This window comes from Endozoicomonas sp. ALB115 (assembly GCF_049310245.1).
In the GTDB taxonomy this organism is placed as follows: Bacteria; Pseudomonadota; Gammaproteobacteria; order Pseudomonadales; family Endozoicomonadaceae; genus Endozoicomonas.
In genome coordinates, this window is record NZ_JBLYZG010000038.1 from 1 (window position 1) to 49,679 (window position 49,679).

Below are 49,679 nucleotides of genomic sequence, written 5' to 3' on the forward strand. Positions count from 1 at the left end.
GGGGCAACAGCGTGGCCACGGCCTCTTTTAGCTTCGGTATCTTCTTCAGCTCCAGACCATTGTCCACCAGTTTTGCCATGGCCCACAGCAGCTTGGCGATATGCTGAGGAATAAAGTGATCTTTCTTTGATTCTGCTTTGGTTTTCACCAGGAGCAACAGCGCGGCCACAGCCTCTTTGAGCTTCGCTGTCTTCTCCAGCGCCAGCCCATTGTCCACCAGTTTTGCCATGGCCCACAACAGGTTGGCGATATGCAGAGGAATAAAGTGGTCTTTCTTTGATTCTGCTTTGGTTTTCATCTGGAGCAACAGCGCGGCCACAGCCTCTTTGAGCTTCGTTGTCTTCTCCAGCTCGAGCCCGTTTTCCACCAGTTTCGCTATTGCCCACAGCAGGTTGGTGACTGCCTGAGGCGTGAAGTGGTCCTTCTCTTCTTTTGATTCGGCTTTGGTTTTCACATAGGGCAACAGCACACACACAGCCTCTTTGAGCTTCGCTGTCTTCTCCAGCTCCAGTCCGCTGTCCACCAGTTTCGCCAGGGCCCAAAGCAGGTTGGTAACTGCCTGTGGCTGGAATTGGTCTTTCTCTTCTTTGGATTCGGCTTTGGCTTTCACATGGGACAACAGCACGTCCAAGGCTTCTTTGAGCTTCGGTGTCGTCTCCAGCTCCAGCCCGTTGTCCACCAGTTTTGCCAGAGACCAGAGCAGGTTGGTGGTCGTTTGAGTGTTAAAGTGGCCCTTCTCTTCTTTTGATTCGGCTTTGGTTTTCACATGGGGCAACAGCGCGGCCACGGCCTCTTTGAGCTTCGTTGTCTTCTCCAGCTCCAACCCGTTGTCCACCAGTTTCGCCAGGGCCCACAGCAGGTTGTTGATAGCTTGAGTGTTCAGGTGGTCCTTCTCCTCTTTTGATGCGGCTTTGGTTTTCACACAGGGCAACAGCGCACACACGGCCTCTTTGAGCTTCGTTGTCTTCTCCAGCTCCAGTCCGTTGTCCACCAGTTTTGCCATGGCCCACAGGAGATTGGCGACTTCCTGTGGCTTGAAGTGGTCTTTCTCTTGTTTTGATTCGACTTTGGTTTTCACATGGCGTAACAGCGCGGCCACGGCTTCTTTGAGCTTCGCCATCTCCAGCTGCAGCCCATTGTCCACCAGTTTCGCCAAGCCCCACAGCAGGTTAGAGGTACCTTGAGTGTTGAAGCGGTCTTTCTCTTCTTTTGATTCAGTTTTGGTTTTCACCTGGGGTAACAGCGCAGCCACGGCTTCTTTCAGCTTCGGTGTCTTCTCCAGCGCCAACCCATTGTCCACCAGTTTCGCCATGGCCCACACCAGGTTAGAAATACCTTGAGTGTTGAAGCGGTCTTTCTCTTCTTTTGATTCGGCTTTGGTTTTCACATGGGGCAACAGCGCAACCACGGCCTCTTTCAGCTTCGCTGTCTTCTCCAGCGCCAGCCCATTGTTCACCAGTTTCGCTACGGCCCACAGCAGGTTGACGGTACCCTGTGCATAAATGCCCCTGGCTTCAGGTTTTTGGTTGCACTTATGTATTACAGGATCAAGTAAAGCTGACAGTAGAGCAGCCTGGATTTCCTTAACCCACTCATCCATGTATTTATGAGGGGTAAAAACACCCGCTGAAGTAAATGAATGAAACGTTGTCGCCAGGTTTCGCCAGGTCCACCCGGGTGTCGCTTTAAAATCGTGCAACAATGGTATCAGTTGGCGTTGTTCACTATGATTCAAAGATCGTTTTGACACTGAAGTGTATTGTTTGATGGAAAGAGCAAATTGACAGTGTTTTTTACCATCATATTGATCACCATAATCAGTAGATATCTTCATCATGTAATCGATTTTTTCTGGTGTGATGAGAGCTTTGAAACCATGAACAGGTTTTATTGAATGTCTTGGTGGATGGTCAGCAGAGCAGGCGTCAGAAGCAGCATAAAATTCATTACTCTCCCGGATATAGGCGAGTGGCGCATCCAACTGTCTGACTGTACCATGCCGGAATCGCCCACTTTTTGAACAATCGGTACGATCATCCGGCTGTTTATAATCATTACCTGATGTTGTGCATTGCCAACTGACACCAGCACCGCCTCTGTCCATAATTATATTTCATTAATTCATGGAAAATATAAAAAGTAGACTACTCGATGGCATCATCAGTCAGCCGTTTTCACTGACTTTTTTCTCCTCCTGTTTCTTTTTTTTGTTTTTTCTGTTGGCTCTTCTAAATATTCTTCGGCGGTAAAATAACAGTCATCGGAAAATTCCCCTCCTTCATCGACAGTAACGTATGCCTCATCTTCTGCCCCCTCGCCGCTGTTATTTAACAAAGAACCATAAGCCTTTGGCGGGACGGCTAACTTTGTCTTTATTTGCTCAATAACTATTTTTATTGAATCCTGGTTCACAAGACTGGTCACCGGGATTTCAATGACCTCAAATCCTGATTTTTGCAGCAGGGCGATTTTCAGCAAAGTCGACCCATTCCTGGTTTTGAAATCACCACCCACGTAATGGGAAGGTCCCTGAACGTCGATCACCATGTTGTACTCTGGCAGTAGCAGGTCAACCGGAGGTAATGAGTTCAGACTCTTTTCTTCTTCAATCTTCAACGAAGGAAGACTGGATTGGAGTTGATCGCAGAGGGTGGACTGAGGTTGTGAAATGAATGTCTGGTAATCGGGAACCACCGGACACGATCTCCCAAGCCAACTTGCTGCCATGGCAATGATGGATTGATCCTCATTGCCCGGGGAGGTAATTTCCAGGCGAGAAAATAGTTCGCCTATGTGCTTTTCAAGGGAGTGTTTATCATTACTGCCTGATTCCAGATAAAACCTGGCACAGAATACCATGACTCCCCAGAGAGACATCAATATACTTTGCTGAGAGAGCTGAGGTGTTTTACTGATTCTGTCAACAAGAACATCGAACGTAGATTTAATCAGGTTCAGCTCAATGGCCTCACCCAGTTTCGCCAGGGCCCAGAGCAGGATGGCGGTACCTTGAGGGTTGAAGTGGTCTTTCTCTTCTTTTGATTCGGCTTTGGTTTTCACATGGTACAACAGCGCGGCCAGGGCCTCTTTGAGCTTCGGTGTTTTCTCCAGCTCCAGCCCGTTGTCCACCAGTATCACCACGGACCACAGCAGATTGACGGTACCTTGAGACTTGAAGCGGTCTTTCTCTTCTTTTGATTCGGCTTTGGTTTTCACCTGGGGCAACAGCGCGGCGATGGCCTCTTTGAGCTTCGGTGTCTTCTCCAGCTCGAGCCCGTTGTCCACCAGTTTCGCCATTGCCCACAGCAGGTTGGCCACTGCCTGCGGGTTGAAGTGGTCTTTCTCTTCTTTTGATTCGGCTTTGATTTTCACATGGGGCAACAGTACGGCCACGGTCTCTTTGAGCATTACTGTCTTCCCCAGCGCCAGGCCGTTATCCACCAGTTTCGCCACGGCCCACAGCAAGTTGGCAATACCTTGAGTTTTGAAGTGGTCTTTCTCTTCTTTTGATTCGGCCCTGGTTGCCACCTGGGGCAACAACGCGTTCACGGCCTCTTTGAGCTTCGCTGTCTTCTCCAGCCCATTGTCTACCAGTTTTGCCACGGCCCACAGCAGGATGGCGATATGCTGAGGAATAAAGTGGTCTTTCTTTGCTTCTGCATTGATTTTCACCTGGAGCAACAGCGCGACCACAACCTCTTTGAGCTTCGTTGTCTTCTCCAGCTCCAGACCGTTGTCCACCAGTTTCGCCACGGCCCACAGCAGGTTGGCGACTGCCTGTGGCCTGAAGTGGTCTTTCTCTTCTTTTGATTCGGTTTTGGTTTTCACAAGGTGTACTAGCGCAGCCACGGCCTCTTTGAGCTTCGCTGTATTCTCCAGCTCCAGTCCGTTGTCCACCAGTTTTGCCAAGGCCCACAGTAGATTGGAGACTTCCTGTAGATTGAAGTGGTCTTTCTCTTTTTTGGATTCGGCTTTGGTTTTCACAAGGTGTACTAGCGCAGCCACGGCCTCTTTGAGATTCGTTGTCTTCTCCAGTGCCAGACCGTTGTCCACCAGTTTCGCCAGGGCCCACAGCAGGTTGGCGATCTGCTGAGGAATAGAGTGGTCTTTCTCTTGTTTTGATTCAGCTTTGGTTTTCACATGGGGCAACAGCGCAGCCACGGCCTCTTTGAGCTTCGGCGTCTTCTCCAGCTTCAGCCCGTTGTCCACCAGTTTCGCCAGGGCCCACAGCAGATTAGCAGTATCTTGATTGTTAACGCGGTCTTTCTCTGCTTTTGATTCGGCTTTGGCTTTCACCTGGGGTAACAGCGCAGCCACGGCCTCTTTCAGCTTCGGTGTCTTCTCCAGCGCCAGCCCATTGTCCACCAGTTTCGCCAAGGCCCACAGCAGGTTAGTGGTACCTTGAGTGTTGAAGCAGTCTTTCTCTTCTTTTACTTCGGCTTTGGTTTTCACATGGGGCAACAGCGCAACCACGGCCTCTTTCAGCTTCGCTGTCTTCTCTAGCGCCAGCCCGTTGTCCACCAGTTTTGCTACGGCCCACAGCAGGTTGACGGTACCCTGTGCATTAATACCTCTGGCGTCAGGTTTTTGGTTGCACTTAAGTATTACTGGATCAAGTAAAGTTGTCAGTAAATCAGCTTGAGCTTCCTTAACCCACTCATCCATGTATTGATGAGGGGTAAAAACACCCGCTGAAGTAAATGAATGAAACGTTGTCGCCAGGCTTCGCCAAGTCCACCCGGGTGTCGTTTTAAAATCGTGCAACAAGGGTATCAGTCGGCGTTGTTCACTGTGATTTAAAGATCGTTGTGACGCTGATGCGTATTGTTTAATTAAAGTGGCAAATTGACTGTGTTTTTTACCATCATAGCGATCACTATAACGAGCAGATACCCCCACCAGCCAATCCATTTTTTCTTGGGTGATGAGAGCATTAAAACCATGATCAGGTTTTATTGAGTGTCCTGGTGAATGGTTAGCAGAGCAGGCATCAGAAGCAGGATGAAGTTCATTACGCTTCTGGATATAGGGCAGTGGTGCATTCACCTGCCTGACTGTGCCATGCCTGTATCGCCCATTTTTTGCAAAATCGGTACGATCATCCGGTTTTTTATATTCATTACCTGATGTTGTGCATTGCCAACTGACACCAGCACCGCCTCTGTCCATAATTATATTTCATCAATTCATGGAAAATATAAAAAGTAGACTAGTCTATGGCATCATCAGTCAGTAGTTTTTACTGACTTTGTTCTCCTCCTGCTTCTCTTTTTTGTGATTTCATTTGGTTAACTGCTTAAATCTTCTTCAGTGGAAAAATAACAGTCATCGGAAAATTGCCCTTCTTCATCGGCAGTAACATATACGTCTTCTGCCGTCTTCTCGCTGTTCAGTAACACAGGGCCATCGTCCTCTCGCAGGATGGCTAACTTTGTCTTTATTTGCTCAATAACGCTTTGCATTGAATCCTGGTCATCCAGCTTTGTCACCGGGATTTCAATAACCTCAAACCCTAATTTTTGCAGCAGGGCGATTTTCAACAAAGTCGGGCCATTCCTGGTTTTGAAATCACCACCCACGTAATGGGAAGGCCCCTGAATGTCGATAACTATGTTGTAATCTGGCAGTAGCAGGTCAACAGGAGGTAATGAGTTCAGACTCGTCTCTTCTTCAATCTTCAAAGACGGAAGGCTTAATCGGAGTTGATCGCGAAAAATGGATTGTGATTGTGAAATGGTTGACCGGTAATAGGGAACCACCACCGGGCAGGCTCTCCCAAGCCAGCTTGCGGCCATGGCCATGATGAATGGAGCCTCTGTATTGCACGGGGGTGGAATTTCCAGGCGAGACAACAGTTCATCTATACGCTTTTCAAGAGCATTTTTACTATCGCTACCGAAGTGCAGATAAAATCTGGCACAGAATACCAGGACTCCCCAGAGAGACATCGGTATATCTCGCTGAGAGAGCTGAGGGTTTTCAGTGATTCTATCGACAAGAGAATTGATCACAGATTGGACCAGATTCAGCTCAATGGCCTCACCCATTTTCGCAAGGGCCCACAGTAGATTGGCAACTTCCTTTGGCTTTAAGTGGTCTTTGTCTTCTTTTGCTTCGGCTTTGGTTTGCACATGGGGCAACAGCGCGATCACGGGCTCTTTAAGCTTCGATATTTTCCCCAGTGTCAACCCCTTCTCCACCAGTTTCACCAGGGCCCACAGCAGGTTGGCGATATTCTGAGGAGAAAATTGGTTTTTCTCTTCTATTGATCCGGCTTTGGTTGTCACATGAAGCAACAGCGCGGCCACGACCTCTTTGAGCTTCGGTGTCCTCTCCAGCTCCAATCCGTTGTGCACCAGTTTCGCCACGGCCCAAAGCAGGTTAACGATATCCTGAGTACTGAAGCAGTCTTTCTTTTCTTTTGATTCGGCTTTGGTTTTCACTTGGGGCAACAACCTGGCCACAACCTCTTTAAGTGTGGGTGTGCGCTCCAGCTCCAGTCCGTTGTCCACCAGTTTCGCCAGGGCCCAAAGCAGGTTGGAGACTTCCAGCGGCTGGAATTGGCTTTTCTCTTCTTTTAATTCGGCTTTGGTTTTCAGGTGGTACAACAGCGCGGCCAGGGCTTCTTTGATCTTCGGTGTCTTCTCCAGTTCCAGCCCGTTGTCCACCAGTTTCGCCATGGCCCACAGCAGGTTGGTGATCTGCTGAGGAATAAAGTGGTCTTTTTCTTCTTTTGATTTGGCTTTGGTTTTCACATGGTACAACAGCGCGGCCAGGGCTGCTTTGACCTTCGGTGTCTTCTCCAGCTCCAGCCCGTTGTCCACCAGTTTCGCCAGGGCCCACAGCAGATTGGCGATATGCTGAGGAATAAAGCGGTCTTTCTCTTCTTTGGATTCGGCTTTGGTTGCCACATGGGGCAACAGCACAGCCACCACCTCTTTGAGCTCCGGTGTTTTCTCCAGCCCATTGTCCACCAGTTTCGCCAAGGCCCACATCATGTTGGAGATATGCTGGGAAATAAAGTATTCCTTCTCTTCGTTTGATTTTGCTTTGGCCTTAATATGCAGCAAAAGTGCGGCAACAGCCTCTTTGAGCTTCGGTGTCTTCTCCAGCGCCAGCCCATGGTCCACCAGTTTCGCCACGGCCCAATATAGATTGGCAACTTCCTGTGGCGTGAAGTGGTCTTTCTCTTCTTTTGATTCGGCTTTGGCTTTCACATGGGACAACAGCACGGCCACAACCTCTTTCAGCTTCGGTGTGTTCTCCAGCTTCAGTCCGTGGTCCACCAGTTTCGCCAAGGCCCACAGCAGGTTGGTGGCAGTTTGAGTGTTAAAGTGGTCTTTCTCCTCTTTTGATTCGGCTGTGGTTTTTACATGGGGCAACAGCGCGACCACGGCCTCTTTGAGCTTCAGTGTCTTTTGCAGTCCGTTGTCCACCAGTTTTGCCACGGCCCACAGCAGGTTGGTGATATGCTGAGGAATAAAGTGGTCTCTCTCTTCTTTTAATCTGGCGTTGGTTGTCACATTGTACAAAATTACCGCCACGGCCTCTTTGAGCAACGGTGTCTTCTCCAGCTCCAGCCCGTTGTCCACCAGTTTCGCCACGGCCCACATCAGGTTGGCGTTACCTTGAGTGTTGAAGTGGTCTTTCTTCTCTTTTGATTCCGCTCTGGTTTTCACCTGGTGCAACAACGTGGCCACAGCCTCCTGGAGCTTCGGTGTCTTCTTCAGTTCCAGCCCGTTGTCCACCAGTTTTGCCACAGACCACAGCAGGCTGACGATGCGCTTGGGAATAAAGTGGTCGTTCTCTTCTTTTGATTCGGCTTTGATTTTCGCATAGGGCAACAGCGCGGCCACGGCCTCTTTCAGCTTCGGTGTTTTCTTCAGTACCAGCCCATTGTCCACCAGTTTCGCCAGGGCCCACATCAGGTTGACGGCACCCAGTGCATCAATATCCCTGGTTTCCTGGTTGCACTTAAGTATTACCAGATCAAGCAAATTTGACAGTAGAGCAGCTTGAGTTTCCTTAACCCACGCATCCATGTATTTATGAGGGGTAAAAACACCCGCCGAAGTAAATGAATGAAACGTTGTCGTCAGGCTTCGCCAGCTCCACCGGGGTGTCGCTTTAAAATCGTGTAACAGTGGTATCAGTTGACGTTGTTCACTGTGATTTAAAGGTCGTTGTGACGCTAATGTGTATTGTTTAATTAAAGTGGTAAATTGACTGTGTTTTTTCCCATCGTAGCGATTACCGTAATGGGCAGATACCTTTGCCAGCCAATCCATTTTTTCTTGAGTAACGAGAGTATTAAAATCATCAACAGGTTTTACTGAATATCTTGGCGGATAGTCAGCAGAGCAGGCACCAGAAGCACGATAAAATTCATTACGCCCCGGGATATAGGGGGGTGGCGTATTCGCCTGCCTGGCTGTGCGATGTCGATATCGCCTGTTCCTTGAAGAATCGCCATGACCCTCCGATTGTTTATAATCATTACCTGATGTCGTGTATTTCCAACTTATACCAGCACCGCCTCTATCCATATTTATATTTCATTAATTCATGGAAAATATAAAAGTAGACTACTGGCTTGTTTTTAGCCCATCTTGCTTAAATGTCCATCAACTCCTGTGTAATTGCCGCTTGAGTAAATGGGTTTTCACCGGCTTTTTTCTCTTCCTTTTTCGTTTTGGTTTACCTGTTTTCTCTTCTAAATACTCTTCGGCAGTAAAATAACAGTCATCTGAAAACTGCCCTCCATCATCGGCAGTAAAATATGCCTCGTCTGCCGCCCACTCGCCGCTGTTAAGTGACACAGAGCCATGAGCCTCTGGCAGGACGGCTAGCTTTGCCTTGATTTGCTCAATAACTGTTTTCATTGAATCCTGGTTATCAAGCTTGTTCACCGGGATTTCAATGACCTCATATCCTGCTTTTTGCAGCAGGGCGATTTTCAGCAACGTCGAGCCATTCCTGGTTTTGAAATCACCACTCACGTAATGAGAAGGCCCCTGAACGTCAATAACCGTGTTGTAATCTGGCAACAGCAGGTCAACCGGAGGTAATGAGTTCAGACTCTTTTCTTCTTCTATCGTCAAAGACGGAAGGCTTGATTGGAGTTGCTCGAAGAAAGCGGATTGTGATTCGGAAATGACTGTCCGGTAATGGGGGTCCACCGGACATGCTCTGCCAAGCCAACTTGCGGCCATGGCAATAACGGTTTGAACCTCTGTATTGTCCGGGGATGTATTTCCCAGGCGAGAAAATAGTTCACCTATGTGCTTTTCCAGCGGATTTTTATCACTGCTACCTGAGTCCAGATAAACCCTGGCACAAAATACCATAACTCCCCAGAGAAACATCGATATATCTTGCTGAGAGAGTTGAGGGTGTTTACTGATTCTGTCGACAAGAGAATCGAACGTCGATTTCATCAGGTTCGGCTCAATGGCCTCACCCAGTTTCGCCAGGGCCCACAGCAGATTGACGGTACCTTGAGTATTGAAGAGGCCTCTCTCTTCTTTTGATTCAGCTTTGGTTGTCACATAGGGCAGCAGCGCGACGACGGCTTCTTTGAGCTTTGCTGTTTCCTCAAGTTCTAGCCCGTTGTCCACCAATTTCGCCATGGCCCACAGCAGATTGGCAATATGCTGAGGAATAAAGTGGTCTTTCTCTTCTCCTGATTCAGCTTTGGTTTTAACATGGGGCAACAGTGCGGCCACGGCCTCTTTGAGCTTCGGTGTCTTCTCCAGCTCCAGCCCGTTGTCCAACAGTTTCGCCACGGCCCACAGTAGATTAGTGACGTCCTGTGGTTTGAATGGGTCTTTCTCTTTTTTTGATTCGGCTTTGGTTTGCACGTGGGGCAACAGCGCAGCCACGGCCTCTTTCAACTCCGGCATCTTCTCCAGCTTCAGCCCATTGTCTACCAGCTTCGCTACCGCCCACAGCAAATTGGTGACTTCCTGCAGCTTGAAGTGGTCTACTTTTGATCCGACTTTGGTTTTCACATGGGGCAACAGTGCCGCCACAACCTCTTTGATCTTCGGTGTCTTCGCAAGCTTCAGCCCGTTGTCCACCAGCTTCGCTACCGCCCACAGCAGGTTGGTAATACCTTGAGTGTTGAAGTGGTCTTTCTCTTCTTTTGATTCGGCGTTGGTTTTCACATAGGGTAACAGCGCTGACACGGCCTCTTTCAGCTTCGGTGTTTTCGCCAGCTCCAGACCGTTGTCCACCAGTTTCGCCACAGCCCACAGCAGGTTGACCATATGCTGAGGGATAAAATGGTCTTTCTCTTCTTTTGATTCGGCCCTGGTTTTCACATGGGGCAATAGCGCGGTCAAGGCCTCTTTGAGTTTTGCTGTCGTCTCCAGCTCCAGCCCGTTATCCACAAGTTTCGCCAGGGCCCACAACAGGTTAGCGATACCTTGAATATTGAAGTGGTCTTTCTCTTCTTTTGATTCGGCGTTGGTTTTCACATGGGGCAACAGCGCAGCCACGGCCTTTTTGAGCTTCGGCGTCTTCTCCAGCTTCAGACCATTGTCCACCAGTTTCGCCATGGCCCACAGTAGATTGGCGACTTCCTGTGGCTTGAAGTGGTCTTTCTCTTTTTTTGATTCGGCTTTGGTTTTCACATGGGGCAACAGCGCGGCCACGGCCTCTCTGGGCTCCGCTGTCTTCTTCAGTTCCAGCCCGTTGTCCACCAGTTTTGCCAGGGCCCACAGCAGATTGGCGATATGCTGAGGCATAAAGTGGTCTTTCTCTTCTGTTGATTCAGCTTTGTTTTTCACCAGGGGCAACAGCGCGGCCACGGCCTCTTTCAGCTTCGGCACCTTCTCCAGCACCAGCCCATTGTCCACCAGTTTTGCCGAGGCCCACAGCAGGTTGGCGATACCTTGTACATCAATATCACTGGCTTCAGTTTTTTGGTTGCACTTAAGGATTAATGCATCAAGTAACGTTGACAGTAAAGCGGCTTGAGTTTCCCCATACCCGTATTTATGAGGGGTAAAAACACCCGCGGACGTAAATGAATGCAGCGTTGTTGTCAGACTTCGCCAGGACCACCCGGGTGTCACTTTAAAATCTTGCAACAATGGTATCAGTTGGCGTTGTTCATTATGATTTAATGGTCGTTTTGCCCCTGATGTGTACCGTTTGATTGAACAGGCAAATTGACCATGATTTCTACCATCATAGAGGTCACCATAACGAGCAGATATCCCCGCCAGCCAATCCATTTTTTCTGGTGTGATGAGAGTATTAAAACCATGAACAGGTTTTACTGAGTGTCCTGGTAGATGATTAGCAGAGCAGGCGTCAGAAGCAGGATGACCTTCACTGCGTTTCTGGATATAGGACAGTGGCACATTCACCTTTCTGACTGTGCCATGCCTGTATTGCCCACTCCCTGAAGCAGTGGCCTGAACGTCTTTTTTTTTGTAATCATTACCTGATGTTGTGTTTTTCCAACTTATACCAGAACCACTTCTGTCCATAATTATATTTCATTAATTCATGGAAAATATAAAAAATAGACTACTCTACGACATTAGCAGGCAGCAGTTTTTACTGACCTTTTTCTCTTCCTTTTTCTCTTTTTGGGCTTTTTGGTTTGCTCTTCTAAATATTCTTCAGCGGTAAAATAACAGTCATCTGACAATTGCCCTCCATCATCGGCAGTAAAATATTCCTCGTCTGCCGTCCATTCGCCGCTGTTAAGTGGCACAGAGCCATGAGCTTCTGGCAGGATGGCTAACTTTGCCTTTACTTGCTCAATAACTATGTTCATTGACTCTTGGTTATCAATCTTGTTCACCGGGATTTCAATAACCTCAAATCCTAATTTTTGCAGCAGGGCGATTTTCAACAAAGTCGAACCATTCCTGGTTTTGAAATCACCACTCACGTAATGAGAAGGTCCCTGAACGGCAATAACCGTGTTGTAATCTGGCAGCAGCAGGTCAACCGGAGGTAATGAGTTCAGACTCTTTTCTTCTTCTATCGTCAAAGACGGAAGACTTGATTGGAGTTGATCGCAGAAAGCGGATTGTGCTTCGGAAATGACTGTCCGGTAATGGGGGACCACCGGGCATGCTCTGCCAAGCCAACTTGCGGCCATGGCAATAACGGTTTGAACCTCTGTATTGTTCGGGGATGTATTTCCCAGGCGAGAAAATAGTTCACCTATGTGCTTTTCAAGCGGGTTTTTATTATTCCTGCCTGAGTCCAGATAAACTCTGGCGCAGAATACCATGACTCCCCAGAGAGACATCGATATATTTTGCTCAGAGAGTTGAGGGTTTTTACTGATTCGGCCAACAAGAAAATCGAACGTAGATTTAATCAGGTCCGGCTCAATGGCCTCACCCAGTTTCGCCAGGGTCCACAGCAGATTGATGGTACCTTGAGTATTGAATTGACTTCTCTCTTCTTTTGCTTCGGCTTTGGTTTTCACATGGTACAACAGCGTGGCCAGGGCCTCTTTGAGCTTTGCTGTCTTCTCCAGCTCGAGCCCGTTGCCCACCAGTTTCGTCACGGCCCACAGCAGGTTGGCGACTTCCTGTGGCTTGAAGTGGTCTTTCTCTTCTTTTGATTCGGCTTTGGTTGTCACATAGGGCAGCAGCGCGACGACGGTTTCTTTGAGCTTTGGTGTTTTCTCAAGTTCCAGCCCGTTGTCCACCAGTTTCGCCACGGCCCACAGCAGGTTGGCGATATGCTGAGGAATAAAGTGGCCTTTCTCTTCTTTTGATTCGGCTTTGCTTTTCACATGAGGCAGCAGAGTGGTCACAGTCTCTTTGAGCTTCGGTGTCTTCTCCAGCTCCAGCCCGTTGTCCACCAATTTCGCCACGGCCCACAGCAGGTTCACGATAGCTTGAGCGTTCAAGCGGCCTTTCTCTTCTTTTGATTCGGCTTTGCTTTTCACATGGGGCAACAGTGCGGCCACGGCCTCTTTCAGCTTCGGTGTCTTCTCCAGCTCCAGCCCGTTATCAACGAGTTTCGCTACCGCCCACAGCACGTTGGCGACTCCCTGTGGCTTGAAGCCGTCTTTCTCTTCTTTTGCTTCGGCTTTGCTTTTCACATAGGGCAACAGCGCGGCCACGGCCTCTTTCAGCGTCGGTGTCTCCTCCAGCTCCAGCCCGTTGTCAACGAGTTTCGCTACCGCCCACAGCAGGTTGGCGACTCCCTGTGGCTTGAAGTGGTCTTTCTCTTCTTTTGATTCGGCTTTGGTTTTCACATAGGGCAACAGCGCGGCCAGAGCCTCTTTGAGCTGCGCTGTCTTATTCAACTCCAACCCGTAATCCACCAGTTTCGCCAAGGCCCACAGCAGGTTGGCGATACCCTGAGTGTTGAATTGGCCTTTCTCTTCTTTTGATTCGGCTTTGGTTTTAACATGGGGTAACACCGCAACCACGGCTTCTTTCAGCTTCGGTGTTTTCTCAAGCTCCAGACCATTGTCCACCAGTTTCGTCACCGCCCACAGTAGATTGGTGAATTCCTGTGGATTGAAGAGGTCTTTCTCTTGTTTTGATTTGGCTTTGGTTATCACTTGGTACAACAGCGCGGCCACAGCCTCTTTGAGCTTCGGTGTTTTCTCCAGTTTCAACCCGTTGTCCACCAGTTTCGCCAAGGCCCACAGCAGGTTGGCGGTACCCTGAGTGTTGAAGTGCTCCTTCTTTGAATCGGCTTTGGTTGTCACATGAGGCAACAGCGCGACCACGGTCTCTTTGAGCTTCGGTGTTTGCTCCAGATTCAGCCCGTTGCCCACCAGCTTCGCCAAAGCCCACAACAGGATGGCGATATGCTGAGGAATAAAGTGATCTTTTTCTTCTTTTGATTCGGCTTTGGTTTGCACATGTGGCAACAGCGCGACCACGGCTTTTTCGAGCTTCGCTGTCTTGTGCAGATCCAGCCCATTGTCCACCAGTTTTACCAAGGCCCACAGCAGGTTGGCGGCACCTTGTGCATCAATATCCCTGGTTTCAGGTTTTTGGTTGCACTTATGTATTACTGCATCAAGTAAACTTGACAGTAAAGCGGCTTGAGTTTCCCTATCCCTCTTATTCATGCATTTATGAGGGGTCAAAACACCTGCGGAAGTAAATGAATGAAACGTTGTTGTCAGGCTTCGCCAGGTCCACCCGGGTATCACTTTAAAATCGTGCAACAATGGTATCAGTTGGCGTTGTTCACTATGATTTAATGGTCGTTTTCCCCCTGATGTGTACTGTTTGATTGAACAGGCAAATTGACCATGATTTCTACCATCATAGCGGTCGCCATAACGAGCAGATATCTCCGCCAGCCAATCCATTTTTTCTGGTGTGATGAGGGCATTAAAACCGTGAACAGGTTTTATTGAATGCCCTGGTGGATGGTTAGCAGAACAGGCGTCAGAAGCAGGATGACATTCATTATGCTTCTGGGTATAGCGAAGTGACGCATTCACCTGCCTGACTGTGCCATATCTGTATTGCCCGCTCCCTGAAGCACCGGCATTATCATCTGGTCGTTTATAATCATTACCTGATGTTGTGTATTTCCAACTTATACCAGAACTACCTCTGTCCATAATTATATTTCATTAATTCATGGAAAATATAAAAATAGACTATTCTACGGCATCAGCAGGCAGCAGTTTTTACTGGCCTGTTTCTCTTCCTTTTTCTTTTTTTGGGCTTTTTGGTTTGCTCTTCTAAATATTCCTCGGCGGTAAAATAACAGTCATCTGAAAATTGCCCTCCATCATCGGCAGTAAAATATGCCTCATCTGCCACCCACTCGCCGCTGTTAAGTGACACAGAGCCATGAGCTTCTGGCAGGACGGCTAACTTTGCCTTTACTTGCTCAATAACTATTTTCATTGAGTCCTGGTTATCAATCTTGTTCACCGGGATTTCAATGACCTCAAATCTCGCTTTTTGCAGCAGGGCGATTTTCAGCAACGTTGAACCGTTCCTGGTTTTGTAATCACCACTCACGTAATGAGAAGGTCCCTGAATGTCGATAACCGTGTTGTAATCTGGCAGTTGCAGATCAACCGGAGGTAATGAGTTCAGACTCTTTTCTTCTTCAATCTTCAAAGACGGAAGGCTTGATTGGAGTTGATCACAGAAAGCGGATTGTGGTTCGGAAATGACTGTCCGGTAATGGGGGACCACCGGACATGCTCTGCCAAGCCAACTTGCGGCCATTGCAATCACGGTTTGAACCTCTATATTGTCCGGGGATGTATTTCCCAGGCGAGAAAATAGTTCACCTATGTGCTTTTCCAGCGGGTTTTTATTATTCCTGCCTGAGTCCAGATAAACTCTGGCGCAGAATGCCATGACTCCCCAGAGAGACATCGATATATATTGCTGAGAGAGTTGAGGGTTTTTACTGATTCGGTCAACAAGAAAACCGAACGTAGAGTTAATCAGGTTCGGCTCAATGGCCTCACCCAGTTTCCCCAGGGTCCAAAGCAGACTGACGGTACCTTGAGTATTGAAGAGACTTCCTTCTTCTTTTGCTTCGGCTTTGGTTTTCACATGGTACAACAGCGTGGCCAGGGCCTCTTTGAGCTTTTCTGTCTTCTCCAGCTCAAGCCCGTTGTCCACCAGTTTCGCCAGGGCCCACAGCAGGTTGGCGACACCTTGTACATCAATATCCCAGGCTTCAGGTTTTTGGTTGCACGTATTTATTACTGCATCAAGTAAATTTGTCAGTAAAGCGGCTTGAGTTTCCCTATCCCCCTTATTCATATATTTATGAGGGGTCAAAACACCCGCTGAAGTAAATGAATGAAGTGTTGTTGTCAGGCTTCGCCAGGTCCACCCGGGTGTCACTTTAAAATCGTGCAACAATGGTATCAGTTGGCGCTGTTCACTATGATTTAATGGTCGTTTTCCCCCGGATGTGTACCGTTTGATTGAACAGGCAAATTGACTGTGTGTTTTACCATCATAGTGATCACCATAACGAGCAGATATCCCCGCCAGCCAATCCATTTTTTCTGGTGTGATGAGAGTATTAAAACCATGAACAGGTTTTACTGAATATCCTGGTGGATGGTTAGCAGAGCAGGCGTCAGAAGCAGGATGACCTTCATTACGTTTCTGGATATAGGACAGTGGCACATTCACCTTTCTGACTGTGCCATGCCTGTATTGCCCACTCCCTGAAGCAGTGGCCTGAACGTCTGTTTTTTTGTAATCATTACCTGATGTTGTGTTTTTCCAACTTATACCAGAACCACCTCTGTCCATAATTATATTTCATTAATTCATGGAAAATATAAAAAGTAGACTATTCCAGGGCATCAGCAGGCAGCAGTTTTTACTGGCCTTTTTCTCTTCCTTTTTCTTTTTTTGGGCTTTTTGGTTTGCTCTTCTAAATATTCTTCGGCGGTAAAATAACAGTCATCTGAAAATTGCCCTCCATCATCGGCAGTAAAATATGCCTCATCTGCCACCCACTCGCCGCTATTACGTGACACAGAGCCATGGGCCTCTGGCGGGACGGCTAACTTTGCCTTGATTTGCTCAATAACTGTTTTCATTGAATCCTGGTTATCAATCTTGTTCACCGGGATTTCAATGACCTCAAATCCTAATTTTTGCAGCAGGGCGATTTTCAGCAACGTCGAGCCATTCCTGGTTTTGAAATCACCACTCACGTAATGAAAAGGTCCCTGAACGTCGATAACCACTTTGTAATCTGGCAGCAGCAGGTCAACCGGAGGTAATGAGTTCAGACTCTTTTCTTCTTCAATCTTCAACAACGGAAGGCTTGATTGGAGTTGATCGCGGAAAGTGGATTGCAATTCTGAAATGACTGTCTGGTAATGGGGTACCACCGGACACTCTCTGTCAAGCCAGCTTGCGGCCATGGCCATGACGGATTGAACCTGTATATTGCCCGGGGGTGTATTGACCAGGCAGGAAAATAGTTCACCTATGTGCTTTTCAAGCGAGTGTTTATCATTGCTGCCTGAGTCCAGATAAAACCTGGCACAAAATACCATGACTCCCCAGAGCGACATCGATATATTTTGCTGAGAGAGTTGACGGATTTTACTGATTCTGTCGACAAGAAAATCGAACATAGATTGAACCAGGTTCAGCTCAATGGCCTCACCCAGTTTCGCCATGGCCCACAGCAGGTTGATGGTACCTTGAGTGTTGAAGTCGTTTCTCTCTTCTTTTGATTCCGCTTTGGTTTTCACATGATACAACAGCACAGACACCACCTCTTTAAGATTCGCTGTCTTCTCCAGCACCAGCCCGTCGTCCAACAGTGTTGCCAAGGCCCACAGCAGGTTGATGCTGCCTTGATTGTTGAAGTGGTCTTTCTCTTTTTTTGATTCAGCTTTGGTTTTCACATGGGGCAACAGTGCGGCCAAGACCTCATTGAGCTTCGGTGTGTTCCTCAGCCCGTTGTCCACCAGTTTCGCCAGCGCCCACAGCAGGTTGGCGACTGCCTGTGACTTGAAGTGGTCTTTCTCTTCTTTTGATTCGGCTTTGATTTTCACCTGAGGCAGCAGTGCAACCAGGGCCTCTTTGAGCTTCGCTGTCTTCTTCAGCTCCAGTCCGTTGTCCACCAATTTCGCCATGGCCCACAGCAGGTTGGAGATATGTTGAGACATAAAGCGGTCTTTCTCTTTTTTTGATTCGGCTTTGATTTTCACATGGGCTAATAGCGCGGCCACGGCCTCTCTGAGTTTCGCTGTCTTCTTCAGCTCCAGCCCGTTGTCCACCAGTTTCGCCACGGCCCACAGCAGATTGACGATATGCTGAGGAATAAAGTGGTCTTTCTCTTCTTTTGATTCAGCTTTTTTTTTCACCTTGGGCAGCAGCGCGGCCACGGCCTCTTTGAGCTTTGGTGTCTTCTCCAGTTCCAGCCCGTTGTCTATCAGTTTCGCCAGGGCCCACAGCAGGTTGGAGATATGCTGAGCAATAAAGTGTTCCTTCTCTTCTTTTGCCTGGGCTTTGGCTTTCAAATGGGGCAACAATGCGGCCACAGCCTCTTTGACCTTCGGTGTCTTCTCCAGCTCCAGCCCATTGTCCACCAGTTTCGCCACGGCCCAATATAGATTGGCGACTTCCTGTATCTTGAAGTGGTCGTTCTCTTCTTTTGCTTCGGCGTTGGTTTTCACTTGGGGCAGCAGCGCAGCCAAGGCCTCTTTGAGCTTCGGTGTCTTCTCCAACTCCAGCCCGTTGTCCACCAATTTCGCCACGGCCCACAGCAGGTTGGCGATATGCTGGGCATTAAAGTGGTCTTTCTCTGCTTTTGATTCGGCTTTGGTTTTTACCTGGAGTAACAGCGCGGCCACGGCCTCTTTGAGCTGCGTTGTCTTCTTTAGCTCCAGTCCGTTGTCCACCAATTTCGCCATGGCCCACAGCAGGTTCGCGACTTCCTGTGGCTTGAAATGGTCTTTCTCTGCTTTTGATTCGGCTTTGGTTTTTACCTGGGGCAACAGCGCGGCCACCGCCTCTTTGAGCTTCGGTGTCTTCTCCAGCTCCAGCCCATTGCTCACCAGTTTCGCCAGGGCCCACAGCAGGTTGGCGGCACCTTGTGCATCAATATCCCTGGTTTCAGGTTTTTGGTTGCACTTAAGTATTACTGCATCAAGTAAATTTGACAGTAAAGCTGCTTGAGTTTCTCTATCCCCCTTATTCATGTATTTATGAGGGGTCAAAACACCCGCTGAAGAAAATGAATGAAGCGTTGTTGTCAGGCTTCGCCAGGTCCACCCGGGTGTCACTTTAAAATCGTGCAACAATGGTATCAGTTGGTGTTGTTCACTTTGATTTAATAATCGTTTTGCTCCTGATGTGTATTGTTTGATTGAACAGGCAAATTGACTGTGTGTTTTACCATCATAGTGATCACCATAACGAGCAGATATCCTCACCAGCCAATCCATTTTTTCTGGTGTGATGAGAGCATTAAAACCATGAACAGGTTTTATTGAATGTCCTGATGGATGGTTAGCAGAGCAGGCGTCAGAAGCAGGATGACATTCATTATGCTTCCGGAGATAGGGGCGTGGTACATTCACCTGCCTGACTTTGGCATACCTGTATTGCCCACTTCCTGAAGCACCGGCATGATCATCCGGTCGTTTATAATCATTACCTGATGTTGTGTATTTCCAACTTATACCAGCACCACCTCTGTCCATAATTATATTTCATTAATTCATTGAAAATATAAAAAATAGACTATTCCAGGGCATCAGCAGGCAGCAGTTTTTACTCGCTTTTTTCTCTTCCTTTTTCTTTTTTTGGGCTTTTTGGTTTGCTCTTCTAAATATTCTTCGGCGGTAAAATAACAGTCATCTGAAAATTGCCCTCCATCATCGGCAGTAAAATATGCCTCGTCTGCCACCCACTCGCCGCTGTTAAGAGACACAGAGCCGTGAGCCTTTGGCAGGACGGCTAACTTTGCCTTTATTTGCTCAATAACTGTTTTGATTGAATCCTGGTTATCAATCTTGTTCACCGGGATTTCAATGACCTCAAATCCCAATTTCTGCAGCAGGGCGATTTTCAGCAACGTCGAGCCATTCCTGGTTGTGAAATCACCACTCACGTAATGAACTGGTCCCTGAACGTCGATAACCACTTTGTAATCTGGCAGCAGCAGGTCAACCGGAGGTAATGTGTTCAGACTCTTTTCTTCTTCTATCGTCAGAGACGGAAGGCTTGATTGGAGTTGATCGCAGAAAGCGGATTGTGATTCGGAAATGACTGTCCGGTAATGGGGGACCACCGGACATGGTCTGCCAAGCCAACTTGCGGCCATGGCAATAACGGTTTGAACCTCTATATTGTCCGGGGATGTATTTCCCAGGCGAGAAAATAGTTCACCAATGTGCTTTTCAAGCGGGTTTTTATTATTCCTGCCTGAGTCCAGATAAACTCTGGCACAGAATACCATGACTCCCCAGAGAGACATCGATAGATATTGCTGAGAAAGTTGCGTGTTTTTACTGATTCGGTCAACAAGAAAATCAAACGTAGATTTAATCAGGCTCGGCTCAATGGCCTCACCCAGTTTCGCCAGGGCCCACAGCAGATTGATGGTACCTTGAGTATTGAAGTGACTTCTCTCTTCTTTTGATTCAGCTTTGGTTTTCACATTGTACAACAGCGTGACCAGAGCCTCTTTGAGCTTTGCTGTCTTCTCCAGCTCGAGCCCGCTGCCCACCAGTTTCGCCAAGGCCCACAGCAGGTTGGCGACTTCCTGTGGCTTGAAGTGGTCTTTCTCTTTTTTTGATTCGGCTTTGGTTTTCACATGGGGCAACAGCGCGGTCACGGCCTCTTTGAGCTTCGGCATCTTGTCCAGCTTCAACCCATTGTCCACCAGTTTCGCCAAGGCCCACAGCAGGTTGGTGACTTCCTGCGGCTTGAAGTGGTCTTTCTCTTCTTTTGAGTCGGCTTTGGTTTTCACATGGGGCAACAGCGCGGCCACGGCCTCTTTCAGCTTCGCTGTCTTTTTCAGCTCCAACCCGTTTTCCACCAGTTTCGCCAAGGCCCACAGCACGTTCGCGGCTTCCTGTGGCATAAAGTGGTCTTTCTCTTCTTTTGAGTCGGCTTTGGTTTTCACATGGGGCAACAGCGCGGCCACGGCCTCTTTCAGCTTCGCTGTCTTCTCCAGCCCGTTGTCCACCAGTTTCGCCACAGCCCACAGCAGGTTCGCGACTTCCTGTGGCTTTAAGTGGTCTTTCTCTTTTTTTGATTCGGCTTTGGTTTTCACATGGGGCAATAGCGCGTGCACAGCCTCTTTGAGCTTCAGTGTCTTCTCCAGCTCCAGTCCGTTGTCCACCAGTTTTGCCACGGCCCACAGCAGGTTGGTGACTTCCTGTGGATTGAAGTGGCCTTGCTCTTCTTTTGATTCGGCTTTGGTTTTCACATGGTGCAACAGCGCGGCCACGACCTCTTTGAGCTTCGATGTCTTCTCCAGCCCGTTGTCCACCAGTTTCGCCAGGGCCCACAGCAGGTTGGCGATATGCTGAGGAATAAAGTGGTCTTTCTCATCTTTTGATTCGGCTTTGGTTTTCACATGGCACAAAAGTGCGGCCACGGCCTCTTTGAGCATCGGTGTCTTATCCAGCTCCAACCCGTTGTCCACCAGTTTCGCCACGGCCCACAGCAGGTTGGCGACTTCTTGTGGCTTGAAGTGGTCTTTCTCTTCTTTTGATTCGGCTTTGGTTTTCACATGGCACAAAAGTGCGGCCACAGCCTCTTTGAGCATCGGTGTCTTATCCAGTTCCAACCCGTTGCCCACCAGTTTCGCCACGGCCCACTGCAGGTTGGTGACACCTTGAGTGTTGAAATGCTCTTTCTTTGATTCGGCTTTGGTTTTCACATGGGGCAACATCGCGGCCACAGCCTCTTCGAGCTTTGGTGTCTTATCCAGCTCCAACCCGTTGTCCACCAGTTTTGCCACGGCCCACAGCAGGTTGGTGACCTCCTGTGGATTGAAGTGGTCTACTTTTGATTCGGCTTTGGATTGCACAAGGGGCAACAGCGCGGCCACGGCCCCTTTGAGCTTCGGTGTCTTCTCCAGCTCCAGCCCATTGTTCACCAGTTTCGCCAGGGCCCACAGCAGGTTGGCGGCACCTTGTGCATCAATATCTCTGGTTTCAGGTTTTTGGTTGCACTTATGTATTACTGCATCAAGTAAATTTGACAGTAAAGCGGCTTGAGTTTCTCTATCCCCCTTATTCATGTATTTATGAGGGGTCAAAACACCCGCTGAAGTAAATGAATGAAGCGTTGTTGTCAGGCTTCGCCAGGTCCACCCGGGTGTTACTTTAAAATCGTGCAACAATGGTATCAGTTGGCGTTGTTCACTATGATTTAATGGTCGTTTTGCCTTTGATGTGTATTGTTTGATTAAAGTGGCAAATTGACTGTGTGTTTTACCATCATAGTGATCACCAGAACGAGCAGATATTCTCACCAGCCAATCCATTTTTTCTGGTGTGATGAGAGCATTAAAACCATGAACAGGTTTTATTGAATGTCCTGGTGGATGGGTTCCTGGTGGATGGTTAGCAGAGCAGGCGTCAGAAGCAGGATGACATTCATTATGCTTCCGGAGATAGGGGCGTGGCACATTCACCTGACCGACTGTGGCATACCTGTATTGCCCACTCCCTGAAGCACCGGCATGATCATCCGGTCGTTTATAATCATTACCTGAAGTTGTGTATTTCCAACTTATACCAGCACCGCCTCTGTCCATAATTATATTTCATTAATTCATGGAAAATATAAAAAGTAGACTATTTTAGGGCATCAGCAGGCAGCAGTTTTTACTGTTTTTTTTCTCTTCCTTTTTCTTTTTTTGGGCTTTTTGGTTTGCTCTTCTAAATATTCTTCGGCGGTAAAATAACAGTCATCTGAAAATTGCCCTCCATCATCGGCAGTAAAATATGCCTCGTCTGCCACCCACTCGCCGCTGTTAAGTGACACAGAGCCATGAGCCTTTGGCAGGACGGCTAACTTTGCCTTTATTTGCTCAATAACTATTTTCATTGAATCCTGTTTCCAAAGCTTGTTCGACGGGATTTCAATGACTTCAAATCCTGATTTTTGCAGCAGGGCGATTTTCAGCAACGTTGAACCATTCCTGGTTTTGTAATCAGCACTCACGTAATGAGAAGGTCCCTGAATGTCGATCACCGTATTGTAATCTGGCAGTTGCAGGTCAACCGGAGGTAATGAGTTCAGACTCTTTTCTTCCTCAATCTTCAAAGACGGAAGGCTTGATTGGAGTTGATCGCGGAAAGTGGATTGTGATTCTGAAATGGATATCTGGTAATGGGGGACCACCGGACACGCTTTTCCAAGCCAACTTGCGGCCATGGCAGTGACGGTTTGAACCTCTATAATGCCCGGACATGTATTTTCCAGGCGAGAAAAAAGTTCACCTATGTGCTTTTCAAGTGGGTTTTTATCATTGCTACCTGAGTCCAGATAAAATCTGGCACAGAATACCATGACTCCCCAAAGAGACATCGATATCTCTTGCTCAGAGAGTTGAGGTTTTTTACTGATTCTGTCGACAAGAGAATTGAACGTAGATTGAACCAGACTCAGCTCAATGGCCTCACCCAGTTTCGCCACAGCCCACAGCAGGTTGGTGATATGCTGAGGAGTAAAGCGGTCTCTCTCTTCTTTTGATTCGGCTTTGGTTGTCACCTGGTACAACAACGGAGCCAGGACCTCTTTGAACTTCGTGGTCTTCTCCAGCTGCAGCCCGTTGTCCACCAGTGTCGCCACGGCCCAAAGCAGGTTGGCGGCAGCTTGAGTGTTGAAGTAGTCTTTCTCTTCTTTTGATTCAGCTTTGGTTTTCACATGGGGCAATAGCGCGACCACGGCCTCTTTGAGCTTCGGCATCTTGTCCAGCTTCAACCCGTTGTCCACCAGTTTCGCCAAGGCCCACAGCAGGTTGGCGACTTCCTGCAGCTTGAAGTGGTCTTTCTCTTCTTTTGATTCGGCTTTGGTTTTCACATGGGGCAACAGCGCGGCCACGGCCTCTTTAAGCTTCGCGGTCTTTTTCAGCTCCAGCCCGTTTTCCACCAGTTTCGCCAAGGCCCACAGCAAGTTCGCGGCTTCCTGTGGCATAAAGTGGTCTTTCTCTTCTTTTGATTCGGCTTTGGTTTTCACATGGGGTAATAGCACGGCCACGGCCTCTCTGAGCTTCACTGTCTTCTCCAGCTTCAGACCGTTGTCCACCAGTTTCGCCACCGACCACAGCAGGTTGGAGATATGCTGAGGAATAAAATGGTTTTTCTCTTCTTTTGATTCGGCTTTGGTTTTCACATGGTTCAGCAGCGCGGGCACGGATTCTTTGAGCATCGCTGTCTTCTCCAGCTCCAGCCCGTTGCTCACCAGTTTCGCCAAGGCCCAAATCAGGTTGGTGATTTGCTGAGGAGTAAAGTGGTCTTTTTCTTCTTTTGATTCGGCTTTGGTTTTCCCCCAGAGCAGCAGCGCGACGATGGCTTCTTTGAGCTCCGGTGTTTTCTCAAGTTCCAGCCCGTTGTCCACCAGTTTCCCCAGGGCCCACAGCAGGTTGGCGATATGCTGAGGAGTAAATTGGTCTTTCCCTTCTTTTGATTCGGCTTTGGTTTTCACAGGTGGCAACAGCACGGTCACGGTCTCTTTGAGCTTCGGCGTCTTCTCCAGCTTCAGCCCATTGTCCACCAGTTTCGCCACGGCCCACAGTAGATTGGTGACTTCCTGTGGCTTGAAGTAGTCTTTCTCTTTTTTTGATTCGGCTTTGGTTTTCACATGGGGCAACAGCGCGGTCATGGCCTCTTTCAGCTTCGGCATCTTCTCCGGCTTAAGCCCATTGCCCACCAGTTTCGCCACCGCCCACAGCAGGTTGGTGACTTCCTGTGGATTGAAGTGGCCTACTTTTGATTCGGCTTTGGTTTGTACATGGGGCAACAGCGCGGCCACGGCCTCTTTCAGCTTCGGCGTCTTCTCCAGCACCAGCCCATTGTCCACCAGTTTTGCCACGGCCCACAGCAGGTTGGCGATACCTTGTGCATCAATATCCCTGGTTTCAGGTTTTTGGTTGCACTTAAGTATTAATGCATCAAGTAAAGTTGACAGTAAAGCGGCTTGAGTTTCCCCATACCCCTCATTCATGTATTTATGAGGGGTAAAAACAAAAACACCCGCTGAAGTAAATGAATGCAGCGTTGTTGTCAGACTTCGCCAGGACCACCAGGGTGTCACTTTAAAAGCATGCAACAATGGTATCAGTTGGCGTTGTTCACTATGATTTAATAGTCGTTTTGCCCCTGATGTGTACCGTTTGATTGAACAGGCAAATTGACCATGATTTCTACCATCATCGCGGTCACCATAACGAGCAGATATCCTCGCCAGCCAATCCATTTTTTCTGGTGTGATGAGAGCATTAAAACCATGAACAGGTTTTATTGAATGCCCTGGTGGATGGTTAGCAGAGCAGGCATCAGAAGCAGGATAAAATTCATTACGCTTCCGGGTATAGCGTAGTGGCATATGCACCTTCCTGACTGTGCCATGCCTGTATCGCGCACTCCCTGAAGCACCGACATGATCCTCCGGTTGTTTATAATCATTACCGGATGTCGTGTATTTCTGACTTATGCCAGCACCAGCTCTATCCATATTTATATTTCATTCGTTCATGGAAAATATAAAAAGTAGACTGCTGTCTTGTTTATAGTTCATCTTGCCTGAGTGTCTATAAACTCTGGTTTAATTAATGCTTATGTAAATAAGTTTTACCGGCTTTTCTTCTCTTCCTTTTTCTTTTTGGTTTATCTGTTTGCTCTTCCAAATACTCTTCGGCAGTAAAATATGCCTCGTCTGCCGACTCCTCTTCCCTGTTAAATGACACAGAGCCATGAGCCTCTGGCGGGACGGCTAACTTTGTCTTTACTTGCTCAATCACTGTTTTTATTGACTTCTGGTTCACAAGCTTGTTCACCGGGATTTCAATGACCTCAAATCCTGATTTCTGCAGCAGGGCAATTTTCAACAACGTCGAACCATTTCTGGTTTTGAAATCACCACTCACGTAATGAGAAGGTCCCTGAATGTCGATAACCATGTTGTAATCTGGCAGTAGCAGGTCAACCGGAGGTAATGAGTTCAAACTCTTTTCTTCTTCAATCTTCAAAGACGGAAGGCTTGATTGCAGTCGATCGCGAAAGGTGGATTGAAATTGTGAAATACTTGTCTGGTAATGGGGGACGACCGGACACGCTCTTCCAAGCCAGCTGGTAGCCATGCCAACGATGGATTCATCCTCTGTATCTATTGGGAATGTATTTTCCAGGCGAGATAACAGGTCACCTATGTGCTTTTCAAGTGAGCTTTTATTGCCATCATAAAGATAAAACCTGGCACAAAATACCATGACTCCCCAGAGAGACATCAATATACCTTGTTGAGAGAACTGAGGGCTTTCACTGATTCGGTCGACAAGAGAATCGAACGTAGATTTAACCAGGTTCAGCTCAATGGCCTCACCCAGTTTTGCCACGGACCACAGCAGGTTGGCGATATGCTGAGGATTAAACTGGTCTTTCTCTTCTTTTGATTCGGCTTTGGTTTTCACATGGGGCAACAGCGCGACCACGGCCTCTTTGAGCTTCGGTGTTATCTCCAGCTCCAGCCCATTGTCCATCAGTGTCGCCAGGGCCCACAGCAGGTTGGTGACTTCCTGTGGCATGAAGAGGTCTTTCTGTTTTGTTGATTCGGCCTGGGTTGTCACATGGGGCAACAACGCGGCCACGGCCTCTTTGAGCTTCGGTGTTTTCTCCAGCTCCAGCCCGTTGTCCACCAGTTTCACCACAGCCCACAGCAGGATGACGGTAGTTTGAGTGTTGAAGCGGTCTTTCTCTTGTTTTAATTCGGCTTTGTTTTTCACATGGGGCAACAGCGAGGCCACGGCCCCTTTGAGCTTCGCTGTCTTCTCCAGCTCCAGCCCATTCTCCACCAGTTTCGCCATGGCCCATAGCAGGTTGGCGACATGCTGGGCATTAAAGTGGTCTTTCTCTTCTTTTGATTCGGCTTTGGTTTTCACATGGGACATCAGCGCGGCCAAGGCCTCTTCGATTTTCGGTGTCTTCTCCAGCTCCAGTCCATTTTCCACCAGTTTCGCCACGGCCCATAACAGGTTGGCAATATGCTGTGGAATAAAGTGGTCTTTCTCTTTTGATTTGGCTTTGCTTTTCACATGGGACAACAGCGCGGCCACGGCCTCTTTGAGTTTCGGTGTCTTCTCCAGCTCCAGTCCATGCTCCACCAGTTTCGCCACGGCCCATAACAGGTTGGCAATATGCTGAGGAATAAAGTGGTCTTTCTGCTCTTTTGATTCGGCTTTGGTTTGCACAAGGGGCAACAGCGCAGCCACGACCTCTCTGAGCCTCGGTGTCTTCTCCAGCTCCAGCCCATTGCCCACCAGTTTCGCCAAGGCCCACAGCAGGTTGGCGATATGTTGAGGAATAAAGTGGTTTTTCTTTTCTTTTGATTCGGCTTTGGTTTTCACATGGGGCAGCAGCGCGGCCAAGGCCTTTTTGAATATCGGTGTCTTCTCCAACTCCAGTCCGTTGTCCACCAGTTTCGCCACGGCCCACACCAGGTTGGTGACTTCCTGTGGCTTGAATTGGTCTTTCTCTTCTTTTGATTCGGCCTTGGTTTTCACATGGGGCAACATCGCCGCCACGGCTTCTTTGAGCTTCGGTGTCTGCGCAAGCTCAAGCCCGTTGTCCACCAGTTTCGCCAGGGCCCACAGCAGGTTGGCGGTACCTTGAGTGTTAAAGTGGTCTTTCTTTTCTTTTGATTCGGCTATGGTTTTCACATGGGGCAACAGCGCGACCACGGCCTCTTTGAGTTTCGCAGTCTTCTCCAGCTCCAGTCCGTTGCCCACCAGTTTCGCCATGGTCCACAGCAGGTTGCTGATACCTTGTGCATCAATATCACTGGCTGCGTTTTTTTGGTTGCATTTAAGTATTACTGTATCAAGTAAAGTTGACAATAAAGATACTTGAGCTTCCTTAACCCCTTCATCCATGTATTTATGAGGGGTAAAAACACCCGCTGTAGTCAATGAATGAAGCGTTGTCGTCAGGCCTCGCCAAGCCCACCCGGGTGTCGCTTTAAAATCGTGCAACAATGGTATCAATTGGCGTTGTTCACTAAGATTTAAAGGTCGTTTCAAAGCTGATGTGTATTGTTTAATTGAAGTGGCAAATTGACTGTGTTTTTTACCATCATAGTACTCACCGTAACGAGCAGATAACCTCACCAGCCAATCCATTTTTTCTCGTATAATGAGCGCATTTAATTCATGAACAGGTTTTACTGAGTGTCTTGGTGGACAGTGAGAAGAGCATACGTCAGAAGTATTATAAAATTCATTACGCCTCGGGATGTAGGGTAAAGCATGCCCCTGCCTGACTGTGCCATGCCGGTATCGCCCACTCCTTGAAAAACCGGGATGATCATCCGGTTGTTTATAATCATTACCTGATGTTGTGTCTTGCCAACTTATACCATCACCACCTCTATCCATGATTATTCCTGAATTCAAGCCGTAAAGAATATAAAAAGTAGACTACTGTTCTGTCCAAGGCTCATTATTCAGAAGGGTTGCCAGTTAGCGTATGATAAAACTGATAACAGATTTGATGACCGGTGATTCTCGGACAGCCTCCCAGGGCATCAACAGGCAGCAGTTTGAACGTATCAATGGAGCAGACAACCATGCCGGAGCTACCAGAAGTTGAAACCACCCGGCGAGGCATTAAGCCTCATATTGAAGGTCACACCATTCAGGAAGTCATCGTCCGTGAACCCAGACTCCGCTGGCCGGTGCCTGACAATATCAATCAAATCCTCAGTGGCAAGACGATCAGGCAGGTAAAGAGAAGGGCAAAGTATCTGCTGCTGGATACCGGGTCAGGCCACCTGATTCTGCACCTGGGGATGTCCGGCAGCCTGAGGGTGATAACAACCAATGCACCTGTGGAAAAACACGACCATATCGATATTCTGCTGACCGATGGCCAACGGTTAAGATACGCAGATCCTCGCCGCTTCGGCGCTGTTCTCTGGTCTGCACGCCCTCTTCATGAACATAAGCTGCTCAAGCATTTGGGGCCTGAGCCGCTGGACAGTGAGTTCACGGCCCGGCGTCTATGGCAAATGTCCCGGGGCAGAAGCCAGTCTGCCAAGACGTTTATCATGGACAATAAAGTAGTGGTCGGTGTCGGTAATATTTATGCCAGTGAAGCGTTGTTCAAAGCCGGGATAAGGCCTGACCGGGCCTGTGGCAAAATCTCTCTGAACCGCTATGAACGGTTAGTCGATGCCATCAAAGAGACTCTGGCCAAAGCCATTGAACAAGGCGGCACCACCTTGCGTGATTTTGTCGGGGGAGATGGCAAACCCGGTTACTTTAAACAGGAGCTGGCGGTTTATGGCCGGGCAGGCCAGCCGTGCATAAAGTGCGGCAAAACCATTAAGGCAATAAAACTGGGGAACCGGAGCAGCTGTTATTGTGCTCATTGCCAGCGGTGATGAACGACAGTATTAGGTTAACGACTATTGCGTGCAAAAAAATCAGGAACTTGTCACGGGCTTAAATGGTCAGATTCTTCACTGTTTGCATATCATCTCAAACCAGTGAAAACAGGTTTTTTCAAGTAGCTGCCAAGACGGGGTCATGGAAAGTAGATGAATCTTACAATTAACGGCAAATATCATCCCCGGGGGAATCGGTATCAGGTAGACAAACCTTACGAAGGGTTTGGTAATGTCATCAAGCTGGACATATATTCTACGGGCTATGGCCGTAGAGCCTACTTTGCCAAAACTCAACGGGTTGTACAGGCTGTATCCTGCCAGCATCCCATCCTGGTTGACTCGTGCAGGTCAAGCAGTTGCCTGGTAGAAATGGATTTTTCCAGCCGCTATATAGTGGTTGCCGATGAGTGGCGAGGCCCTGACTTTCATGTGATCGTCCAAAAATTACAAGAGAGAAGGATATACGCCTTGACTCCAGTTCAACGTGAAGATTTTCATGCCGTAAAATCCATGCTTGAAAAAAGCTACTACACAGACGACGGTGAGTTAAGGGACAGTACATTTAAAGGGCATTTGTCTCCGGCAAACATGGCTGAAGCGGGCATCGGGTTGCACAAAGAAGGAGTCGAAGGAGTCGAAGGAGTCGAAGGAGTCGTAAACTGTCACTATGGTTTGTCTGGATATCTCGCGAGTGACTATGAGCACCACTATATGTCAATTAAACGATGGCATGACTGCTGGTCTACACCAAAGGTCAGGCATCAAGAGTTGTATAATTGTCCGCCCTGCATAGAGAGAAAAAAATACCAATATCCAGTGTTGACCACTGAGTCTGGTGATGATGTCACCGGAGCAACATTCCAAATGGTCATAGGGGGTGGTTTTGTCCCGCATCTAGACCCCGGTTGCACACAAGCAGTGCTGGTGACTAACAAAAATCATGAATTCCCTGTAATGGACAGCCAGGCCGCACAACGCGAAGTGTTTTTGATCATAATCGACACACTGAAGAAAGGGATCAGACACAGGGTTGAGAAAAATGATATTGGTATTTTGGACTTCGCCCAACAGGTTCAACAGGTGATATATCTTGAACACTTCAATGCCTTATTGGTGAAGCTTCAGCTGGAAACAGACCGATTCATAACGCTTTTAAACCAGTTTCAATTGCAGGTAGAAAATAAAGATGACAAAGATGAGATCAGAAAAAAAATAAAGGTAATTACTGAGGCATTAAAAGCGGATGTCATTAAAAAAGAAATAAGTGAATTTATTGATGTAATCACTAATTACGAGAAGGCAAACGCTTTTTCAACAATAATGAAACGACTGAAAGACCGAAAGCGTATGGCTGGAGCCGAAGATATGCCTGAGCTTGATAGGGTTGAGCAAGAGCTGGTCAAATTGAGTAAAAGTTATTCCGGGCAATTTTTTCTGGATAATTTTTTTGACAGTTCCGTCAAGACAGCAGACTTTGATGATTTTTTTGCCGATTTTCAGCACTATTTCTGGAACAGGTCAGACGACAATAAGTTAATTGCTGATATAATGATTTCCCGTTCTGAACTTCTGGCAGCCATACACCCGGTTCATGATAAAGTCGAAGAGCTGTTAACCACCTACCTGGAAACTTGCAATAGCCAGGATCCTTCTGTTTCAGACAACCCTGCTCAAACTTTGCAAAGCCCCCTGTTAGGTGAGTTTGTACCCTGTCGGCTAACCTCTGCATCCTTGGCTAATGATGAAACGTCTTATTTATGGCAAACAAGGAATACTTTTCGAATACCAAACTGCTGCGTAACCGGCTGGTTGACTGACACTGACCACGTACTTCACTGTCATTTACCATCCTGATTATCGGTTACTCTGCACAATGATAAGAACTGTGGGGCAGCTTTTTCTTCAAGACCTGATACTGTTTTTTTGTTAAAAAGATCATTTTCTGAACCCAGAGGTTAACAATGAGCAACTATCAACGTAGCTCGGACAGTAAACTGGTCTATTCCACCGATGTTGGTCGAATCAAGGAAGAAGTCGCCCAACCGGAAGTGGTGGGCGATGGCAACGTGCGGGTCCGCCCGGAGAAAAAAGGGCGAGGCGGTAAACTGGTCACCGTCATCAGCGGGCTGCCACTGTCAGGTAATGAACTGAAAGCGTTTGCCAAGCAGTTAAAGAAGCGCTGTGGCGGCGGGGGTGCGGTTAAAGAGGGTAATATTGAACTTCAGGGAGACCATGTTGATATCATGGTTGAACATTTGAAAAAAGCGGGTTTTGATGCCAAGAGATCCGGTGGCTAGCAGACACCGGCTGGCTACAGAACAAGCCAGCCGGTGATGGTTAAGACTGAACGGAATCAAACGGTTTTCAGCCGGTCAGCATAAGCCTGCAGCTCTGTGCCCAGTTGCTTGATCAGTGGATCGTCATTATCTCTGGTCATCTCCAGAGCGGATATCTCAATAAAACTGGCCACTGACATGGTTGCTGCACGTGTTTGCTGACAGGCATCAAGAATGTTACGCACAATTCCCAGCGTTTTCGTTCTTTGTTCCTGCAGTTGACCGGTGAACAGCTGGTTGTACCATTTTGCCGAGGTACCGCTTTCCAGCGATGCCATCGCCTGCACAAGCGCTTGCGGAATATCAACGTTACTGATCCCGGTCTGAGCTGCATCAGGCTGCTCTATACAGGTCCAGACTTCAAGAAACAGTGCGATGATCTTACTGGCCTGGTCGTTGGTAAGCGACTTCTCCGTGAGTGCTTCCTGAATGTGTGTCCGGCACCCGGCAATAGCTTGCTTTGCCTGTGCGTTTACCGGCGACTGATCGGTGATTTTCTGTAGTTCGGTATCTATGTTGTTCAGTAACGCTTCCTGCCGGGTATCTGAGCAGGCAAGTGTTTCCGTCAGTTTTCTGCTGAGCTGGGAGAGAATCTTCGAGTGTTCAGACTGGCTGTTTTCGCATTCGCTGTTGATGTTTTCTGCCTGCTTCTGGATTAACCCTGTGGTCTTGTAATAATCCGAATACTTTGTGAGTACGGCGTCGTTTAACTGCTTATGCGTCTGGCTGGTTTCAGTCGGGCGATAACCATTGATTTCCGACGTCAGCTGTTTCGGTATTGTGGTTATCAGACAATCAAAAGCGGCCGCTCCCGACATCAGGCACGCCAGCTTCTGTTCATCGCCAATCACTTTGAATGCCTCAATCATCTCTGCCAGGCGAGCCTGTTCATCGGCTTTCTGGCGGGCAAACATCTGCAACAGTGCCTGAGTTTCATGGGGTTTATTCACCACATTGAGTGTTTTTTTCAGGTGGGTTGGCGAGGTAAATATCGGACCATAGACATTGATAAACTGCTGATCAAACGCCTGATCTTCAGCATTTTCTCCAGACTGGCAAAGCAGCTGTTCAACGTCTTTAAATTTATTCAGTACCGTTTTTTGCGTTAACGGTGCAGGGCCATCCAAAAGCAGCTTACGGCACAGCAGGTTTAACAAATGGTATCGGCTGTTGCCCCGGTCAGGTGTCAGCTCTGTTAATAGCTGCCAGACTTCACCAGGCAACTTTTTATCGAAAGAAGCCAGTTTGCCAATGGCCTTGTCGATTTGAGTCAACGCCTCCAGGGAAAGCTCCGGCTCGTTAGTGGATGAAACACTGTCCAGCAGCGCAAGGGCATCCTGGCACGCTTTACAGGCCTTATCAGGGTTCATTGACAACCGTTCACTCTTCTGTCCGGCCGCTGACAGGAAGGGGCTGAGAGGAGCATAGTGCTGATATTCCGACGCCACGTAACGGATAACAGACTGGCTGGCTCTTTTGCTGGTTTCAAGGCCGTCAGTATCGAGTGTTATTGCCAGTGCTTTTAGCGGCTGTGATACCAGATCTTCCGCTGAATATGTCGGCTTCTGGCTTTGAGAATGTGGCAAGGGTGCAGCATGGGCAGGTTCAACCTTAATGGTGGATATCGGTTTAGCAGAGGTGCTGGCCATATTATGCAAAGAGGCTGTAACACCGGGGTTCTGCACTTGCTGCTTTAGCTCCGACGCTTCCCGTTCCAGGCGTTGACTTAACTGTTTCTGAAGTATCTGTGCCGGCTTTAAGGGTTTGGTATATCTGGTTAGCCGACTTTTGGCCTCTTTAAAAACACTCTCAACTTTTGCCAATTCATCCACCGCCGACGGCAGCAGTTGCTCAATGGGTTCTTCTTCTGATTTTTTCCGCGTTGATGCGAGCGCTTTTTCCAGATTTTTTATCTTTTCCAGTGGCGGCATTAATCCCCGAATCATGAACGCTGAGATTTCAGAAGAGTGCCGATATAAAAAACGATCATCCATCAACAGGCTCTGGATTCTCTGGTTGTAGCAGGTCATCAGCTCATGAGCCTTTTTGTAGAGTTCTGACAGTTTTTTCCTGAGTTCACTCTTATCACTGATTGCAGCCGCAGACAGTGCACTGATGTCAGACAAAAGCTTCTGCTCTATGGTTCTGGAATCCTGTTCCCACGGCTCAGCGGGATACTCTTGCAGCCCCCCGTTATCAGCAGGCTCTGCCACAACCTGCCCTTTAAGTTTGCGGTGATCGGTAATCTGCTCAGACGGAGCCTTACCCTCAGCATGGAATGGGCCATTAATAGTGACAAGCGCTTCACTACTTGAATCTTTTTGTATTTGCTCAGAATCCATGACCGTTGTCCTTTCCTTGCCTTCAGGCGTTTAACCTCTGTGTGCCAGAAAATGCCGTTTTCTGGCCTTTGTTATCATCTTTATTCTGTTTGCAGTGGTACGCTGCTTACCCGGAGCCACTCATGGCTAATTACTGATAATTACTCGGCAGCGTAGCTGGATGCTGGATAACGGCTCGTCGGAAAGGGACATCCTGTGTCAGACTGGATGCCTGCTTAAAGAGGTAGCAGGAGCCTGCTGGATGCAGCGCAACCTGTTTCTGCACGGAGTCGTGGGGTTTAAACGGGGAGTTTGCCTTGACGGCGGGTTTACTCGAAACCATCCGCCCATGAAGTGTCGGTCATGCGAGGATCGTCGATCCGCTGGCCGAAGCAATTGTATTGTTCTTCCCTGATACGCTTGAACACAAACGGCTCAAACAGCATCCGGTAAATTTTACTGGCGTTACCCCCGTTTTTGGTTTTACGGTGACAGCTTTCGATCAGCCGTTCCTGTTCCAATTTCTTTAAACCCGCACTGACTGTAGGCTGACTGGCTCCAACTATTTCTGACAGCACCCCCTGACTTGGCCAACATTCACCGTCTGAATTTGCAAAAGTCGCCAGTACAACCAGCAAAAATTTCTGTGTCGAATTGAGGTTGCCGAGTCCTTTGGTATTTATTTGCACACGAACCATTTTCATTACCCCGATTGTGTACGCAAACGAAATCATTGCTATACTGCCTCCTGAGCAGTAGCTCATTGCTATACAGGAAAACCCGACGAGGAGTTGCTGCTCCGTTTGAGTCGGGTTTTTTCTTGCGTGTCAGAAACATAGACAGCCATCGGGATAATGCAAGAATGTTTCGATATACCCTATCAAAACAGACTCATTTCAATATCGAAATCTCGATACAAACAAGATAAAGAACAGTATCAAAGAACAAGTTGCACAATGCGGCCTACGTGGGTGAACATAACACAGCTTTCAGGTACGGTTCTTTGCTTTGGCTTGCAAAGCAACTTTTTCCTCATCAGACAAAAAAGCAATACTCAAACCGTTTTCCTGTGCCTGGCGGATATCATCCTGTGTCAGCCCGGCCGCAGGTGCCGCCACCTCATATTCATGAGGCAGTTCAATGCCCTCTACCGCCGGATCGTCCGTGTTGATGGTGGCCAAAATGCCATGGTCGAGAAACTGCTTGAGTGGATGGCTCTGAATATCGGGGAAGGTATTGGTCTGGATATTGGAGGTCAGACAGGACTCAATACCGATCTTATGTTCTGCCAGATAATCCATCAGCTCAGGGTCATAGATGGCTTTTACCCCATGGCCTATGCGGGTAGCACCCAGTTCCCTGATGGCCTGCCACATGCTTTCCGGGCCAGCGGCTTCTCCGGCGTGAATGGTGATGTGCAGGCCAGCATCGCGAACCTGGCGGAAATGGTCAACAAACAGCGCTCCGGGTTTACCCAGCTCATCACCGGCAAGATCAATCGCAACCAGCTTGTCTTTGCATGCAAGGCAGGCGTCCAGCTCTTTCTGGCAGGCTTCCTGGCCAAAGGTACGGCTCAAAATACCGATCAGGTTGGTTGCCACACCGAAGTCACGGCTACCGGCAGTCACGCCGTCAATCACCGCTTCAACAACACCTTCGGGGTCAAGGCCGTGGGTCATCGCCATGTACCCCGGACTGAAGCGCAGCTCGGTATAATCAATGCGGGCGTTCATGGCATCTTCGACATTTTCATACGCTATCCGGCGGCAATCATCGTAGTCCGCAAGGACCTTAACGCCCCAGTCCAGCTTGCTTAAAAAACTGACCAGGTCCGGTTCCTGGCTGATGACCCGGACATGGGGAATCAGGTCTTTCAGGTTGTCTGCCGGGAGCTGGAGATTATTCTTCCTGCCCAGATCCAGAATGGTTGCCGGTCGGATATTACCATCCAGATGACGGTGGATATCGGTCAGGGGGATTGCTGGTGTAATCATGGCGTTGTACTTATTTCTATGATCAAAAGGTGAAGGGATTCTATGATACCTGATTTTTCAGATAAGGAGGCGTTCCCGAGGGCCTTGGATTGGAGAAAGCAGGGTGCATGGCGGTTTCGAATGTCGGCTCCTTCAGGAACCCACGCGGTAAGACCCTTTTATGGGCTTTTGGCAACAGCTGATCGCGGGAACGAGTCCATAAGACCAATGTCCGGAATCATAATATTCCGGACAGTCGACCAGATGTTAGTGATTAAACTGCTTGAAACGTCTGATCAGGCCATTGGTTGAGCCGTCCTGATCGGTGGTTTCCTCTTTGGCGCGAATTTTCTCAATCAGACGATCACCCAGTACTTTACCCAGCTCAACGCCCCATTGGTCGAAGGGGTTAATTTGCCAGATAGTGCCCTGGACAAAGACTTTATGCTCATACATGGCAATCAATGCACCGGTGGTTTCCGGTGTGATCTTTTCAGGAACAATCATACTGTTCGGACGATTGCCCGGAATCACCTTGTGAGCAGCCAGACGTTCCACCTGGTCAGCATCCATACCAGAAGCGGTGAGTTCATCCCGCACTTCTTCCAGTGTTTTGCCCTGCATCATGGCCTGACTCTGGGCCAGCGCATTGGTAAACAGCCAGGGATGTTGTTCGCCAATCGGGTTATGAGTGGTGGCCGGAGCGATAAAGTCCACGGGAATTAACCGTGTGCCCTGGTGCAGCAGCTGGTGGTAGGCGTGTTGGTCATTAGTACCGGTTCCGCCCCAGATGACTGATCCGGTGTGGTAGGCAACTGTGCTGCCGTCTTCACGGGTACGCTTGCCGTTACTTTCCATATCCACCTGCTGCAGGTGGCCCGGCAGATCACGCAGGAAGTAGTCATAGGAGATAACAGCATGGGAGTCAGCACCCATAAAGTTCTGATACCAGACGCCCAGCAGACCGGCAATCACCGGCATGTTTTCTGCCAGAGGAGCTGTGCAGAAGTGCTGGTCCATGGCTTCAGCGCCTTTTAGCAGACGCTCGAAGTTGTCGTAGCCGACCACCATGGAAATCAACAGGCCAATGCTGGACCAGAGGGAGTAGCGACCGCCAACCCAGTCCCACAGCGGCAGGGTGTTTTCCTGGGCGATACCAAACTGGTCAATGGCCTTGAGGTTGGTGGAGATGGCCATAAAGTGTTTACGGATATCCTGCTCGGCACAGCCCTGGGCAATCATCCAGGCTCTGGCTGCCTGGGCATTTTGCAGGGTTTCCAGGGTACCAAAGGACTTGGAGGCAACGATAAACAGCGTGGTTTCCGGATCAATTTTACCCAGAACTTCAGACAACTCGTTAGGGTCAATATTCGCCACAAAGTGATGTTCAAAACCCTTAACGTGGTAAGGGGTCATAGCATTAATAGCAGTTTTGAGCCCCAGGTAAGAACCACCGATACCAATATTCACGATATGTTTGATGGGCTTGCCGGTATGGCCAAGCCACTGTCCGGAGTGAACCTGTTCAGTCATGGCCTTCATACGGGCACGGGTTTCGCAGATCCCGGGCATGATGTCTTCACCACCCACCATCACCGGAGCATCACCAAAGCTTCTCAGTGCCGTATGGAGTACCGCACGCTTTTCCGTGTAGTTGATCTTGTCACCGGCAAACATGGCGTCACGGGCTTGTGCCAGATTGGCCTGCTCCGCCAGCGTTACCAGGGATGTCATTACATCGTCGTTAATCAGGTGCTTTGAGTAATCAAGAAACAGGCCAGCAGCTTCAAGGCTGTAGCGGTCAAACCGGTTTGGATCTTCAGCAAACAGGCTGCGCAGATGGGTATTGGCCAGATGTTGTTGCAGAGCCGTCAGGTCTTTGGATGCGGGCAGATGATCCAGAGCAGTTGAGTTAATCACTGTCTTGCCTCATTAGATAAGGATGGAAATAAGGGTGGCAGATAGATTGGATAAGTGAGGTGGGGAATATACCTTACTTATTGATAGCGGGAAAACCATTAGCACTGGATTCAGACGTCTGAATCCAGTGGGCGACAGCATTACCGGGTAAAGTGAATATTATCAATCAATCGGGCTTTGCCTAAATAGCCAGCAGCAAGAATGACCAGTGACTGCTCATTATGCGTTGCGGGCAGCAGGGTTTGTGGATTGCAGATATTAAAGTAATCCGGCTTGAACCCGGCCTGGGCCATGTGGGCAAACGCATTTCTGCGCAGCAGGTCAAAGTCGGTTTCGCCCGCCTGAATCGCGTCTCTGGCTTGCGTCAGGCAGCGATAAAGAGCGGGTGCTATCTCTCCGCGCTCTTGTGGGGTCAGATAGCCATTGCGTGAACTCATGGCCAGGCCGGTTGGCTCACGGGCGATTGAGGCACCGAGAATCTCAACCGGCATCACCATATCTTGCACCATTTTGCGAATGATGGTCAGCTGCTGGAAATCTTTCTCGCCAAATACCGCGATATCCGGGCGCACAATGTTGAACAGCTTGGTGACCACCGTGGCAATGCCCCGGAAGAAACCGGGCCGGGTATTCCCGCAGTGCATACCATCCAGCACATCGACACTCACATGGGTATGGTTTTCGCTGCCTTCCGGATAGATTTCATGGGTGCTGGCGGCATAGAGCAAATCAACACCGTGATCCATCAGCAGCTGCTGGTCCTGCTCCATGGTTCGTGGATAGGAGTCATAGTCCTCGTTGGGGCCAAACTGCAAGGGGTTTACATAGATACTCACCACCACAAAGTCGCAGCTTTCTTTGGCTTTTTCCACCAGGGTCAGGTGCCCACCGTGCAGGTTACCCATGGTCGGTACAAAGCCAATGCGCAGCCCGGCCGATTTACGGGTGCCAACGATACCCTGAACTTCAGCAATAGAGTGTACAGTTTGCATGATGGATACTTTCCGTTTAGTCGAATCCGTGTTCCGGACCCGGGAATGTGCCGTTCTTGACGTCTTTAACGTAGGCAGCGACAGCATCCTGGGCAGAACCACCTTCAGCCATAAAGTTTTTCACGAATTTGGGTTTGCGTCCGGCGGTCATATTCAGCATGTCGTATATCACCAGCACCTGGCCGTCCGTGTCAGCACCGGCACCAATACCAATCACCGGAATCTGAACGGCACGGGTGATTTCCCGGGCCAGCACCGAAGGTACGCACTCCAGCACCAGAATGGCGGCACCGGCCTTTTCCAACCCGATGGCGGCTGCAATCATGGCATTGGCGCGGGCTTCATCGCGACCCTGAACTTTGTAGCCACCCAGAACATGCACTGACTGTGGTGTCAGACCAAGGTGGACGCAGGAAGGGATACCCTGCTCACGCAGGCGGGTAACAATGGGTGCCAGCCAGGCCTCACCTTCCAGCTTGACCATTTCAGCACCCGCCTGCATAAGGCGGGTTGCGTTGGCCAGCGCCTGTTGCTCATTGGTGTAGGAAGCGAACGGCAGATCGGCCATTAACAGGGAGTCGCCCGCTTTGCTACTGACACAGCGGGTGTGATAACACATGTCGTCCACAGTAACAGGAACCGTGCTGGTTTGTCCCTGACAGACATTGCCAAGGGAGTCACCAACCAGTATCACTGCCACGCCCTGACTGCTGGCCAGGTGAGCCTGGGTGGAATCGTAGGCCGTCAGGCAGGTGAATTTCTCACCCGTTTTTTTCATCTCGGACAGGATACTTAGGGTGACTTTAGCCATGGGTAAAGACCTTGATTAATTGCTGTCGCGGATTATACGAGAAGTGTGAATGCTTGTCAGTTAAGGGCTTGGCGCAACGGTCAGGCCGCCCTGTTTCCAGAGTGCGGGTTTGCAAAGTCAGACTGTTAAAACCATGGATAACGGTCAGCAATAACATTCAGCCCCTGGTACCCTAGTTCATCCACCATTGCCTGCAATAGAGTACCATCCGGAAGTTCAAGATCCGGTGCAACATCCAGCAGAGGGCACAGCACAAAATTGCGAACCTGCATCTGATAGTGAGGAACGGTCAGTCGTTCTGACTCAATGCACCGGTTGCCAAACAGAATGATATCCAGATCCAGAGTCCTCGGTCCCCAGCGTACCGAGCGCACACGACCATGGGCGTTTTCTATCGACTGCAGGGCATCCAGCAGCCTGAGCGGTGCCAATGTGGTATTCACAGCCACCACCGCATTGCAGTAATCGGGCTGGCCGGGGGGGCCAACCGGGTCACTTCGGTAGAGCCTGGAACAGGCAGCAACCGTTATTTGAGGCATACTGTCAATGTCATCCACGGCACGCTGCAATTGAAGGTCTGGTTGCTCAAGGTTACTACCCAGTGCCACATAAGCGGTTTCTGCCATCAGGACTCTCCGGACTGATGTGCTGACGAGGCATCACCACTGCGAGGCTTGCGCCTGCGCCGTCTGCGTTTATTGCCCTGCTTTTTCTGCCCGCCATGGCTGGTAAGCGACCGGATCATGGCATGACGGCCATGTTCATCCAGTTCCTGTATTTCTGTCCACCATTGACCGGACGCCGACAGGTTTTCACCGGCTTGCTCCCGGAGTATCAGGAAGTCATAGGCCGCACGAAATTTGGGGTGCTCCAGCAAGGTTTCAATCAGTTTGGGCTGTCGGCGTTCCAGTCGAATCTGCAGATCCCAGATATCACGAACCACCATGGAGAACCGGCGGGGAATCGCGGTGTGATGACACTGGTTCGTGATCACCGTCATGGAAGCCTGCTGGAATGCCGGAACAGGCGGAATACCCTGGTCCATAAGCTCTCTGGCCATTCGCCTCATAGGTGCCCATAAAAGTGCGGCGAACAGGAACGCTGGTGTCACAGGACGATTTTGTCTGACTCGCTTGTCGGTACTGTCCAATGCTTCAATAATCAGGTGACCGGCAAGTCTGTCCTGTTCGTGCAAGCAATGCGCTGTTCCTGGAAACAGTGGATCAAACAACTGGTATTCCTGCAGTAATTCAAACGTACGTACACCCTGACCGGACTGCAGCAGCTTCAGAACCTCATCAAACAATCGTGCAGCTGGAATATCGTGCAACAACTGCCCAAGATCCCGAATGGGTTGCTCGGTTTCCGGTGCCATCGTGAAGTTGAGTTTAGCCGCAAACCGAATGGCCCTGAGCATGCGAACCGGGTCTTCATGGTAACGGGTAACCGGGTCGCCAATCAGTCGCAGGGTACCGGTGCGAATGTCATCAACCCCGTTGCAGAAATCCACCACACTGAAGTCACGCCCATCGTAGTAAAGGGCATTAACGGTAAAATCCCGGCGCATGGCATCGTCTTCCATGGTGCCATAAACATTATCCCGGAGAATTCTTCCGGATTCCGAGTGCCGGGACTTTTCCTGACCATGGTGCTGTTCATGGGTGGCACGGAAGGTGGCTACTTCAATCATTTCACGACCGAAGAGCACATGAACCAGTTTGAAACGTCGGCCAATCAGTCTGGAATTACGAAACAGCCTGCGGACGTCTTCAGGACTGGCATTGGTCGCGACATCAAAGTCCTTGGGGTGAAGATCAAGATAGAGATCACGGATACACCCCCCCACCAGATAAGCTTCATAGCCCTGGCTGGTTAACCGGTTAATAACTTTGAGCGCATTGTCATTGATGTAGCGACGGGAAACCGGATGTTTATCCCGGGGGATAACGGTTTTCTGCGGGTCGCCCGTTACATCAAATGTGGGCCGGTGGCGTTTTGACCGATTTCTGTTACGCATGAGCCAGAAAATAAGTGTGCCTCCAAGCACCAGGACAGCCATTGCTGTTATAAAACTGTACATTCCGGTACCTGGCATCATAGGGTTTGCAGGATTTGTTTAAGTTGTGAAAAAAATTGCATGGATAAAGTGGCTTACCGTGGTTGTTTGTGGCTTTGACCTGCCTGATCAACTTGACCTGAAGGGTAGGTCCGTAAGGATCAGCGCTTATCATAGCACCGCCGCTGTTTTCACTCCATTTGTCTTGACACCAGTGACAACTGTTGTCGGTTTTTATCAATAAAAAAGTTACCGTGATTCAGAAATTTCACAGTCGGCAACCCGAAAAAATCCTGAACTGAAAATTCAGTACCAGTTGCCACCGGAGTGCTGACCAGAACATCTCCGGCCAGAAATTTTACCAGACGATGTACCAATAATTAATTACAACTGGTATTTACGTACTTCTATTTCTTCACTGGTACTGGGAACAAATCACTTTTCTACTTGTCAGAGTTGTCGGTACGTCCATAAAACTTTTCACAACGTAACGAGAGGATAGTAATTATGAGTATCGAAGCTTCGGGCTTGTTTGGTGATAAAGCCCAATACTTGTTGGTGCACACCACGAACAACCGGGAGAAAGTGGATACCGGTGATGACGTTCTGACAAGATTCTTAGGTTCGAATCAGAGAACTGTACGCATCAAACCTCCCATAGAAAAACTGCTAACGCCTACCCAGCCGGTAGGCGACGACATCAAATTTGGTGCCACCAGCAGAATTGATGTGGTCAAGGAAATGATGGCCGAGCGAAATCTGTTTCAGGATGCTTCTATTGAGGCGGTATTGCCCAGAGTCTATATCAGTTTTGAAAATGGCCTGCGGGTCAAACCTGACGGACTTGTCGACGTTGTCGGCGCTTGCATTGAAATCGACGGCAAATCTTACTACGGAGAGTCCGAAGAGGTCCCTGTTCGGGTCAATCAAGAGCGCATTAGCATGATGACGGACGAGATCCGCAAAGAATTGGGTCCGGATGCAGATGTTTACGATTTCAAATCCCATTATCACACCCTCAATGCAAAACAGAAAGAAGCTTTCAACTTGATGATATTTGGTCACAGAGATGGTTGTGACGCAAAAGACGCGGTGCCGGAGCCACAGGTTGCAGGCCTGCGCCAGAGGGTGATAGAGGAATTGAAAGACCAAGGCGTCAGGGACTACTGGCGGACATATACCGATGATCGCCTGACCCGTAAGCAGGGACTGTCTCAGGCAGTCAAGAACGCCGTGAACGATTTCATCAGTAAGCAGAGCGGTGAAGATAAACTGCGACTCGTCCAGACCCTGAAGCAATCCCTGATCACCCGGGGGTTGCCTGCATCCCTTGGGGATCGCTATGGGCAAACAGTATGGATGCGTGATTTTGGTATTATGATCGATACCCTGAGCAAACAAGACGTCACCCGCCCTGAGGCCCACAAAAAGCTGACGGACTCTCTGGCATCCATTGCCAGCAAGCAGTTCGACAGTGGACTGATTCCTCAGGTAGTGATTCCAGACCCGTATTTGAGCGAATTTGTCTATCAGCGGGTGCTGGGGGGAGACACCGGGAATGGCTGGTACTACAATCTGCGTGACTATATGAAAGAAAAATTCCCCGGGATCACCCTGCCCACTCTGGATTCGGAGTCCCTGAAAACCATCGCACCGGAAGAACTGAAGACCATACTCAACCAGCTTTATGCTAACTACCTAATGGCGAAAGATACGGGTGACCCGGGTGTACCCAATCCGACCCATACCTTAAGGGGCTTACTGACCGATACCCTCGGCACATTAACGCCGGGCACCACCGACAGTGAAATTCACTTTATTCGCTCCATGACCAAACTGCTGGAACTTGCCGGCACTCAGGAGCAAAAGGACGACGTCCGGAAACTGGTTCCCAACCTTGCCCATGCCATGGCTTACCTTGATAAAAAAGTACTGGACCCGGCCAATGGCTTGCCTCAGGGTGGCGATAACCGTGATATGCTCGACACCTGGATGTATCAGAAACTGCTGTGCAGTAATGCCTGTTTTCTCTATCAGGGTTTCACCGGACTGGCCCATCATCTGGAAGAGATCGGCCCCCAGCTCAAGATCGAACTGAGTAAACATTTCCCACCCGGGACAACACCCGTTTCCGGCTTTATTTCCGCCTTGCTTGATGATAATCCGCAGGCCGTCAGCGATGAACTGGCGAAGTTCAAACAGTTGATTAAAGAAACCTTCCTCTATAACAAGGACGGCAAATTTGACCCGAGGGACTTTGTCCATTCGGATAATCCCACCGGCCGCGAGTCCATGAACAAACCCATGGAATATATCTCCCCACTGGTTAATGCCAACAAGGATTTTCTGGAGGGTAAGGAAGTCAACCTGCAGGGGCTGGCACTGGCTATTGAAAACGGGCTGATTCAACCGGAAGATCACCCTGCGGTGGTAAAACTGATCAGATCACAACTGACGGAAGCTGGCCTGAAGGTGTTCTCTCCCATCAATATGGCTAACAACCACGAAAAAGACATGCTGATCGATAGCAAAGGTTTTCTGGTATGGCCGCAGATCGAATACCGGATAATTGATGCTCTGACCAATCACATGGAGAGTACTCCAGAGGTTAAAGAGCTGTTGTTGGAGTTGCACGAGGCAGGTGAACGTCGCAATGGATTAAGTGAATGGTATAACACGTATGAATCCGAGGAGGAGAAGAAGGTAATCGTTTATGGTGGAGGAGCCACTGGCCAGGCATGGTCAATCATGTTGATGGAAAAGGCACTGAGCCCTGCCAACCTGACGGGTGAAGAGCCAATGGAAGTCGATGAGGGCAACTGAAAAAATAGTGCCCATCCTGAAGACCCTCTTCCAGAAGGTTGCCCGGTAAAATCATCCATCCGGGTGTCTCCTGAGGAAGGGGGGACAAAAAATTGAGGGTAAATATTCCGTTTTGTGAGGTGAATATAGGTTCTATTTGTCGCACAAAACGGATTTTTTTGTTTAATTCTCTGCACGACCATGTGAATGCAGGAGCAGTTACCGCACAGGGCAGTCTATTCTCGGTCAGCCTCCTGGGACACCCCCATCTATTGACTCCAAAATGATTTATTGTTGAGCTGAGATAAGAACTACTTTAATAGAACAGTCGAGACTTGCAATGAGGCTCTGATAGAAAGTTGTCCTTTTTCTCAGGAGATCTTCTGTGCGATCTGTAAATGAATGTATTGATAGGAGAATACGCTAATGAGTTCAAATCATCAGAAGAAAGTCGCCGTCGTTCTCTCCGGGTGTGGTGTCTACGATGGTGCTGAAATTCATGAATCAGTATTAACACTACTGAGCATTGAACAGCAGGGAGCAGCCTATAAATGCTTTGCTCCTGATATTAATCAACACCACGTCATTAACCATTTGACCGGGGAAGAAAGTCAGGAACAGCGAAATGTTCTGGTGGAGGCCGCCAGAATAGCACGGGGGAATATCGAACCCCTGGCAGCTTTGAAAGTCGCTGACTTTGATGCCCTGATTGTTCCGGGTGGCTTTGGGGCAGCGAAAAACCTGTCGGATTTTGCGTTTAAAGGCGCTGAGCTGCGAGTGCAGGTTGATATGATGGTTGCCGTTAAGGCGTTCTCGGAAGCCGGTAAGCCAATTGGCCTGATCTGCATTGCTCCGGCAATGGCTGGTCGTATTTTTGCCGAAGGCGTTAGGGCAACCATTGGTAATGATGCAGCAACTGCCGAGGCAATGGAGCAAACCGGAGTGACTCACCAGCCCTGTGCAGTTGATGAAATTGTCATTGATGAGCCCCATAAACTGGTGACCACTCCAGCTTATATGTTGGCACAAAATATCAGTGAGGCTGCCGCAGGTATTGGCAAGCTGGTCACTAAAGTGCTGTCAATGACCAGTTGATGATCAGCTTCAAGCCCGGGAATATAAGTAGTTAACCAAGATGTGAATATTCTCTGGCGTTCGCTTTTCATATTTTTACCTGCGAGCAGCTTGAACAAGCCGTTCAATGTGCTCTCTCGGCAGATAACCCAATGCAATGGCTGATTTGATGATCCCTGCGGGCTTAATATCGCCTTGCTCCCCGTAAAAATCGAGCAGTTTAGCGAATATTGAGGGGCAGTCCTTTAATTGAATAAAGTTCCTGACATGGAGAGATTCTAATGTATTTATGGGGATCTTTGCATTCCGTAATGAATCCTCAAATATTGGGTGCTGGAAAAGAGCAAGAATTTTACCTTCATCACGGCCTATATTGGCACCCAGTATTAAACATATAACGCTGCGATGTCTGCAAGGCATATCTTTAATGCCAAGGCCACTCTCCCACCGATTCAAGTCCCAACAGTCAGGATCTGTCGGGTTATTGCTGGCTGGTTTATTTGCCGCAGTACCACTGACAACCGATGGCAACACTCCGGTTTGATCCTTAATATAATTGATCACCCTGTCCAGAAGGAGGGATAATTGTTCTTTATTAAGATTGAACTCGCCATAGGGATTGAGCTTACCGTCACTGCAATACCGGATAATACTTTGTCCGAATACAACAGCTGCACTGCTGTCAGGATTTGTACCCTTTGCAACAACTGCACGGCTATCAGGATTATGTGTACTTTCTGCACGATCAACTGAGGATGGCAAAAAGGGTGATTTTCCAGCTGAAGGATGCATATCAGAAGTCCCCGGGTATTTGATTCAGACGAATATGCTCAGGCTGTGAATATTCTCAGCGGACCGCTAATCATATATTTATGTCTCCGCTGTCAAGTTAAAAATCTTTTCAATGCCTTCTTCCGGCAGATAGCCCAATGCAATGGCTGATTTGATCAACCCTGTGGGCTTAAGCTGAAGAAACGTTTTAGGCCCACCTGCGCAGATAGTCAACAGTTCACCTAATATTTTTGAAGTTGAAGCACCTTGGTGTTTCTGAAGAATGCCCCTGAAGTCGAGAGATGTTATATCTGTTTTGAGATCCCCTGCCCGCAATGATTCTTCAAATAGTGGGTGCTGAAAAAGAGCACGAATTTTATCTTCATCAGCCCCTATATAGGTACTAAGTATGTCAAAAACGAGTTTGCGATAACGGACATGCAACAATACATTCAAGCCATATCCTTCCGTACTGAATAACCTACTCTCCCAATTATTCCATTCCCAACGGTCAGGATTTGTCAGGTTATTGCTGGCTGAGTTTTGTTCCGCACCACCACTGACAATTGATGGCAGCTCCACTCCGGCATTCTCAGCAATATACTTGACTGTCTTGCCCAGAAGACCGGATAACTTGTCTTTATTGAGTTCGCCCTTGGAGTTTGAGCAATATCGCATCATAATTTTAGCTAAACTAACAGCTTGCGTGCTATCAGAATCCTTTCTGTCCCCTACGCAATAAGGAGAGGGCGGAAAAGGGGGTAATTCACCAACCGGAGCTGAGCTTTTCATGCTAGATCACCATTAATATTTCATTCAGAGGAATATACTATGATTGGACAACTAACCGGCAAAAATGTTCCATATTGATAATGTCTGAGAATCCAGATGGGGACTAACAGCCTCCTTCTGATACCCAACAATCCCGTTAATCCAAGATAAAGTGTCTACCAGTCGGTCTAACCTGGTTTGATCCATTGCTTCAGGTGTGAATGGATCAGCCAGGTTACTCAGCAGGTGAGCAGTGTCAGGGTACTGAGTCCGCTGCGCTTCTGTGAGCGTGATGCAATTGCCGAAGTCGTTAAACCAGACATCTATGTGGCCATCGGGTTTGAAACTTAACATGATATTGTCAGGGTGACAGTCTCCATGAACAATGCCATGCCCTAAGGCAAGCTCACACCATTTTTCCTGTACCTGAAAATGAACTTTATCCAGTACAGACTTGAAAAGATCATCATCAACCAGATTTACACCAAAACACCTTTGGTAGACTTCTGACCGCAACTGCTGGTTTTCCGGGTTGATCAATGTATTCAACGCATGCCCATCCTGAAGGTGTTCCATGATCAGCAGGTTATCAGCGTCAACTGCTTCGGTTATCTTTGGCACCCTGAAGGTTAATTTGGTTGCCTGTGGCAAGAGAGTATCAAGTCTTACTGTTTGTTCCGTTTGTTCCAGTGCTTCTTTGAATGCAGCCTGGTTCTTTTTCTCTTCTTTAAGATTGCACTGCCGGATCAATGGATTAGTCATTTCCCGGATGGCCATTCTAATTTCTTTTGGCATGAAAAATAGCAGCATTCTTATGGATTTTAACCCTGCTGCCAAATCATTGGCTTTCCAGTCCGGAACCACTTTGGCCACCAGCGATTCTTCATCTTTTTTAATTTCAAAGCAGGAGCGTATCGTTCCTGTTTCAATATGGCGTTCCACTGAATAAGCTTTACATCCGGCTTTATCCAGGATTGATCTCGGAACGGTAACAGGTATTTCAGGATTGTTAGCCAAAACGACATCAATCCTGTATTGACCATTCCATGCAGGATCTTCTGACGCAAAGAGTGCTGCAAATGGCCTGCGGTTATCAGGATGCCAATGACAGCAACCATTTGCGGAAGGACCCCATGTTCAAGCTGGCTGTCGGTCGCATTCCTCTGAATGCCGAGACCCATATGGCATCAGCCCCCACATTTACACGACTCGGGAAGGGCTTGTCCCGCAGGGGTTAAGGTGGTGGAGTATAAAGACCGTGTTAAGTTACATCTGCCCAGCAGCAACCCAATGAAAGTGTTGCTGCAACGAGTGACAGAGGCTTTTGCTGCTCTGCCAGTCCTCAAACCGGAATAAGAGACACAACTTTTAAGTTGGCAGGCGTTTTATTGAATCAACTGAAAGAGGTTGAGGGTTCAGTGCCCCTGGTGTCAGGCAAATCGGTATGTTTTTTGACAAAAAGCCATGGCGGGACACAATATCACCGCAGAGAAATACGCTGCTACGATCTGACAGGCTATGTTTGTTCAAAAAAAATCAATCATTCGAGCTATAGCAGCGTTTATGAAATATGCGGGCTAGGTCAATAGTTCTATTGTTGTCATCCCCAGACGATTCTCCAACTGGAAACAGGTAATCCCGGAAGAAACCATGCAGTCACCTTCCTCCTCAGTAACCGCAGACACGGCATCCCCGTTAACAGCCACTAAAGCCGGAAGGCACCAGCCAGCAAACAGCCGAAAACAAGAAAGAAAGCGATCCATGTCAGGTTACCAGGTGGAACAGACAACAACGGGCACTGGAACATTTCCACCGCATCAACTGCAAGCTGAATCCGGGCCCATCCCACCCATAAAGCGCAGGCGTGTTACTGACAACAGCAGGAGGATTGTGTGTTCTGCAACTTCGCTACCTGCTAATCCGGAGCCAATGGAGACCGAACCGGCCATGCCTGCTGACGCAGCTTCCAAGCTTCAGGGAGTGATCAGTTCCCTATCAAGAAACCTGCCAACAGTCAGCGACAACAGGCTATTAACTGGCAATGAACATACCTCAGCGATGGTGCAGGTCATGCCTGAACCAATGAAGGATGTACCGCTCACTACAGAAATTAACAGTGAAACATCAATTTCAGAATTTTCTGTAAGCCAGCAAAATGAACTGCGAACACATTTAAATAATCAAGAAATTCAAGCAATATTAACGAATGCCGGGACTCTTCTGAAAAACCTCAAAGACAGGAAAATCCAGTTAGCGCGAGACAGGGGAAAGCCGCCCGCACATTCCCTCTTTTCCAAGTTAAAAAACTTCAGCATTGTTAAAGATTCTCAGACCTTCAAAGGCTATTTTGCCAAAGCCAACACGTTCTTTTTAGCTGTCAATCCCCAGCAGATTACCAATACCAGCTGTCTTACCAGCATGCTCATATCGAAGACTCAGATAAAAAAGTTTTCAGAAGAAAGCGAGGAAAACATTCAGGCGGTTGCTGCTAACCCATGCTTGAAACAGATTGCCTCCATGTGTCATGGCAAAGGCTTGCCCGACAAAGCGAAGGTGGAAGCGTTCGTGGCGTGGGAGTGCTGGAAGGTGAACGGCGAATTCAGCCTGGAACTGCTGCGGGCCTTTTCCTCCATGTGTAATGGCAAAGGCTTGCCCGACAAAGCGAAGGTGGAAGCGTTCGTGGCGTGGGAGTGCTGGAAGGTGAACGGCGAATTCAGCCTGGAACTGCTGCGGGCCTTTTCCTCCATGTGTAATGGCAAAGGCTT

28 protein-coding genes and 1 pseudogene are annotated in these 49,679 nt (G+C 48.7%); 7 read left to right on the forward strand and 22 right to left on the reverse strand.

The annotated features are described in order from the left end of the window. From ACO6VE_RS16060 to ACO6VE_RS16105, 10 genes are all read right to left on the reverse strand, one after another. Window positions 1-2,104, reverse strand: a 2,104-nt coding sequence (locus ACO6VE_RS16060) for a hypothetical protein (protein ID WP_422462285.1), incomplete at its 3' end; no start/stop codon positions are given. 56 nt (window positions 2,105-2,160) lie between these two features. Next, a complete protein-coding gene (locus ACO6VE_RS16065; protein WP_422462287.1) occupies window positions 2,161-5,169 on the reverse strand; it encodes an RAP domain-containing protein in 3,009 nt (1,002 codons plus the stop codon). A gap of 119 nt (window positions 5,170-5,288) precedes the next feature. Next, window positions 5,289-8,546: an RAP domain-containing protein gene (locus ACO6VE_RS16070; protein ID WP_422462289.1), complete on the reverse strand. Its 3,258-nt coding sequence runs from the start codon at window positions 8,544-8,546 to the stop codon at window positions 5,289-5,291. Between the two features lie 78 nt (window positions 8,547-8,624). After that, the gene (locus ACO6VE_RS16075; protein ID WP_422462291.1) at window positions 8,625-11,498 is read right to left on the reverse strand and encodes a DUF1601 domain-containing protein; all 2,874 of its coding nucleotides are present in this window, start codon (window positions 11,496-11,498) and stop codon (window positions 8,625-8,627) included. 53 nt (window positions 11,499-11,551) lie between these two features. After that, window positions 11,552-14,572, reverse strand: coding sequence for a DUF1601 domain-containing protein (locus tag ACO6VE_RS16080; protein ID WP_422462293.1), 3,021 nt, complete (start codon window positions 14,570-14,572; stop codon window positions 11,552-11,554). Window positions 14,573-14,624: 52 nt separating this feature from the next. Further along, window positions 14,625-16,247 (reverse strand): RAP domain-containing protein, encoded by a 1,623-nt coding sequence (locus ACO6VE_RS16085; protein WP_422462295.1) that lies wholly within the window; start codon window positions 16,245-16,247, stop codon window positions 14,625-14,627. A 53-nt stretch (window positions 16,248-16,300) separates the two neighbouring features. Then, window positions 16,301-19,165: an RAP domain-containing protein gene (locus ACO6VE_RS16090; RefSeq protein WP_422449592.1), complete on the reverse strand. Its 2,865-nt coding sequence runs from the start codon at window positions 19,163-19,165 to the stop codon at window positions 16,301-16,303. Window positions 19,166-19,218: 53 nt separating this feature from the next. Further along, window positions 19,219-22,236: a DUF1601 domain-containing protein gene (locus ACO6VE_RS16095; protein ID WP_422449591.1), complete on the reverse strand. Its 3,018-nt coding sequence runs from the start codon at window positions 22,234-22,236 to the stop codon at window positions 19,219-19,221. 53 nt (window positions 22,237-22,289) lie between these two features. Next, window positions 22,290-25,160: a DUF1601 domain-containing protein gene (locus ACO6VE_RS16100; protein ID WP_422462297.1), complete on the reverse strand. Its 2,871-nt coding sequence runs from the start codon at window positions 25,158-25,160 to the stop codon at window positions 22,290-22,292. 94 nt (window positions 25,161-25,254) lie between these two features. Continuing rightward, window positions 25,255-28,074, reverse strand: a complete 2,820-nt coding sequence (locus tag ACO6VE_RS16105; RefSeq protein ID WP_422449589.1) for a DUF1601 domain-containing protein — start codon at window positions 28,072-28,074, stop codon at window positions 25,255-25,257. A 191-nt stretch (window positions 28,075-28,265) separates the two neighbouring features. Between ACO6VE_RS16105 and mutM the strand changes: the two genes are divergently transcribed. From mutM to yciH, 3 genes are all read left to right on the forward strand, one after another. Then, on the forward strand, window positions 28,266-29,081 hold the full coding sequence (gene mutM, locus ACO6VE_RS16110) for a bifunctional DNA-formamidopyrimidine glycosylase/DNA-(apurinic or apyrimidinic site) lyase (RefSeq protein ID WP_422462319.1): 816 nt from the start codon (window positions 28,266-28,268) through the stop codon (window positions 29,079-29,081). Between the two features lie 375 nt (window positions 29,082-29,456). Further along, window positions 29,457-30,941 (forward strand): hypothetical protein, encoded by a 1,485-nt coding sequence (locus ACO6VE_RS16115; protein ID WP_422462299.1) that lies wholly within the window; start codon window positions 29,457-29,459, stop codon window positions 30,939-30,941. A gap of 107 nt (window positions 30,942-31,048) precedes the next feature. Next, window positions 31,049-31,384: a stress response translation initiation inhibitor YciH gene (gene yciH, locus ACO6VE_RS16120; RefSeq protein WP_422462301.1), complete on the forward strand. Its 336-nt coding sequence runs from the start codon at window positions 31,049-31,051 to the stop codon at window positions 31,382-31,384. Window positions 31,385-31,440: 56 nt separating this feature from the next. Here the strand turns inward: yciH and ACO6VE_RS16125 are convergent, their stop codons facing one another. From ACO6VE_RS16125 to pcnB, 8 genes are all read right to left on the reverse strand, one after another. Next, window positions 31,441-33,765 carry a hypothetical protein gene (locus tag ACO6VE_RS16125; RefSeq protein WP_422462303.1) on the reverse strand — a complete coding sequence of 775 codons (2,325 nt, stop codon included), beginning with the start codon at window positions 33,763-33,765 and terminating at the stop codon, window positions 31,441-31,443. 308 nt (window positions 33,766-34,073) lie between these two features. After that, window positions 34,074-34,442, reverse strand: a complete 369-nt coding sequence (locus ACO6VE_RS16130) for a helix-turn-helix domain-containing protein (RefSeq protein WP_422462305.1) — start codon at window positions 34,440-34,442, stop codon at window positions 34,074-34,076. Window positions 34,443-34,733: 291 nt separating this feature from the next. Beyond that, entirely contained in the window at window positions 34,734-35,738 is a 1,005-nt protein-coding gene (add, locus tag ACO6VE_RS16135; protein ID WP_422462307.1) for an adenosine deaminase, read from the reverse strand. A 246-nt stretch (window positions 35,739-35,984) separates the two neighbouring features. After that, a complete protein-coding gene (gene pgi, locus ACO6VE_RS16140; RefSeq protein ID WP_422462309.1) occupies window positions 35,985-37,637 on the reverse strand; it encodes a glucose-6-phosphate isomerase in 1,653 nt (550 codons plus the stop codon). 140 nt (window positions 37,638-37,777) lie between these two features. Next, the gene (gene panC, locus ACO6VE_RS16145; RefSeq protein WP_422449583.1) at window positions 37,778-38,629 is read right to left on the reverse strand and encodes a pantoate--beta-alanine ligase; all 852 of its coding nucleotides are present in this window, start codon (window positions 38,627-38,629) and stop codon (window positions 37,778-37,780) included. Between the two features lie 16 nt (window positions 38,630-38,645). Continuing rightward, window positions 38,646-39,440, reverse strand: coding sequence for a 3-methyl-2-oxobutanoate hydroxymethyltransferase (gene panB / locus ACO6VE_RS16150; protein WP_422449582.1), 795 nt, complete (start codon window positions 39,438-39,440; stop codon window positions 38,646-38,648). Window positions 39,441-39,565: 125 nt separating this feature from the next. After that, on the reverse strand, window positions 39,566-40,066 hold the full coding sequence (gene folK, locus ACO6VE_RS16155; protein ID WP_101747773.1) for a 2-amino-4-hydroxy-6-hydroxymethyldihydropteridine diphosphokinase: 501 nt from the start codon (window positions 40,064-40,066) through the stop codon (window positions 39,566-39,568). After that, window positions 40,066-41,520, reverse strand: coding sequence for a polynucleotide adenylyltransferase PcnB (gene pcnB, locus ACO6VE_RS16160; protein WP_422449581.1), 1,455 nt, complete (start codon window positions 41,518-41,520; stop codon window positions 40,066-40,068). Before pcnB ends, folK begins: the two co-directional genes overlap by 1 nt. A gap of 483 nt (window positions 41,521-42,003) precedes the next feature. On the opposite strand from pcnB, the gene ACO6VE_RS16165 reads away from it, so the two are divergent. Together ACO6VE_RS16165 and elbB are read left to right on the forward strand one after the other, a co-directional pair. Further along, window positions 42,004-44,319 (forward strand): hypothetical protein, encoded by a 2,316-nt coding sequence (locus ACO6VE_RS16165; RefSeq protein ID WP_422449580.1) that lies wholly within the window; start codon window positions 42,004-42,006, stop codon window positions 44,317-44,319. A 405-nt stretch (window positions 44,320-44,724) separates the two neighbouring features. Further along, on the forward strand, window positions 44,725-45,393 hold the full coding sequence (elbB, locus tag ACO6VE_RS16170; protein WP_422449579.1) for an isoprenoid biosynthesis glyoxalase ElbB: 669 nt from the start codon (window positions 44,725-44,727) through the stop codon (window positions 45,391-45,393). Window positions 45,394-45,468: 75 nt separating this feature from the next. On the opposite strand, the gene ACO6VE_RS16175 is transcribed toward elbB, so the two are convergent. From ACO6VE_RS16175 to ACO6VE_RS16185, 3 genes are all read right to left on the reverse strand, one after another. Then, the gene (locus ACO6VE_RS16175; RefSeq protein WP_422449578.1) at window positions 45,469-46,164 is read right to left on the reverse strand and encodes a hypothetical protein; all 696 of its coding nucleotides are present in this window, start codon (window positions 46,162-46,164) and stop codon (window positions 45,469-45,471) included. 78 nt (window positions 46,165-46,242) lie between these two features. Further along, a complete protein-coding gene (locus tag ACO6VE_RS16180; RefSeq protein ID WP_422462311.1) occupies window positions 46,243-46,935 on the reverse strand; it encodes a hypothetical protein in 693 nt (230 codons plus the stop codon). Window positions 46,936-46,986: 51 nt separating this feature from the next. Further along, window positions 46,987-47,931 (reverse strand): AarF/UbiB family protein, encoded by a 945-nt coding sequence (locus tag ACO6VE_RS16185; protein WP_422462313.1) that lies wholly within the window; start codon window positions 47,929-47,931, stop codon window positions 46,987-46,989. A 2-nt stretch (window positions 47,932-47,933) separates the two neighbouring features. Here ACO6VE_RS16185 and ACO6VE_RS16190 point away from each other — a divergent pair. Then, window positions 47,934-48,146, forward strand: a pseudogene (locus ACO6VE_RS16190) (transposase); the annotation flags it as partial. Between the two features lie 345 nt (window positions 48,147-48,491). On the opposite strand, the gene ACO6VE_RS16195 reads toward ACO6VE_RS16190, so the two are convergent. After that, the gene (locus tag ACO6VE_RS16195; RefSeq protein ID WP_422462315.1) at window positions 48,492-48,677 is read right to left on the reverse strand and encodes a hypothetical protein; all 186 of its coding nucleotides are present in this window, start codon (window positions 48,675-48,677) and stop codon (window positions 48,492-48,494) included. Window positions 48,678-48,843: 166 nt separating this feature from the next. Here ACO6VE_RS16195 and ACO6VE_RS16200 point away from each other — a divergent pair. Beyond that, a partial coding sequence (locus ACO6VE_RS16200) for a hypothetical protein (RefSeq protein ID WP_422462317.1) occupies window positions 48,844-49,679 on the forward strand: 836 nt, incomplete at its 3' end.

What these genes read in the sequence shown, in the direction of transcription:
- ACO6VE_RS16065 (WP_422462287.1), bottom strand. Translation starts at nt 5,169, where the DNA reads ATGGACAGAGGCGGTGCTGGTGTCAGTTGGCAATGCACAACATCAGGT.
- ACO6VE_RS16070 (WP_422462289.1), bottom strand. Translation starts at nt 8,546, where the DNA reads ATGGATAGAGGCGGTGCTGGTATAAGTTGGAAATACACGACATCAGGT.
- ACO6VE_RS16075 (WP_422462291.1), bottom strand. Translation starts at nt 11,498, where the DNA reads ATGGACAGAAGTGGTTCTGGTATAAGTTGGAAAAACACAACATCAGGT.
- ACO6VE_RS16080 (WP_422462293.1), bottom strand. Translation starts at nt 14,572, where the DNA reads ATGGACAGAGGTAGTTCTGGTATAAGTTGGAAATACACAACATCAGGT.
- ACO6VE_RS16085 (WP_422462295.1), bottom strand. Translation starts at nt 16,247, where the DNA reads ATGGACAGAGGTGGTTCTGGTATAAGTTGGAAAAACACAACATCAGGT.
- ACO6VE_RS16090 (WP_422449592.1), bottom strand. Translation starts at nt 19,165, where the DNA reads ATGGACAGAGGTGGTGCTGGTATAAGTTGGAAATACACAACATCAGGT.
- ACO6VE_RS16095 (WP_422449591.1), bottom strand. Translation starts at nt 22,236, where the DNA reads ATGGACAGAGGCGGTGCTGGTATAAGTTGGAAATACACAACTTCAGGT.
- ACO6VE_RS16100 (WP_422462297.1), bottom strand. Translation starts at nt 25,160, where the DNA reads ATGGATAGAGCTGGTGCTGGCATAAGTCAGAAATACACGACATCCGGT.
- ACO6VE_RS16105 (WP_422449589.1), bottom strand. Translation starts at nt 28,074, where the DNA reads ATGGATAGAGGTGGTGATGGTATAAGTTGGCAAGACACAACATCAGGT.
- mutM (WP_422462319.1), top strand. Translation starts at nt 28,266, where the DNA reads ATGCCGGAGCTACCAGAAGTTGAAACCACCCGGCGAGGCATTAAGCCT.
- ACO6VE_RS16115 (WP_422462299.1), top strand. Translation starts at nt 29,457, where the DNA reads ATGGATTTTTCCAGCCGCTATATAGTGGTTGCCGATGAGTGGCGAGGC.
- yciH (WP_422462301.1), top strand. Translation starts at nt 31,049, where the DNA reads ATGAGCAACTATCAACGTAGCTCGGACAGTAAACTGGTCTATTCCACC.
- ACO6VE_RS16125 (WP_422462303.1), bottom strand. Translation starts at nt 33,765, where the DNA reads ATGGATTCTGAGCAAATACAAAAAGATTCAAGTAGTGAAGCGCTTGTC.
- ACO6VE_RS16130 (WP_422462305.1), bottom strand. Translation starts at nt 34,442, where the DNA reads ATGGTTCGTGTGCAAATAAATACCAAAGGACTCGGCAACCTCAATTCG.
- add (WP_422462307.1), bottom strand. Translation starts at nt 35,738, where the DNA reads ATGATTACACCAGCAATCCCCCTGACCGATATCCACCGTCATCTGGAT.
- panC (WP_422449583.1), bottom strand. Translation starts at nt 38,629, where the DNA reads ATGCAAACTGTACACTCTATTGCTGAAGTTCAGGGTATCGTTGGCACC.
- panB (WP_422449582.1), bottom strand. Translation starts at nt 39,440, where the DNA reads ATGGCTAAAGTCACCCTAAGTATCCTGTCCGAGATGAAAAAAACGGGT.
- folK (WP_101747773.1), bottom strand. Translation starts at nt 40,066, where the DNA reads ATGGCAGAAACCGCTTATGTGGCACTGGGTAGTAACCTTGAGCAACCA.
- pcnB (WP_422449581.1), bottom strand. Translation starts at nt 41,520, where the DNA reads ATGTACAGTTTTATAACAGCAATGGCTGTCCTGGTGCTTGGAGGCACA.
- ACO6VE_RS16165 (WP_422449580.1), top strand. Translation starts at nt 42,004, where the DNA reads ATGAGTATCGAAGCTTCGGGCTTGTTTGGTGATAAAGCCCAATACTTG.
- elbB (WP_422449579.1), top strand. Translation starts at nt 44,725, where the DNA reads ATGAGTTCAAATCATCAGAAGAAAGTCGCCGTCGTTCTCTCCGGGTGT.
- ACO6VE_RS16175 (WP_422449578.1), bottom strand. Translation starts at nt 46,164, where the DNA reads ATGCATCCTTCAGCTGGAAAATCACCCTTTTTGCCATCCTCAGTTGAT.
- ACO6VE_RS16180 (WP_422462311.1), bottom strand. Translation starts at nt 46,935, where the DNA reads ATGAAAAGCTCAGCTCCGGTTGGTGAATTACCCCCTTTTCCGCCCTCT.
- ACO6VE_RS16195 (WP_422462315.1), bottom strand. Translation starts at nt 48,677, where the DNA reads ATGGATCGCTTTCTTTCTTGTTTTCGGCTGTTTGCTGGCTGGTGCCTT.